Origin of the sequence: Adlercreutzia rubneri (genome assembly GCF_009755265.1) — a bacterium.
Lineage (GTDB): Bacteria > Actinomycetota > Coriobacteriia > Coriobacteriales > Eggerthellaceae > Adlercreutzia > Adlercreutzia rubneri.
Window position 1 is genome coordinate 1 of the sequence record NZ_WPOO01000017.1, and the last position, 52,202, is coordinate 52,202.

The following is a 52,202-nucleotide window of genomic DNA, read 5'->3' on the forward strand; positions in this document are numbered from 1 at the left end:
GAGAGTACTTCGCCAAGAAGAGGCGCGCTGATTAGCGGTACCGAGACAGCCTACTCGCGGTACCGCCTTTTGCTGATCGCCGGTACCAAGCCAGGTGATCGATGGTACCGCGAGAGGTTACTACTCAATGCCGAAGCACGGTCATAGGCATCACCTTGTTAAGTGTCTAGTTGACATATTCGCAGGGTGAAATCGGGGAAACCCGGGCTCTGGTATTCGGGATATTCGGGGTATCCCAAAAAATAAAGCGCCGGAGGCAGGTGATGACTCACCATTCGGGCGCTTTGCGTTTTGAATGTTACACCAAACTCACTTGATGTCAATGACCTGCGCCTTACGATTCACGAACAACAGACGCTTGAGATTCTTGATGCGTCCGGCCGCGCACGCTTGAAGTTCGCGCTCGATAGCATGGTCGGGTATTCCCTTCATCCTGCGGGAATCGAGAATAACGCAATTGGATTGGTCGAGCGCTTTGCGAAGGTTCTTCTCAATGGCCTTTAGGTTCGATGCTTTTGGCGCTTTCATCTCCCAGACGATGCCGTCGATTATCGCATCGGCTGATGTTGTGCGCTGCTCCTCGCTTCGCCGAATGAATTCTACGGTGCGGCCGGCTGCCGCAAGCGCTTCTGCCGTTTTCATCTCGTGTGGCCATACGTTGGCTCCCGACTGAATGATTATCTGCCTCGTTTTGAATTCATGGGGCAATTGTGGCCGTACAACATTAGCTTGCAAACCCTCGATCCTTCTGTAGACGTTGCGGTTTCGCGTTGGGGTTGTCGGGTAGTCCGTTGTCGGCAGTGCCGTGCGGTTTGAGCGCTGGCGTCTTGCCGGGAGTCCCGGCTTCCACCCATTCCGCTGCAGATCGAAAGCTGCGTACGGTACGCCTGAGCGGTGACTGTTCCACGCTACGCCGATGATGTATGTCCACAGCGCCGATGCCTGTTCCATGCAGCGCCGATAATCGGGAGGGGCCGTTTCGACCCCTCCCGCTCTTCGTCGGTTTGCTCCTATTCCATTCCTCTCATCCGCTTGCGCATAGATTCCTCGCCTGCAATGTGGATGGTGTAGGACTTGTACACCACGCGGTCGATGACGGCGTCGGCAATGGCCCCGTTGCCCAGGTTCGCGTGCCATGCCGACGGCGGGAACTGCGAGCACAGGATGAGCGATCCGGTCCTGTCCCTCGCCTCGATTACCTCCATAATCTCCCTGGCCTCATTTGGCTTGACCTGCTCCAGCAGCCAATCGTCGATGATCAGCAGATCGCACTTGATGTACTTCTTGCGCTGCTTGAGCCATTCCTCGTCTTTGAAGACGGTGAGCTCGTCCAGCAGCTCCGGCAGCCTGGTGTAGCGCACGGTGTAGAACGCGTTGCAGGCAGCCACTCCAAGGGCGTTGGATATCCAGGTCTTGCCGGCTCCGCTCGCCCCTGTGACGATGATGTTGCGCCTGCTCGCGATCCACGAGCAGTTGGACAGCTCGGCCATCTGGGCGCGGTCGAGTTTTCGGTCGTCATCGTAGCGGACATCGGCGATATTCGCATCCTGCTCGGGAAAGCCCGCCTGCCTCAGGTGCCGAAGGCGCTTGTTGGTCCTGCGCGAGTCCCATTCGGCGTCGACGATCATGGCGAGGCGCTCGTCGAAGCTCAATCCTGATGCCGCGGGAAGCTCTTCTTGGTCGCGATAGGCCCGGGCCATCACCGACAGCCTCATGTCGTGCAGCTTGTCCATAGTCGATTGGCTCGCCATCATCGTCCGCCTTTCTCGCCGTTGTCGGCGCCTGCGCTCTCGATCTTTCGGTAGTAGTCCTGGCCCCTCAGATAGGCGCCTGCCGCCTCGTCGGTGCGCCCGACTTCCCGGGCAAGTGCCGCTATTACGCCCTTTATAGTCTTGTAGCTGGGCCTCTGCGTCCTGAGAAGGGCCTTTTGGCACGCTTCCTCCAAAAGCTCCCCTCCATAGGTCTTCTCCAGGGCGAGCACGGCGCGGCACGAGCGGTACGACTGCTGCTCGATCCTGCGCGACGACAGGATGGCCCCGATCGCCCGCGCGGTGGCCTCCCCGATGCTCTCGGCCCACGACCTGAACCGCGCGCCGTTCCATTCGGCGTAGTCCCTGTGGGCATCCGGCATGTGGTCGGGGTTGGTGCGGTACTCGCCCTTGCGGTGAGCGCGCTCGTGCATGGCGATCCGCGTGCCGTCCGCCATCACCGACACGGTCCTCGCCGTCGCGACCACGGCGACCGTGCGCTTCACGAATTCGAACGGAACCGAGTACCAGCAGCCGTCGAAGCACACGTGGTAGTTAAAATTGACGGTGACCTCCTTGCGGGCCGTCATCTCGTAGGGAGTCGCCGGCAGCGGGATGAGCAGCAGTTTTTCCTGGGCGAGGAATACGCTCTCCCTGCTGCCCTCGCGCTTTTGGAAGGGGCGCGAGTTGATGGCGGCGACCTGGTCCGCAAGGGCCGAGTTGAACTCGCCGAGGGACATGAACCGCCTTCCCCTCAGCGCGAGCATGGCCTGGCGCTCGATGAGGCCGACTCCCATCTCCACGCTCGCCTTGTCCCTGGGCCTTCTGACCCTGGCGGGCACGACGGCGCACCCGTAGTGCTCGCTCATGCGGCGGTACTGCTCGTTGACGATGAGCGCCTCTTTGGTGTTCTTGGACACCGCGGTCTTGCAGTTGTCCGGCACGAGAACGGGGGTCGCGCCGCCGAAGAAGGAGAACATATGGGCATGGGCGTCGATCCAGGCCTGCTCGTCGGTTCTGTAGAATCCCTCGGCGAACAGGTAGTTGGAGTAGGGCAGGCATCCCGCGAACACGTAGACCCTCAGAAGTTCGCCCGTATCGGGATCGACCACTTCCGCCGTGTCCCCGACCCAGTCCACCTGGATGGTCTCGGCCGGCCTGTGGTCGATGCGCATGCGGACGTCGTGGGCCTGCGCCCACTTCCTGTACTCCCTGCAGAAGGCCGAGTACATGTAGGGCTCCTCGCCCCGCGACACGGCGGAATCGCAGTACTCGTTCCACAGAAGCGACAGCGTCATGCCGCGCCGTCCAAGCTCCCGGGCCACATGCTCGAAGTCGATGGCGGCCTTGTCCGTGGCCTTGCGGCTCCTCTTCGGGTAGATAACGGACCGGATCGCCGCATCGTCCATCTCCTCCGGGAGCGGCCAGGAAAGGCCGCGCGCTCGTGCCGCTCGGATAACGTCCGAGACGGTCGATTGCGCGCAGCCGCAAGAGAATGCGACGCTTTCCTGGCTCACCCCCATCGCGATCAATCGGAGGATTTCTCTGTACTTGACCATTCTTCTTTCCTTTCCCTAGATGGCCATAGGCGCCCTTTTGGCACCCAGGTGAATTCTAGGAAAGGAAGTGGAGGAGGAAAGAGCCTTAGGCTATCGGCAACGCGTGGAATGAGTATCGGCGACGCGCGGAATCATCATCGGACAAGCGCGCAGGAGGCAAAAGCTTCGGGCGCCTTCCCGCGAGGCCGCCCGCGATGCCGAAGCACGGTCATAGGCATCATTTCTGCGAAGGCTTAGCAGAAACGGGAATACTGTCGCCAGACCATGCTAATGAGTTGATGCCTGCGCTTCTTGTCCGGCAGGTTCAGATCCTGTCATCGGGGGCGATATTGTCGTTCAACGTGCGTAGCTTGCTCAGCGAGATCTGATACTGGCCGTTCTTTGGAGGTCTCTTGTTTTTGACTAGCTCCCAGACAATATTGCCGGGGCCATTGAACACTTCTTTGAACGAGCCGTTTTCGTCGATTTTCAGGACGAGCAGGTACGCGGGCTCTGAGCTGAGCCCGATAGAGCGTCTTTGGGTTACCTTAATTTGAACGTCCCGCTTGCGCTCATCCGTAGTGGTGCCGTCGTGGCGCTCGGACGATGATTTCGCTAGTTCGATGCCATAGCGCTCAGCCGCGTAAACTTCACCGATGCTTCCGAGGAGGTGCCCGTCGAGCGTGAAGCGACGATCATGCTTGTTGTAATCGCGTTCGAGCTGGTTGACGATGGCGTACAGCTCGCGGATAGTTTCGCTCAGCTTCTCGTCTTCGGGCATTTGTTCTCCTGCAAGTTTCGTGGTTATCGTTTGCGCTCCGTCTAATGGCCAATCGTCCGACCAGCGAAGTCGATGCTTGCAATGCTGTCTATACTGAACAGGCCAAGTATAGAGGAAGGATAGCAATGGATGACGGTATTCGGCCGATCGATGAAAACGGCGCCAGCGAATTGGTTTTCGAACGCGTGGAGCTAGGGGAAGAGCGGGATTTGGAGGAGCGACCGCTTAAGAGCAAAGTGATCAATGCGGGCGTTTTGGTGGTGGCCGCTTTGATCTCCCTTCTGCTGCTGGCCAACATCGCCTCATCGCCATCGACGTATTCGGGCATGTACGAGACGCTGGATGAAAAGAAGCTCAACGTTATGGGGCTGGCGGCTACTACCACGGCAGCTTCGGCTGCCATTTCTGTGCTCCCCGATGATACTGGCTCCGCAATTGCTAACAAGCTTGCCGATTTCGCTTCTTATTTCGTGGTTATCCTTTCGGTGATCTACCTCGAGAAGTTCCTTTTGACGACCTTTGGGTTCCTGGCGTTCGGGATACTGATACCGATGGCATGCGTGCTTTTTGCCATAGCCGTTTTCTTGAGACGAGGCACTTTGACAAAAGTGAACCTTCAGCGACTGGGCACGAAGCTCACGGCGTTCGGTTTGGCGCTGGCGCTGGTGGTGCCAGCGAGTGTTTGGCTCACGGACAACATCGACAAGACCTTCGATGAATCCATCGCCGCTTCTAATGCGGCAGCGCAACAAGCGACTCAGGAACTCGAAGAAAGCGTCCAAGAGGACACGCAAGAGGATAAAGGCCTCCTGGAGGGAATCGCTGACGCGATGCAAGATGGGTTCACCGCGATAACGCAGGGCGTTCAAGACGCGTTGGACAATCTGGGGCAACAGCTGAACAACATGATAGACACGGTGGCCGTGATGGTTGTGACCTCCTGCCTTATACCGCTTATTGTGCTGATGGTTTTCTTGCAGGTTGTCAAAATCATCACTGGCCTCGATTTCGGTGGCGTTTCCGCCGTCATGGGCGCTGCCCGCACTAGGGGACGTCGCATCTCTTCCTCGGTGAGGAAGCAGGTACAGCAGAGGTAGCTTTGCGTTTGGCGCGACGCTTCACTGCCGCTTCACTGCGTCTACCCATTCCGCCGCAGATCGAAAGCTTCGGGCGCCCCCCCCCGCGAGGCCGCCCGCGATGCCGAAGCACGGTCATGGGCATCACCTATTTCGATGCGCTGAGCTGTGGGGGCGCATCGGTCGCTATCGGTCGTTATCGGTCGCTATCGGTCGCTATCGGTCGCTATCGGTCGCTATCGGTCGCTAGCAGCCGTTCAGTGTTCTTGCTGTACCTTCGCGGATCGAGTGCTTCGGTTACCGGTTCTTCCCGGTATCCGGCGGAGCACCCGTGGTATTCTTTCGATTATGGGCGAGGTCATCATTGGGTACATAGGTACTTTCAGCGAGAGCTTCAACGTGGCGGTTCTGGTGTGGCCGCTGCTGTCGCTGTTGCTGAGCGTGCCCGTGCTGGTGGCGCTGTACCGGCGCGACGGATGGCTGCCGCTGACCACCGTGTTCGCCGTGTACGCGAGCATTCTCTATGCGGCCGGTCTGGTGTGCTTCACCCTGTACCCGCTGCCCACGGGCGACGCGGGCCCGGGCATCACCTACGGCGTTCCGCCTATCTTGGATCCGCTCAACTTCGTCCGCGACATCGCCGAAGGCGGCGTTCGCGCGGTATTCCAGCTGCTGTTCAACATCGTGCTGTTCGTGCCGCTCGGCTTCATTGCGCGAACTCTTCTGAAGCTGAAGCTGCCGCTTATGTTGGCGCTGTCCTTCGCCGCGACCTGCCTTATAGAAACAGCGCAGTTCACGGGGCTGTCCGGAGCGTATCCCTTCGCGTACCGAACGTTCGATGTGGACGACCTCATCTGCAACACGCTCGGCAGCCTGATCGGCTGGGGCTTGGCCCATTTGGCCGTGAGGCTGACTCAGCGCGAGGCCGAGGTGCAGCCGCCGGCTACCCACAACCCCGGCTTCGTCCGACGCGCGGTGGCGCTGTGGACCGACGTCATGATCATCGATCTGTGCGCGGTGGTGCCGCGTCTGATGGTGGCGGCTGGTTTGAGGCTGATGACGGGCGACGCCTTCGACGAAGCTCTTCTGGCCTTGGTTAATGGCGAGATGTGGATAGCCTGCTACCTCGTTGCGTTCGCGGTGGTGGAATTGGTTGTCCCCTGGATGCGCGATGGCAGCACGCCGGCGGGTCTGTTCTATCGCATGTCGTGCGAGACGCGAAAGAGGGCCGGCGCGGCGCGGGTCGTCTTTTACGCGGAACGGGCGGTCGTGCTGTTGCTCGTGGTGGCGCATCCGCTGTGCGCGGGGCTGCCCCTGGCCGTGTTCTACTTCTTCGCTCGCGAGATGCCCTACGACCGCGTTCCCAAGGGGTGGGCCGAGAGGGTCGGCGATGGGGAAGAGGCGTCAGAGATACCGGAAGCCTCTCGGGCGTAACGCGGACGCCCTCCCGGCAAGGGCGCCCGCAATGGCTAGACGTGTTTACCGATTCTGCTTCTTTGACGCAGCCCGTCGTTCCGCTTCCGCCGCCGCTATTCTGCGGGCGGTGCGCAGTAGGTCGTAGTCGTGCTTGCTGCGGGAGGGGAGGGCGGCGGCGCGCACGGCTTCTCGGCATACGCCCATGAACGCGTCGGCCGCCTCGCAGAAGCACGCACGGGCGAACTCGCCGGTGCCGTGGGCGCACTTGAGGCCGTCGGCGTAGAGTGTCCACGACTGGGGCTCGCGTTCGTCGCCTTCGCAAACTAGCTGGAGCACGTGCGGCTTGCCGTCGTCGGACAGCTCGGCTTCCAAGCGTTCCGCGCTGTAGCGTATCTGGTGGCCCAAGTTGGATTTTCCCATGGCCGAAATGTAGCCCGTGGGCTCATCGAGGAGGTGCATCCTCGGCCGCTCGACGCTCAGGTTAAGGAATTCGCGCGCATCGCGCACAGAGACGTTGTCCATGGCAGGACTCCTTTCATCGATGTTGGCGGGACCACCGTGCCGCGCGGCCGGTTGGTGCCGGGATCGTCGAGCCAACTCTCTACCCCGACTCTGGATAAAATGCGCCAGCGCTCTCGCTGACGGAAGTGCAGTCTAGCAGCAGAAGGGTCAACCGCGCAAGAGGGAAGGCCGGGTATTGGTATACTCGTTTTCCGCGCTGGCCTGCGATGTTAATTCCCGTTGCTAGCGGCGTGGGGAGCGAGTAGCTACTATGGGCTCGCGAAAACTCGAAGAGAAGCGAGTGGAGCATCGGCTATCTGCGCGTGCTAAAGGCGCTCAAGATCGCTAAAACAAATCAAGGACGCTAAAAGAGATCAAGATTGCTAAAAGAGATCAAGGATGCTACGATCTTACTGTTGCGGCGGGCAGATGGCAGGAGGTTTCCGTGGCAGACAAGATTGCGAAGGTGCAGCAGGAGACCTTCAACCCATTTACGCCGGAATTCGGAAAAGTGCCCGCTTATTTCGCTGGTCGCGAACAGGTGCTCTCGGATATCTTGAGTGCCTTCGAAGAGCAGACGATGAATCTCTGCGCATTATTTGTTGGTCCGCGCGGATGTGGCAAAACGGCGCTCCTTACCTATCTCGGCAACGAGGCGTCTCGGCTCGGATGGGTAGTGGCCAACGTTTCGGCAACTTCGGGTATGCTCGAAGATATTGTCCAGCGCACCGAGGAGTCGGCTTCGCACCTCATTGCGGCCTCGTCCGAAAAACGTCTCACGGGCGTGAACATAGCGGGTATAGGAGGAGCGACTTGGGACGCGAAAAGCAACACGAAAGCGAATTGGCGCACCCGCATGAACAACCTTTTGGAGCGTCTCGGCGAAGCGGATATTGGCCTGCTGATAACCGTTGACGAAGTGGACGTGTCTCTCGACGAGATGAGCCACCTGGTTTCAACGTACCAGCATTTCGTGCGCGAGAATCGTAAGGTCGCTCTTGTCATGGCGGGGCTTCCCTTCCATATAAGCTCGCTTCTGAGCGGAAAGAACACGTCGTTTTTGCGCCGGGCTCAGCGGTTCGAGTTGGGCCCGTTGGCCTCCTATGAAGTTGAGGAGGCTTTCCGTCTGACCGTGGAAGAGGGCGGTAGGCTCATCAACGAAGAGGCCTTGGGCGAAGCCGTTGAAGCCATCGACGGGTTTCCCTTCATGCTGCAGCTTCTGGGCTACCGGGCGTGGCGAATGCATCCCGATGACGCCTTCCTGAGCGTTGACGATGTCCGTGCCGGTGCGCAGAGGGCTCAGCGCGAGTTAGAGGATCGCATCTTCGATGTCACCTATGCGGAACTCTCCCGAGCGGACAGGGCATTTCTTGCGGCAATGGCTCAAGATGGGAAAACAAGCCGCCGCATCGATCTGATGGAACGGCTGGGTAAGCCCTCGGGGCATATTTCCACCTACAAGAAGCGGCTCGTGCAAAGCGGCGTTATTGGCGAAACTCTCGATGGCGACTTCTACTTCGCATTGCCCGGCTTCAAGGAGTATGTCGAGCGGCGACAGGGGTAGTCGGTGCTTTTAGTGGCGCGGCCCTTAAGTTTTGATCGTTAGCAATTTCCTACGTAGACGTGCTTCAAATAGCGCCTCGCTACGTTGGCCAGGTGGTGTACGGTTTCGGGTGGGGTGGCGGGGCGGTCGGTAAGGCGGTGGCAGGGGAAGAAGCGGGTCAGGTGGTAGGGGGTCGACGGATCCAGCGAGGCGAGCCATTGGGCGGCCTCGGCGATTTCCTGGTCGCTGTCGTTCAGGCCGGGGATGACGAGCGTCGTTACTTCCAGGTGACAGCTGGGTGTGGCAGCCAGCACTTCTATGGTGTGCTTCACAGTTGCCAAGTCACCGCCGACGAGGTCGTAGAAGCTCTGGGTGAAGCCCTTCAGGTCGATGTTCGCGGCATCGATGAACGGTGCCACCTCGTGCAGCGGGCCGTCGTTCACGTAGCCGTTGGATACCAGCACGTTGACCAGGCCACGCTCGTGGGCGAGGCGCGCGGTGTCGCGGACGAACTCGAGGCCCACGAGCGGCTCGTTGTAGGTGAAGGCGAGCCCGATGTTGCCTTCGGTCACAAGCGATGCGGCCGCATCCACCAACTCGGCCGGTGCGATTTCGCGCCAGGGCACGTCGCGCTCGCCGGCGCAGGCGATGGAAGCGTTCTGGCAGAACGGGCAGCGCAGGTTGCAGCCGTAGGAACCTACGGAGAGCACCTTGCTTCCAGGGCGAAAGCGGGCCAGCGGCTTCTTCTCGATGGGATCCAGTGCCAGTGACGTGATGCGCCCGTAGTTGGCGTCCACCACCTCTCCACCCTCGGCGACGCGCGCACGGCAGAGCCCCGTTTGCCCCTCGACCAGGGCGCAGGCATGCGGGCAGATCGGGCACACGGCGCGATCTGCGCCAAGGCCGCAGGCCTCTTCCCCTGAAAAATCCTGCGCTGCGACTCTGCCTTCGGTATCTTCCACGACGCCTCTTTTCTCGTCTGCTTCGGCCGTCTTGCTGCCATAGTAGCGCAAGGGCGCCCCGCTGGCTTTGGCGGCTCGCATGCGCCGCCAATCCGATACCGATGCCGATGCCGATGCCGATGCCGATGCCGATCCCTCTCGATTCCTTGCGGCGTAGGGGGGCGGAAGTTTGTCTGGAGCCAAGCCGGCTTTCGCGATCTCCGCGCCATTGCCAAGGGAGATCGGGCGCGCGGGCCGGACGGGACGTACCGTCGCATTCCATTACTGCTAAAATCATCAAAGCTGGCTGGCCATAGTGCGTAGAAAGAGGGAAACCATGGATCGTTTGAAGGACAAAGTCGCCATCGTCACCGGTTCCACCAGCGGCATCGGCACGGGCATCGCGAAGATGTTCGGCGCCGAGGGCGCGCGCGTGGTGGTGTGCGGCCGCAACGAGGAGCGCGGCGCGGCCGTCGTGGACGCCATCGCCGAGGTGGGCGGCACCGCCTGGTTCCACAAGCTGGACATCACGCGTCCCGAAACCGTGGACGCGCTGTTCGCCGACACCAAGGAGAAGTGGGGCTCCATCGACGTGTTGGTGAACAACGCCGCCGGCATGGCGCTGAAGGACGGGCGTGTGGACGAGATCTCCCTGGAGGACTGGGACGCCGTGTTCGCGAGTGACGTGCGCTCCACGTTCTACTGCACCAAGACGGTGCTGCCCTTCATGCAGGAGCAGGGCGCGGGCTCCATCATCAACATCGGCTCCATGGCCTCCTGCGGCGGCGATCTGGGCTCGACGGCCTATGCCTGCGCCAAGGCCGGCGTCGACATGCTGACCCAGTACACGGCGCTGCAGTACGGCAAGCAGAACATCCGCTGCAACTGCGTGCGCCCCGGCCTCATCGTCACGCCGCAGAATGAGGCGAAGGTGCCCCAGGCGCTGAAGGACATCTTCTTGGACAACATCGAAGTCGCTCGCTACGGCACGCCCGAAGACATCGCCGCCATGTGCGTCTATCTGGCCTCCGACGAGAGCTCGTACTTCACCGGTCAGGTGGTGACGGTGGACGGTGGCCTGAACTCCCACGTCTCCACGGTGGCCCAGTTCCGCGCCATGGCTTCCCGTACCTGGTAGCAGGGCGAGCGAGCGGCAGCAGAGCTGCTGAGCGTATTCAGCATCCGACGGCCCCGCACCAACATGCGGGGCCGTTTTTCATGCGTCGAAGGGCGACTTTCGGCCGAACGCGGGTTCTCTATTGCTGGGCGATTTGGTCAGCGATAGAATGCGGCCTCGTGTCTTTCCGCCCGCGACGACCCAAGGAGCCGAGTTTTCCCGCCATGCAGCAGCGCGATAAGTTAAAGCCCATCCTTTTCAGCATCATCAAGCATTCCAGCAAACAGGAGCTGAAGGAGCAGATTCCCAAGGACATCGTGGCGGGCATCGTGGTGGCGGTGGTGGCGCTGCCGCTTTCCATCGCGTTGGGCATCGCCTCGGGGGTGTCGCCGGAGCAGGGCCTCTACACCGCCATTGTTGCCGGGTTCCTCATCGCGTTCCTCGGCGGCAGCCGCGTGCAGATATCCGGCCCCACGGCGGCCTTCGCCACCATCGTTGCCGGCATCGTGGCCACCGATGGCATAGAAGGCCTCGTCGCCGCCACCATCATCGCGGGCATCCTGCTCATCTTCATGGGTCTGTTCAAGTTGGGCGCCCTTATCCGCTTCGTGCCCTTCACTATCACGACCGGGTTCACCGCGGGCATCGCCGTCACGCTGACCATCGGCCAGCTGAAGGACTTCTTCGGCCTTACCTATCCGCCGGGCACCGCCACGGTGGAAACGACGGAGAAGCTGGCCGCGCTGGCGGGCAACTTCTCCACGGTGAACGGGCAGGCGTGCCTGGTGGGTGTCGTCTGCCTGGCCGTGCTGTTCCTCTGGCCGCGCGTGACCGAGCGCGTGCCCAGCTCGCTTATGGCCCTGCTCGCGGGCATCGCGCTGGTGAGCGGGCTCGGCCTTGACGTCAGCACCATCGGCGACCTCTACGTCATCGACAGCGCCCTGCCCACCTTCCATATGCCTCACCTCAGCTTGGAGCTGTTCCGCGATCAGTTCGCCAACGGCGTCACCATCGCCATTCTGGCCGCCATCGAGTCGCTGCTGTCCTGCGTGGTGGCCGACTCCATGATCAGCGGGCACCATCGCGCCAACATGGAGCTGGTGGCCCAGGGCGTCGGCAACATTGCCTCGGTGCTCTTCGGCGGCATTCCCGCCACCGGCGCCATCGCGCGCACCGCCGCCAACGTGAAGGCCGGCGGTCGCACGCCCATCGCCGGCATGGTGCACGCGCTTGTGCTCATCGCCGTGCTCGCCTTCCTCATGCCCTACGCGGCGCTCATTCCCATGCCCACCATCGCCGCCATTCTGCTGTACGTCGCCTACAACATGTCCGGCTGGCGCAACTTCGCGCACCTGTGCCAGACGGCGTCGAAGGGGGCCGTCGCCACGCTGCTGCTCACCTTCGTGCTGACCATCGTGTTCGACCTGGTGGTGGCCATCGGCGTGGGCATGCTCATCACCGTGGTGCTGTTCATGAAGACGGTGAGCGAGGAAACCGAGGTCAAAGGCTGGAAGTACTACTGCGACGAGAACTCCGAGGTCACGCATTTGCGCGAGCTGCCGAAGAGCGTGCGCGTCTACGAGATCAACGGGCCGATGTTCTTCGGCATGACCGAGCGCATCGCCGACATCTCGGTGAAGGACTTCACGCGTTACCTGATCATCCGCATGCGCGGCGTGCCCTCGCTGGACGCGACGGGCATGAACGCGCTGGAGAACCTCTACGACTACTGCAGCGCGAACGGGGTGAGCCTCATCTTCTCCCACGTGAACGAGCAGCCGATGAAGACCATGCGCCGCGCTGGATTCGTCGATCTGGTGGGGGAGGAGCACTTCCGAAGCTGCATCGACGACGCCATCGCCCATGCCCGCGAGCTGCTGGTGGCGGAGGAAGACACTGAAAACCTGATGAAAACTCGCGGCTGACCTCCGCTGCAGGGAGGACATGGTTTAGCATGAGCGCACATATTTTTTCTAGCGGCTCCAAGAGAGAGGCTTCCCATGAAGTTCATCGTCACCGAAGATTACGAGGCCATGTCGCGCACTGCCGCACGCGTGATAAGCGGCTATGTTTCCTCGCACCCCGATTGCGTGCTGGGTCTGGCCACCGGCTCGACCCCTATCGGCCTGTACCGCTGCCTGGTTGAGGACTACGAGGCCGGCGCGCTGTCCTTCAAGGACGTGACCAGCTTCAACTTGGACGAGTACCGAGGCCTTGATCCGCAGCACGACCAGAGCTACCGTTACTTCATGGAGCACAACCTGTTCTCCCATGTCGATATCGATCCGGCTCGCACCCATGTGCCGGACGGCGCCTGCCCCGACGCCGCTGCCGCGTGCGCCGCTTACGAGCAGAGCATCGCCGAGGCCGGCGGTTTGGGCCTGCAGCTTCTGGGCCTGGGCCACAACGGCCACATCGGCTTCAACGAGCCCGCGCCTGAGTTCCCCAAGGAAACGCACTGCGTCGAGCTGACGGAGAGCACCATCAACGCCAACTCCCGCCTGTTCGATTCCATTGACGACGTGCCCCGCGAGGCGTACACCATGGGCATCGGCACCATCATGGCGGCCAAGGAGATCCTCGTGGTCGCCAACGGCTCCGACAAGGCCGATATCGTTCGCCGCGCCTTCTTCGGGCCGGTCACTCCCGAGGTGCCCGCCTCCATCCTGCAGTTCCACCCGAATGTCACCGTTGTGGTGGATAAGGAAGCAGGCGCCCTCTGCCAGTAGTGCCGGATCCCAGCTCTCGGCTGATCGAGTCGCCCCGCTCTTGCACGTTGCCGCTCTGTCGCGCTGCAAGATGCGGGGCGTTTTGCATTGGCCGTCGCGTAGCGCGCGTCGGGCCCTGCGCGGCAAGGCGACCGCAGCAGATTGGATGGTCGCGGCTGGCGGGGACCTTGTTGCGCTCCCATATATAGCTCATTCGGGTGATGCGGCGGCCGGGCGGCGGTCGCTAAGATGTCTCTACTGTGGTGCACGCTGCGCTTTTGGGGCGGCGAGCTATCGAGATGACGGCCCATCGGGTCGGTGGATGAAACGGGAGACACAATGACGATCAAGCGCTATCTGTATGCGGGGTTGGGGCTGCTGTTCTTGGGGCTAGGGGGCATAGGCGTCATCATTCCCATTATCCCTACAACGCCGTTTCTGCTGCTGACCTCGTTTTTCTTCCTGCGCAGCTCCGAGCGTCTGAACACGTGGTTCGAGGGAACCCGCATGTACAAGCGCTTCATCGCCAACTTCATGGAAACGCGCTCGCTCACACTGCGGGCCAAAATCCTGTGCGCTGCCCCCGGCGTGACCGCCATGCCGATGCTCGCGCTGGTGGTGCCGCAGTGGTGGCTGAAGGCCATCCTCATCGGACTGACCGTGTTCGAGATCTGGTACTTCATCGTCCGCATCGAAACGGTTTCGGTGGAAGAGGCTCGCGCCCGCGGCAAGGCCCGCGTAGCCGAGGCGAAGCGCGACCAGCCCGCCCCGGCCGCTTCCGCCGCCGAGGGTCTCGCCCTGGCGGCCGAGGAGTGAGGGCCCTATGAGGATCGCGTTTGTGATGGACGATCTGAGCGTGCATTCCAACGGCACGTCGGTGACGGCGGCGCGCTACGCCCTGGACTGGGCGCGCCGTTGGCCGTCTAATCCAACGCTTCTTGTCGCAGTGTCTACAGGTCGGTGGCAACAAGGCGGCCTGGGCTGCGGCTCCAACCCAATCGCCTAGGATGGCCCACAGACCCTCGCGCTTGCCGCCGTGCTACCGCAGGCGTTGCAGGCGCGGGCCTTTTAGAAGCTGCGAGAAAGGAACCGTCATGGCCACAATTTCGAATCCGTTCGTGATGGAAGTGCCGCGCAAGCTGACTGACGAGGAGCTCGTCAACGCCATTCGCCAGGACATCATCGGGGAGCTTGAGGCTATCCACGAGTACGACGCCCACGTCCAGGCGACGGATAACGAGGATGCGAAGAAGGTGCTCTCCGACATCCGCGACGAGGAGCGCGAGCATATGGGCGAGCTGCTGGAGCTTCTGGAGCGCCTGGCGCCCGACGAGAAGGCCCTGCACGACGAGGGCCGCGGCGAAGTGCGCGAGATGCTGGACAAGTAGCGCGCTTGGAGCCGAGAACCGCCCGTCGCGATTGGCCTTGGGGTATCGCGATCGGTCTATGAGAGCGCTGCCGGACGTATCGGTTCGGCAGCGCTCTTGTCGTTGGACGGGGCCGATGTGGCCGCTGGGGCGCCGGCGCCGTCGGGCTCGCCTTCCGCCAGCTCGTTGCGCTCCACGGCCACGAGGGTCTGGGCCACCACGGCGTTGACGAGGGAGAGGCTGCCGCTATCCACATCCCCCGAGGAGCAGTCGATGGCCACTACCCCGTACAGGCGCCCCTTCATGCCGAGCGGCAGGTACTTCTCCGTCGCATCCCGCCAGCCCGGCTCGCCGTAGCCGGTGGGCGCGCGCCGCTCGTAGCAGTCGCGGGCCGCCGCGCTGCCCGCGGCCGGCGGCTCCCCCAAGGTGATGGTCACCGGCCGCCTCAGCACCCGGGTCAGGAACTCCTGGGCGAAGCTGCAGGCCGCCTGCGGGGTGGAACTCTCCAGCAGCCCGACGCTCAGCCGATTCAGCCGCCCCAGCGCGCAGGCCGTGCGCTCGGCCGTCTGCACCTGGCGGCTCATGCGGTGGGTGATCACGCCCATGATGAGCGACACGACGAGGAAGATGGCGAGCGCCGCCACGTCGGTGCGGCTGAGCACCTTCAGCGTGAAGAGGGGCGCGGTGAACAGGAAGTCGTAGGAGAGCAGGTAGGCCACTCCCAGCGCGGCGCCCCACAGCCCCGAGTCGGTCTCCAGGCTGGTGATGAGCACGCCCAGCACGAAGACGGGGAAGGCCACAAGCGTGCTCACCCCCAGGAGCGAGAAGCCCCACACGGCGGCCAGGCCGGCCCCGTAGAGCAGGGCGAAGGCGACCAGGTTGCGCAGGACGTGCCGTGCCGAGAGGGAGCTCCTCGGCGGGAATCTGCGACTGCTAGCGGCCATGGCGAACCCCTTTCCGAATCATCGACGCCAAGGTGCCCACCCCCATGAACAGGGGGATGATCTCGAGACGGCCCAGAAGCATCCCGGCGCTCCCGATCAGCAGCGGCGCGGGGCCGCTTTCCGTACCGAGGAAGCCCGTGCCCACGCCGGTGCTGCCGAGGCACGAGACGAAGTCGAACACCGCCTCCTGCAGGGTGGCCCCGCAGAGGATGAGCGCGAACGCACCGGCCGCGCACAGCAGCAGGTACAGCACCACGTAGGTCTGGGCCTCGGCCACGTCCACCTCGGTGAGCACCGACCGCTTCCCGAAACGGTTGATCTTGATGCTCGTCACGTGGCGCTTGTTGCCGTAGCGCTCGTGCAAATCGTGGCCGAGCCCCAGCGAGGCGACGGCGACGCGGTAGAGCTTGATGCCGCCGGAGGTGGAGCGCGCCTCGGCCCCGACGAGCATGAGCAGGCCGAACAGGAACAGGAGCGCCGGCCCCAGATCGGCGAAGGAGGGGATGGTCTGAAACCCCGTGGAGGTCAGGATCGACACGACCTGGAACGTGCCCTGCCGCAGCGCCTCGGCTCCGTCGCCGCTGACGCCCTGGCCCAGGAAGAAACCGGCCACCACCAGGGCCATGACGGCGATGGTGCCGAAGTACAGCGGCGTCTCGATATGGGTGAGGAACGCCTTGAGCTTGCCGCGCAGCAGCAGGAACAGCAGAAGGAAGTTCGTGCCGCCGGCCACCATGAGCACGATGGTGATGGCCTCGATGACCGGGCTGTTCCAATAGGCGATGCTCTCGCCGTGGGTGGCGAACCCGCCGGTGGGCACGGCGCACATGGAGATGTTGATGGCGTCGAAGGGGGTCATGCCGGCCGCCCAGTAGGCCACGGCGCCGGCGATGATGAGCCCGTTGTAGATGAGCAGGATCATGCGGGCGGTCTTGGCGGCGCTCGGCAGCAAGTGGTCGGTGTGGCCCTCGGCGTTGTACACGCCCAGGCCGCCGGTCTGGGTCACCACGCAGGTGAGGATGAGCACGAGCCCCACACCGCCGAGGTAGCAGGTGAGGCTGCGGTGGAACAGGAAGATGGCCGGGCAGGTGTCCACGTCCACCACGCTTAAGCCCGTGGTGGTCAGCCCGCTGGTGGACTCGAAGACGGCCTGGACGGGGGAGAGCAGCCCCGCGGCCACGTAGGGCAGCGCGTAGACGGCGATGGCGAGAACCCAGACCAGCACCGTGCACGCGGCGGCCTGCCCGCGGGTAAGGCGGGCGCCCGGGGCGGGGTCGGGCGAGGCGAAGTACACGAGGTAGCCCGCCATGGCCGCGCCGATCCCGGGGAAGATGAAGCACGGCGCGAGGGCCACCTCGTCGGGGTAGGCCGGCAGCACCGCCAGGGGTGCCAAGCCCGCCAGGCCGACGAACATGACGGCCACGCCCACATAGCGCGCGAGCAGGGGCCCGGGGCCGGAGCGCTCGCCGCCCGGCTCGCCCAGGGCGATGGCCGCCGCAAGGTTGTCGCCGCGCGTCTTTCCCATGACGGTCACCGGCGCTCTTTTCCCAAGTGGTGCCACGAGCCCAGAATCGAGCGGAAGGGCGAGGGGGCACCGGGGTCTTCCTCGTCGTCGGCGGTGCCGTCGGCGCCGTCCCCTTCGCCGTTGCCGGCCTCGGCCGCAGCGGCGGCCGCCGCCGTGGCGGCCCGGGCCTTCGCGTCGGCGGGGTCGGGAAGCTCCAGGGCCCCGCGAATGGCCTGGGCCAAGGTGGCCGTGGCGCTGATGGCGGCCGTGACACCCAGCTGGCGGAAGATGGCCGTGTTCTCGGGGTTGGACACGATGCACAGCTGGATGCGGATGCCGAGGAACTTCTTGGCCACCTGGCAGATGGCCAAATTGTCGGCGTCGAGGCCGGTGAGGGCCACGATGGCGTCGAACCCGGCGACGCCGGCCTCCTCGAGCACGGCCAGCTTCATGCCGTTGCCCCAGATCACCGTGCCGTCATGGCGGCTGGAGAGGTACTCGCAGAAGCGGCGGTCGTCGTTGATGGCCACGACGGTGTCGACGGTTTCAGCTAAGGCGCCCATCAGATAATCGGCCCGGGAGCGGCCGCCCACGATCACCACCCTCATAGGTCGGCCTCCTTCCGCGTCAGCCCGGTGAGGCGGAAGAACTCGTCCTCGCAGATGCGATGGGGGCAGATGGGGGCGATGCCCATGTCGTCGAGGATGTCCGCCAAAGCGTCGTCGTCCACGAGGGGCAGCACGTGGGGCACGCCGAAGATCTCGCTGGCCAGCTCGGCGATGAGCAGGTTGGAGGCGTCGTCGCCCGTGGCGGCCACCAGGTGGGTGGCCCGGCGCACGCCGCACTCCTCCAGCACCAGGGCGCTCTTGCCGTCGCCGGTGAGCGTCTCGCCGTCGAAATCGGGCCCCAGCCCGTCCAGGGCGTCCTCCTGCATGTCCACCACGATGACGTCGTGGCCGGCCGCCGAGAGCGCCTGGGCCACGGCGCACCCGAACAGGCTGCATCCGACCACGATAATGCGGGCCCTCTTCGCCACTGCTTATTCCTCCTTCGCGCAGGTCTTTTCACGGGAAAATGCTAATGATTGCAACGGCGGCGGAAGGCGAGAAGGGCGAACTGTCACCAAGCAGTGACGGGGCCGAGGACTGGGAGGGCGCCCGAATGGCGAGGTCGCGGTAGAGCCTATGAAACGGTAACGGATGGCGGTCGGCCCGCGCCAGCCGGGGAACTGGTGGAACGAGCACGTGAACTGCGCCATCGCCCTGTGGTGCGACGAGGCGACCTTCCGCGCCGTGCAGGCCTGCGCCGAGGACCGCCGCGCGCATACCGGCACCTACAACCTCATCACCTACAACTGCCTCACCTTCTGCGACGAGGCGCTGGCGGCCGGCGGCATCCACCTGCTCACGGAAAGCGGCCGCGAGCTGCACACCATCGTCCCCAAGGACGCCTTTAGGGACGTGGGCCGGGTGGAGGGCGCCCATCCCTTCGAGGCGTGGAAGTACTGGTTCCCCCTCGGCGAGCCGCCGTCAAACGGCCTGCGCACCATCCAGGACGTCCCTGGTCGGGACAAGCCGTTGGAATAAGCGCTGCGATCTCGGCATTTATCTGGTACAATCTCGCCTTTCTGGAAGACGGGCGCCCCATGATGCGAGGATTGCCGAAAGTCGGCGGAGAGGTGGCGTCGGGTGTTGGACGGCTGTGTGGGGTAAAAGGCCACGGACGGCGGCCGGACGAGGCACGCGAGCTGAGCGGGAAACGGGAGACGAGAAGATAAAAAGTGAGGAGGGGCGATGATCGTTGAGGCCATGAAGGGCTATCGAGCGGCCGATCTGCCGAAGGACGCCGTCGCGGGCCTGGTTATCGCCGCGCTTTCCATCCCCATTGCTATGGGCTATGCGGAGGTGGTGGGGCTGCCGGCCATCTATGGCCTGTGGGCCTCCATCGTGGCGCCGCTGGCCTTCGGGCTGCTCACCGGCACGCGGCGGGTGGTCTTCGGCATGGATTCGGCCGCGGCCGCCATGACCGCCTCGATGCTCGCCGCCGCCGGCATTGCGGCCCAGGGCCAGGACGCCATTGTCTCCGCCATGCCCCTGCTCACGCTTCTCACGGCGCTGTTCCTGCTGCTGCTCGGCTGGGCCGGTGCCGGTCGCCTGATCCGCCGTATGCCGCTGCCGGTCATGCACGGGTTCATCTTCGGCATCGCGCTCACCGTGGTCATCGGCCAAGTGCCGCTGCTTCTGGGCACGACGGCCGACACCTCCGGCGCCATCGTGTCGAAGGTCGTCGCCATTGTCTCGTGCCTGCCGGGCGCCTCGTGGGCCTGCGCCGTGGTGTCGGCTCTCTGCATCGCTGGCATGTATCTCCTGAAGCGCTTCTTCCCGAAAGTGCCCTCGGCCATCGTGGTGCTCGTCGCGGCCGCGCTTGTGTGCAACGGGCTGGCAGCGGCGGGGCTTCCCATCGTCTTCCTTCCGCAGGTATCGGGCACGCTGCCCCATATCGCGACCGTGCTGCCCGAGGGGCTCGACATCGTGGCACTGCTTCTGGCCGCCTTCGCCATCGCGGTGGTGGTGTCGTTGGAATCTTTGCTGTGTGTCGAGGCGTTCTCGGCGGGCGATGTGCCCGCGCCGTCTCCCGACGGCGAGATGCGCACCTTCGGCCTGGCCAACGCGCTGGTGGGCCTCATCGGCTGCCCGCCGTGCTCGGCCTCCATGTCGCGCACGGCTGCGGGCATCGCCTCGGGCTCCCTCTCCCAGGTGGCCAGCGTGTTCTCGGCCCTCATTGTGGCCGTGGTCGCCTTCGCCGCCGGCTCGTTCATGGGCTTTCTGCCCCGCTGCGCCCTGTCGGCCATCGTCGTGGTGGCCCTGCTCGACATTGTCGACTTCGGGAAGATCACCACCTACGCTCTAAAGACGCGCCGGGAGTTCATGGTCTTCGCCGCCTCGGCGGCCCTCGTGGTGCTGCTCGGCGCCGTGGCGGGCATCCTGGGCGGTTTCATTCTGGCGCTCGCCCTGCGCGCCGGTCGAGAGAAGATCGACACCTCCGGCCCCGAGCTTTTGGGCGCGGTGCCCTACAAGCCCGACGATCTGCCGGCGAAGAAGGACATCGAGGTGGGCTACGCGCTCGGCATCGCGAAGCTCTCGGGCGATTTGTCCTTCATGAACATCGCGAAGGCCCAGGAGGAGATAGAGGCCGCCGCTGCCGGCAACGAGGCTCTCATCCTGAAGCTGTCGAAGCTCGACACCATCGACACGACCGCCGCCGACAAGCTGGACGAGACGCTGGATTCCCTCATGGCGCGCGGCGTGCACGTGAAGCTCGTGCGGCCCATCAAGGAGACGAGCGACCACTATACCCGCTACGAGCTGCGCCGACTCATGCAGGACTTCAAGTTCTACCCGTCGGTGCGCACGGCCATGCACTCGCTGGCCGAAGAGTACGCGGCCGGTATGGAACCCCAGCGCCCCGACACCTGGCTCGCCGATGCGCCGGCGCCGCGCCGGTTGCGGAAAGTGGCGGCCGAGGCCTCCATCATCGACGGCGATCGTCCCGTGGTGGCCATCGCCGGCTTGCGCAACCACGCCGGCGACGTCGTGGACTCCGACGGCGCCCCCTTTCTGGAGGACATTCGCGGCAAGTTGTCGTTTCTGCAGTCCCGCCGCGCCTTCCAGTTCTCTGCCGACTATTTGGAAGGGGCCGCGCGCGGGCAGGCCGACGAAAACGGGCACTTCTTCTCGAAGCTGCTTTTGTGGGACGAGGTGACCGGCGAGGTGGTGCTCGACTACCGCGGCGGCGCCATGCGAATTTGCCGCGACGAGGCGGTGGCCGTGGCCCTCATGGAGCCCATCGACCGCACCATCCGCGAGTTCGCCCTGGCGCAGTGAGCGTCGCGCTTAAGCGCCTGGCGCGTGGTGAGGGCGCTGTCGGGTGTGCGCTCTCTGGAGGGTGCTTCCGGCTATTCCTCCAGCTCTCGCTCCAGCTGGCGACGGCGGTCGATGGCGCTGTGGAAGGTGGCGGCAAACAGAATGCGCTCGCTCAGAAGTAATATCGATGCTGGGTTCGCGTGCCGTTTTCATTTCGGGTACACTGAAATGCGTCGCAAAGGGAAATGGAGTGGGAATGCCGAAAAAGGGAAGATTGTTCGAAAAATCCGCAGACGCATCAATGGTATTCGTGGTGTTGGCGTTGGCATTCGCCTGGTCGATCGATGCCGGAGCTCCCCTCGAAGGCTATGCCCCCTCGATACGCTTCGATTACCTGCTTTTGGGTTCCTGCTGTGCGCTTGCCGCCCTTATCCCTGGGGCTGTGCGAAAAATGACTTCTTCGGTATGCCCGCGAGGGTTGGTAATCTCGGGGTTTGCGGGGGTTTTGCTGTCAGTGGCGAGTACCTGGGGCGGTGCGATTCTGGCATATGCAGCTGCACTTTGCACGGTTGTCTTCCAAACTGTCGTGCTGTTGGGGTGTTTCGCCAGGCTCTCGCGACTGAAAATGACATTAGTGCTGCTGTGGCTCGCCTTTTGGCTTTGTGCGACGGGGGCTCTCATCGTCGTTATTGCCCTGCTGCCCTCTTCTCTCCATCAAATAATCGCCAACGGCGTGGCGACGGTGCTTATCGTCCTTTTCCTGCTTGCTTCCCGAAAGGGGTTTGTCGTTCCGGGGGATTTGCGGGGAGGTGACATTGACGATAGCGCTTCGCAACCTTTTTTGCCCGTGGGGCTGTTCGTGGTGCAGTTCGCCGTTCTTTTCGTGATCAAGGCATGTGGGGTTATCGCTTCTCCGCACTTTGTCCTTGCATCGGGCCTGGGCTTCGCCATTGCGGCTCTGACGGTTGTCGCTTTCTCCCTCTTCGGAGGCAAGGTCATCAAACTGAAGGGATTGTATAACCTTTCGTTGCTTTGCGCCGAGCTGGCTCTTTTAGCTGCATCGCTGGGAGCGATGGGGTATCTGGCTGCCGGTGCTCTCAACGGAGTGGCCTACGCTTTCTTCGCAGTGTTCTGCTTTGCCGTTTACTGCGCCATCTGCCTGAGACATAGGCTCGATCCGATAAGAATTTTCGCCATCGCCATCGCGTGCGAATGCTTCGCATCGATTGCCGGCATTCAGTTTTGCATGGTCGCGCGCGATGCTGGCATCGACCTGGGAACCATCCTCGTGTTCCTTTCGGCGCTGCTGGCGGTGACCTTCTTGTTCTTGTTCAGCGATGCCCAGTATCGCTCAGATTGGGGAACAAAACGCTCGCGACCTTCCGTTGATAGCGTGATCAAGTACTATTACACTTTGCCGGACGTGTGCACGGCTCTTGCGAAACAGTACGGATTATCGAAGCGGGAGGAAACGGTTCTTCAGCTGCTCGCGCAGAAAAAGACTGCTTCCGACATTGCGACCGAATTGTTCATTTCTATACCAACGGTCAAAACTCATACGCAGAGCATTTACCGGAAATTCGATATACACAGTCGGGCAGAGTTGCTTGCCCTCCTCGATGCCGAGATGCCCGTTTCCGAGGAGGCCGATTAGGCCATTCGTCAAGCGGGCAAGCGCGCCCCGCCCGGTGCCATTGCCCGGGCGGGGCGCGCTGCCTATGCGGGAAGGGCTCGCTAAAGGCCGAGGGCGTCGCAGGCGCTTTCGGCGCAAACGAATCCTGTTGTGCAGGCACCTCCTTGGCATGTTCCACCCATTAATCCATAGGGATAGTCGTTGAAGTACATTGAGCCGTTGTCCTGTCCGGCCGCATAGAGTCCCTCGACGATATCGCCATCGGAATTGACGGCGCGGCACCAGTAATCGGTGCTGACGCCGCCGTTGGTGCCGTAGGCGCAGGCGACGATCTTCGCGGCATAGAAGGGGGCTTTCAGCACGGGAGTTTTTTCTCCGGGCATGGTGCCGAAGGAGTCGGCGTCCGTCCCTGTGGCTGCGTGGTCGTTGTATTCGGCGATAGTGGTGGTGAAGGCGGTGGTATCAATTCCCATTTGGGCCGCCAGACCCTCAAGGGTGTCGTCGACGAATACGGCAGGGCTGTTCTCGCACTCTTTCGCGAAATCTCCTTCGGAAATTCCACTGCCGTAGTTGAAATCGCCGAATCCGCCATACGTTGCGACATGATCGGCGTCGAACACCGCAAAGGCGGCCTTTTGGCTCGATACTGCTGTGTTGAGCATCGAAGTGTTGAGCTCTTCCAGTTTCGCTTCATTGTAGAACCGCACGCCGGCGTGGTTCACGAAGGGAAGTGGCTTGCCTGCGGGCAGGATGGCATCGGGCATATCGACGCGCCAGGAGGGGCACCAGACGGTGAAGATAGTCAGTTGACTGTCCCATGCCGAGCCCTCGATGGTGGTGAGCCCATAATTGACCGTGGTGGGTGCGTGCCGAGCTGCGCCCGCAGCGAGAGCCATGTTGATGCCGTCGCCATCTTGGCCCTCGAAGCTCATGAATTTAATGCGCTCAGCGGGTACGCGCAGCCACTCCTTTCCCATATCCACGTTGCTCGCAAAGCCGCCTGTCGCCATGATGACCGATTTCGCGTTAATGCGAACAATGCCGTCGGCTTCCTGGGCGTAGACGCCTTTGACGGTTCCGTTGTCGACAATGATGTTTACAGCGGGGGTTTCCAACCTGAAATCAAGATTGTCCAAGGTCTCTCCGTACTCCCATAAGGGCGTGAGAACTCCCGTGCCGATGTTCATCCAGTTGCCTTGAGCGTCAACAGGGCTGTAGTGGGGCTTTTTGGGGTTTCCGCTGTAAACCAGGCTGGCACCATGGGATACGGCCCAGTCAACAGCTTTGCCGCTAAAGTCGAAGTAGGTTTGGAAAGCCTCTGTTTTGGCCCCCCAGTTGTGCCAATCCATAAGGGCCGTATAAATGCCGTTGAGATCGCTAGCCTCACCCGTGGCACGTTGCTGCTCTCCATCGAATGCGGTGAGGCCCTCGGTGATCGTGGAAGTTCCCCCTTTGGCAGTTGTCTTCTCGAGCCAAATAACATGGGCGCCGCGCTCTGCCGCCCTGATGGCGGCAAAAGTGCCGGCGCTTCCCGATCCTACGACGACCACGTCTGCGTCTTCGGTACGGACGATGTCCTTCTCGGTTACATCGAGCGTGCGCGCATAGGCCGGGTAGGTCGGGGTGATAACCTGATCGCTTCCCGTTTCTGCCGTAGGTGTGCCCGAACTGCTCTCGGTGGAAGAGCAGCCGACGAGTCCTAAAGCTGCAATGCCCGAAACGGCTGCGCCTCCAATCAAGAAGTTGCGACGTGTAACTGATTTCTCCATGATGCCCTCCTTTACGTGAATGCCTCGCGTCGGTGGATTCCTCGTTGGAACTGCCGACGTCTCGGTGCCATGATCGGAGAAACGAGAGAATCGCGGGCATTATGAATGGGATGAAAAGGCGTCGAAGAGGGATGAGAAAGGGGATGAAAAAGGTCGTTTGACCCGGTTAGGGGCTATTCGTCCACGTACAGCGCGGAACTGTTGCGTGGCGCTTATTCCTCCAGTTTGCGCTCCAGTTGGCGGCGGCGGTCGATGGCGCTGCGGAAGGTGGCGGCGAACAGTACGAACGCCAGAATGAACGCCAGGGTGAAGTACACGATGCCGATGGCGATGTCCCCGCCCCACATCACGTTCTCTATGCCGACGATCTGCACTTCCGCGAGAATGCGCATGGCTGTTGTGGTGATGCCCAGTCCGAGGCCGCACAGAAGGGCCACCAAGGCCACGTAGTCCCAAGGGATGCGATCCGATTGGGCGATGCGCGCGTGGGTGTCGAAGGCGCCGCTGCGCACTTGCAGGTAGGTGGAAATGAGCCCCGAGCCGAGAATCACAATGAGCAGGGCGGTATCCACGGGGAAGACCGATTGGCCCAAAGGCGTGAGCAGGGGATGGCCGGTCGTTTCGGCCACCTGGTTCAGCATGATGCCGTAGTACAGGCACAGCGCCGAGCCGATAATGAGAATGGTGTAGCCAATGGCGGCGCAGCGGTTCGCCTCGGCCGCCAGGCGCTCGTCCTTCGGCCCCATGATTTCATTCCAGCGATCGATGATCTTCATAACGGAACCTCCTCGTTCCAGGGTGGTGTCGTGACGGTAGGGTGGCTTCTGTTTCGAGCATGAGTTCTGCTCACGATGCGTCGTCGTCCCAAAACAAGTCATTCAGGGTGACTCCCAGAGTTTTGCAAATGGCGACGCACAACTTGAGGCTCGGGTTGTAGCGTCCCGCCTCGATAAGCCCGATGGTCTGTCGCGTGGCGCCCACGGCCTCGGCGAGATCGCTCTGGGAAAGACCGCGCCGCGTGCGGGCAACTTTCATCCGCAGGTTCTTCTCTTCTCTCACGAAGCGCCTCGCTCCTTTCTGGATATTTTCCGCCACGTCGCGTTTGGGTGGCGTGCGCCCACGGCTCTCGCAGATTTCTAGAAATGTAAAATATATCTTGCATTTGTAAAGTATATATTGCATTTCAGAGTTGTCAAGGGGGCATGTTGGTTCAGCGGAATGGGAATGGTCGGCGCGGGGAGGGTGTAGGGTACAATAGCTCCATCAGTTGAAATAGGCGGATGAGGGGCCCGTGAGCTGATGCCACGCTGGTGAACTCGATGGATGCCATCGAAGGGTAACGCGACCGAGAGAAAGGCTGGCTATGGAATTGGTTGCGAAGCGGTTTAACGAACTGAGTCTGGACGAGTACCACGAGCTTTTGAAGCTGCGTTGCGCGGTGTTTCTCGTGGAGCAGCAGAGTCCCTACCAGGAGGTGGACGATGCCGACAAGGAGGCCATCCACCTGTACTTCCGCAACGATGAGGGGGCGCTTGCCGCCTATGCGCGGGTGCTGCCGGCCGGCGTCACGCACCCGACGGCCTCCATCGGGCGCGTCATCGCCGTGGAGCGCGGATGCGGCATGGGTCGTCGCATTATGGAAGAGGCCATCCGCGTGGCCCAGCAGGAGCTGAACGCCGACGTCATCACTATCGAGGCCCAGGCCTACGCCCAGGGCTTCTACGAGAGGCTCGGTTTCGTGCGCACCTCCGACGAGTTCGACGACGGCGGCATCATGCACGTGGAGATGAAGCTCACACGCTAGCCTCGCGGTCGCACGGGATGCCGCAGAGCATTCGCGCTAGCCTCGCGGCCGCACGGGATGCCGCAGAACCGTTTTCAGCTTCTCGGGCGCGGTGCGGCGCGGATCCGACAGGTAAATCTCGTGGTGGTGGCGCCCCTCGGCCGTGTCCGACATATCGTTCGCGAGCCCCTGCTCGGCGACGAAGGCATCGAGCAGCGCCACCGTGGCCGGCTCGTCGTCGTAGGGGCCCAGATGCATGATCTGGGCGCACAGGCCCTCGTCGATGGTCAAAAGCTCGGCGGCTGTTGTGTCCAGCCCCTTCTTGCGCGCCGCCTCCGTCTGGGCCCAGGCGAATTCCTCGGGCGTCACGAAGTCGGGCAGGCGAATGGCCGCAATCCAGTGGAACGTCGCCTTGTTCGCGAAGTCGACGCCCTCCACGCCCGGCTGCCACCAGAAGCCCTCCAACGGGGGCACTACGAAATCGTAGTAGCCGTCGATGCGGTGGTCGCCCATTTTCGACATCTTGATGGTATAGGCGATGGCGTACAGCACGCCGACAGCCTCCTTGTAGGCGCCGCCCTCCACGTTGGGATCGCCCTCGCCGCGCACGGCCACAAAGGTCATCGGCGGCACGCTCACCAGTTCCGGCGTGCGTTTCGGCAAGTAGAACTCCTTGTATTCCTTCTTGAAATCGAACGCCACGGAAGCTCCTTCCGATGTAAGGGTGAATTGGCGGATAGCGCTATGCTACCACAGGCTGCGGGTCGGATACTCGCCAAGGGCGTACGGCTTCGGCGCGCCTCGCATCTTCGCGTGTCGTTTGCGTCGACCTCCTCCGACGATCGAGGCGGCTGCTTAGGCGATCGCGTGGCGGCGTCCCTCCCATCGGCGCGATCGGCAACGGCCCCGTGCCAGCTTGCCGTTCGCAAGGCGTCTTCTGCCTTGCCTTTGCTACGGTGGGACGGAGCGTGAGAAAGGAGTTGCGAACATGTTACAGAGCGAACTGGACGGCAAGCGCGTGGTGGTGGCCCTGGGTGGTAATGCCTTGGGGGAGACGCCGGGCGAGCAGCTGAAGCTTTTGGAAAACACGTCGAAGAATCTGGCCCACATGGTGAAGGAGGGCATCAACGTCGTGGTGACCCATGGCAACGGCCCGCAGGTCGGCATCATCGACGAGGCGTTCGAAGTGGCGTCGAAGGACAAGGATGCCCAGGTGCCGCCCATGCCGCTCTCCGATTGCAACGCCATGAGCCAGGGATACATCGGGGCCCAGCTCTCCTGCACGCTGCGCAACGAGTTTCGCCGGCAGGACATCATGCGCGAGGTGGCCAACGTGCCGACCCATGTGGTGGTCGACGCCGACGACCCCGCTTTCAAGGATTACGAGAAGCCCATCGGCGCCTTCATGACCGAGACCGAGGCCCGCGTCTTCGCGAAGGCCACGGGATACCAGGTGCGCGAGGACTCCGGTCGCGGCTGGCGGCGCGTGGTGCCGAGCCCCGTGCCCCAGGACATCGTGGAGCTGGAGACCGTCCGCGATCTCATGGAAGACGGCTGCGTGGTGATCGCGGCCGGGGGCGGCGGAATTCCCGTCACGGTGCGCGACGGCGTGCATACCGCCGTGGACGCCATCGTGGACAAAGACCTCACGAGTGCGATTCTCGCCTGGCGCGTGCGGGCCGACATCCTCGTCATCCTGACGGCGGTGGAGAAGGTCTACCTCGATTTCGGGAAGCCGACGCAGAAGGCCCTCGACGCCATGGCCGTCTCCGAGGCCCGCGCCTACATGGAGCAGGGACAGTTCGCGCCCGGTTCCATGCTGCCGAAGGTGCAGGCCTGCGTGAAGTTCGTGGAGGCGCACCCGGGCGGCCGCGCCGTCATCACTTCGCTCGACCACGCCGCCGCCGGCCTGCGCGGCGAAACCGGCACGCTTATCGTGGCTGACGAGAAGTAGCGGCTACTTCTCCGTCTTCCATACCTCGGCGTAGTCGGCCAGCATGGCCGAGAGGCGCTGGCCGATGGCGATGTAGTCGTCGGCGTTCAGGTTCGCCAGCGATACGCGCACCGACCATTCTGGGGCGTCGAAGCCGTGGCCGTCCATGAGCACGACGCCGGTGTCCTGGGCGAGTCGCACCACGATGTCCAGCGAGTCGTAGTTTTCCTTCAGCCACGCGAAGAAGTCGGCACCGTACAGGCGCGTGGCCCAGATACTCAAGTCGATCACCGAGTAGTAGCCGGCGCGCTCGGGGTCGGGCTCAAGCGTCCAGCCGAGGCTCTTCCACAGAAGGCCCAGACGGTGTTGCACGAGCTGCTGCATCTTCGTGCGGTATGCGTCGTGATCGTCCAGCAGGCAGTACAGCGCGAACAGCGACATCATCACCTGCTGGGGCGTGCCGAGTCCCGCCGTGCCGTTTAGGGCCACGAGCCGCGAGTCGGCCACCATGCGGTCGGTGAACTTCACCTTCTCTATATGGTCGGTGAGGCACGCGTAGCGGTTCGCGAGCGCCCGCTTCTTGTCGTCGGGCAGCTTCGCGATGAGGTCGTCGAACACGTTGTTCTGCGCCGTGGCAATGACGGCCAGCCGCCAGCCGGTGGCGCCGAAGTACTTCGAGAACGAGTACACGCAGGCGGTGTTGTAGGGCAGATCGTCCAGAAGCGACCGGTAGTGGGGAACGAAGGTGCCGTAGACGTCATCACTGATGATGATGAGGTCGGGCCGCTCGTTCTTCACGAGGCTGACGAGCTTGGCCCGCGAGGCATCGTCCAAGGCCACCGACGGCGGGTTGGACGGGTTCACGAGACACAACAGCTTAATGGACGGGTCGCGTAGTTTCTCCAGCTCGCTGTCGGGGTACTGCCAAGTGTGCAGCCCGTCCGCATCGATGGTGTTCGCCTGGATGTAGGTGACGTCCAGGTCGTAGTCGTTCAGGGTGGGGATGTTCAGATACGGCGTGAAAATGGGGGTCATGAGCGCGATGCGGTCGCCCGGGTTCACGAGGAAGTTGCACTTCAGGCTGTAGAACAGGTAGCACATGGCCGCCGTGCCGCCCTCGGTGGCGAACAGGTCGTAGGGGGTCGCGGGCGCGTGGCCGTCGTCCAGGGCCTTCACCAGGTAACGGTTGACGATCTCTTGGGTGTAGCGCAGGATGCGGTCGGGCATGGGGTACTCGTCCCCGGCGATGCCGCCGGTCCACTCGTGGACGAGCTCGTCGCCGGCCAGGCCCTCGGCATCCAGGTAGTCCCAGGCGCGCTTGAGGAACTGCGCGGGCTTCTCGCGCCCGTGCTCGTCAAGGAAGGCGAGGAAACGCGCGGCGGCGCCCTCGGCGGCGGGCATGCCCGCCAGGTCGAAGTCCGGCTCGTCCATGGTGCGGCGCGCCTCTTCCATGGCAAAGGCGCCCAGCAGGAAGAAGGCCTCGCGGGGCAGCGTGGTTATCCAGTTCGGGTTGCCGCGCCCGGCGTTCAGCAGGGTGCGCGTGGTGCCCTCATCGCCCTTCTTGGCCATCTTCACCAGGAGGTTTTTCACCTCGAAGGGCGACATGGCCCCGAGGGATTCCTCGAAGGCGCGATCGTCGTTGGCCTTGATGCCGGCCTCGATGGCGGCGGGGGAGTCGGTGGCAGCGGTGCCGGCACCGTGGGAAGTCGAAGGGGTGGAAGTGCTCATGGGGCGTCCTTTCTCGCGTTGGCCCCATTGTGCCGCGCGCGAGCGCAGATGCCCCTCGCGTGCCGTCACCTGTAAGGAAAGTGAGAACCTCGAAGGTTCGTTTTGGCGCAGCCGCTTAAATTGCGCGCAGCCGCTCGTTCAGCCGCACGCAGTCGGTTACTTCCACAGAAGCGAGGCACTCTCGTCGCGCTCGAGGCATAAATCGCGCAGCTGCTCCAATTCCTCCTTGTAGTCGGCGGGATCATCCGACTCGTCGCGGTAATCGAGCTCTTCCAGCACTTCCACCTGGAAGTTCTCCTCACCGTAGCGCCGCCAAAGCTCCAGCAGATGCCGGTTGGGATGGTAATCCGAGTTCAACTTGAACGTGACGCCGTTGGTGTCGCCGGGGATGTTGCGCGATGCCAGAAGGAAGCTCTCTCCCGTAGGCGCGCAGCGAAACGACAGCACGCCCATAGGCGGCCGACTGGTGCGATACGCTTCTTTCAGTTCGCGTTTGCGCTGGTTGTTCATCGATGCCTCCTGTCCGTTGAAATTTAGTGATCGAGAGTGCGCGCGAATAGGCGGGAACGCAGAGTATCATAAGCGGCAGCAAGCAAAAATAACTTCACAAGGAGGATGCAGCGATGGGACTGATGGATTTTCTGAAACCGGCCGATATCAACGCCGGCGTGGAGGAGTTCCGCGCGACGCCCGGCGCGCGACTGATCGATGTGCGCACGGCGGGGGAATACGCGGGCGGCCACATTCCCGGCGCGGTGAACGTGCCGCTGCAGCAGATCGGCGCCATCGCGAGCGAGGTGCCCGACAAGAGCACGCCGCTGTTCGTGTACTGCATGAGCGGGGCGCGCAGCCAGCAGGCGGTCGGCGCCCTCAAGCAGATGGGCTACACCGACGCGCGCAACATCGGCGGCATCGGCAGCTGGCGCGGAGACGTAGAACGCTAGGGCCATCGCTCGGCTTACGGCCCCCACAGGAGAGGACCGCGACGGTTACAGTGAAGCTTCGAAGTTGGCCGAAACCTCGCCAGGCGAGTGCGTCTCAGCGAAAATAGGCGGTGCGAGAAAGGATGCCCCATGCGCCCCTATGAGGAATTAATCGTCGACATTCCGAACTATCCGAAGCCCGGGGTCGTGTTCAAAGACCTCACGCCGGCCTTCGCTGACGCCGACGCCTTCGCCGCCATGGTAGACGATCTGGCGGCCCATTTCGCCGATCACGGCATTACCAAGGTGGTGGGCGCCGAGGCCCGCGGGTTCATCGTGGGCGCGGCCGTGGCGCTGCGGCTGGGAGCCGGGTTCGTTCCCTGTCGCAAGCCGGGCAAGCTGCCGCGCACGGTGCTGCGCGAGTCCTATGCGCTGGAATACGGCACCGACGTGCTGGAAATTCACGCCGACGCGCTCACCTCCGACGATGTGGTGCTCATCGTGGACGATCTGGTGGCCACGGGCGGCACCACGACGGCCATGGTGCGTCTCGTTCGCGCAAGCGGCGCCCGCCTCGTCGGCTTCGGGTTTGTCGTGGAGCTCGCCTTCCTCGACCCTCGTGCCGTTATCGCCGCCGAGACCGACGCCGAGGTATTCTCGCTCGTTGCCGTTGATTAGACAGCTAGGGCGCGGCCCCCGGAGGCAGCTACGGCGCAGCGTCTGGCAGATGATAGGAAGAGCGAGAGAGCCGCTCTTCCTATCCCAAAAACAACAGGTTCATCAGCACGTTGAGGGCGAACAGTCCTACGATGATGAGCGCGAACAGGCCGATGCGGCGGGTGTCGCCCACCGCGAGACCGGTTTTCGGGTCGATCGGGTGCGCCGAGGGGTTCTCCATGGTAAGGCCGCCATAGACCTTCTTGAAGATGACGTAGGCGACAACGCCCGAGACGAGGAACGCCACGGTGGCGAAGAAGTTCGCGACGGGGTTCAAGCACAGGGTGAACGTGGCGATGCCGAAAGCCAGCGCCGAGTACAAGCGCACGCCCACCTTGCCGCCGCCGATGACGAACATGTCGGCGGGGCGATCCTGCACAGGGTACATTTTCCGCAGCTTCAAGACGATGAAACCGAGGAACATGTAGCGCGCCAAGATGAAGATGATGTTCATCTCGATGATGGTGGTGAAGTCGAACTGCGAGAAGATAAGCGATGAGACGGCAATGGTGAGCACGCCGATGTAGGGGCTGCGACCTGCGCGATCGACTTTGCGGATGAAGCGAGGGAACAGGTTGTCCTCAGAGAGCACCCAGAAGCTGCGCGATCCGCTCGCCAGATACGTGTTATAGATCGTGCACTGGCTCATAATGGCGATAACAAGGAACAGCACGACGCCGGAGTGCCCAAGCACCGTCGAGAAGATCGTGCCGTAGCCCAGCACGTCGGAAGAGAAGCCGCCGTCGATGCCCCATTGGGTCCAAGAGCCGGCCGGGTAGGCCGCAAGGCAGGCGAGGGTGGGCAGCACGTAAGACAAGGCGATGAGCGGCAGCGCGATGCGGAAGCCCTTTGCCACATTGCGGGACGAGTCCTCGTATTCGCCGGACATGGCGGCAATGCACTCGTAGCCGCAGTACATCCAGATACCGATGGAAAGCGAGTCCACCAAACAGCTCATAGGGGCCTCGGGGTTGGCAAGGATGGGGTCGAAGGGGTTGGTCTGCCAGTTGACGAGGCCGAACACGACGGCCATGCCGAACACGAGGATGATGAGCACCGAGAAAAACGAGCTGATGCGCTCGACTTCCACAAGTCCCACCAGGTTGATGACGGTGAAGCTCGCCACGACGAGCAGCTTCACGCCGAAGGTGCCGGCATCGTCCAGCGAGAGCAGCTGCGAGGTGTAGCCACCGACCATGGCGATGTAGGCGCCCGATGAGATGTAGGTGTCCATGGAGGTCCACCAGCCGGCCTGAAAGCCCCAGAATTCCCCGAAGGTCTCCTTGGCCCAGGCGTAGATGCCGCCCTCGCGCGGCAGAATGGCGTTGGCCTCGGCAACGAGGCGACTGATGGGGCGCGCCCAAACGAAGGGCAGCACGATCAGAATGATAAGAGTGAGGCCCGGGCCGGCGGAGGGAATGATCTCCTCGATGCCGAAGGCACCGGCCGATACCAGGCAGAAGAGCATAAACGCAATGCCAAGAGCGCTGATTTTGCTCTTGCGGAGGTTGCCGACGGTTCCATCAGGAGAAGCCGGCGGGAAGAAGTCTTCGCTGCCCGGAGGGAGCGCATCTTTGGCAGACAAGCTCAAACCACCCCAATCGTTGTATGAGAAATGCGACAAGGACGAAGTGTAGCCCATCGGGGGTGGTTTAGCGAGGGATGTTTCGTGCATGCGCACAAACGGCCGCCCCGCGGTGACGACGGCTCTTCGCGCGAAGCAATCGGCGTCTTGGCGCCCCTGGGGCGGCGTTGCAGTGCCGGCTTCAATTGCCCGAGTAGGGGCTCATCGAAGCCGGCGTGCGGGCAGCTAGAGCAAGGTGCGCAAAAGCGCGATGCGTTCGCGCAGGCACGCTCCCTCGTCGGTGTCGGCCACCGTGCGGGGCATGTCGTAGGCGGCAAGCACGCGGCGCTCGGCATGGATGTCGGCGGTACCCTCCACGGCGGCGTCGCGGGAGATGAGCGGCTCGTTGGCATCGAGGAACAGCCCCTCAGCGTTCGAAACGAGCGTAAAGCCCGCCAGTCCCGTCGTCTTCTGGTAGGCCGCCGAGAAGCCGCCATCGATGCAGAGCACCCGCCCGCCCGCCTTCACGGGGTCCTCGCCGTCCTTCACCTTCACCGGCACGTGCCCGCAGATGATGCGCGAGGTGGCCGGATCCATGCCGAAGTCGCGGAAGATGCCGTCGACGACCGCTTCGTCATCGAGCAGCGAGTAGAACGGGTTCTTCACTTCTTTGCGGGCCGCTTTGTCGGCGATGAGGTACAGCTCGAAGGTGGCCATCTTGCTCTTGGCGAACAGGGGCGAGCCAGGGCCGAGCCACAGGTACCACAGCATGTCGAGCCCGCGCTTGCGCTCGGCCTCGTCGGTGGCCGAGAACGCCGCGCGCACCGAGGCGTCCACCATGTCGTAGAGGGCGCGACCCCGGTAGGTCTTGCCGAACAGGGTCACTTCCAGAAGCGATCCGTCGTCGGCCAGGGGCACGCAGGCGTGCAGCATGAGGTTGCCGTTCTCGATCTTGTACAGGCTGCCCCGATCCAGGAAAAAGCGCATGTGGCGCTGCAGGCGCTCGCTGCCGGTGAACGCGGCGCACAGCTGCTCGATGACAGCGGCCTCGTCCTCGGTGAGGCGGTAGGGGTCGTCCCAGTCGACGGTGGGGAAGGTTGTGTCCAGCAGCTCGTACTCGACGCCGTCCACGACGACCGTTCCGCGCTTACGGTCGATCAGGTGCAGAAGGTTACGATCGTCCAGGCCGAACGAGGGGTTCTCGGCGATAAGTGCCGCCTCCACCTTGAACTGGATAACGGCCATGGCCTTCTGGACCTTCTCGGTGAGGCGCGTCTCGGCCTCGGAAAGCCCCGGATTGCCCTTCAGGGCAAAGGCGGCGCAGGGGTCGTTCGCGTAGGCGTCGGCGGCGAAGGTGGCCAAGGGGCGCAGGTTGATGCCGTAAGCGTCCTCCAGAATGGACAGGTTGCCGTAGCGGGCGCAGATGCGCACAACGTTGGCCACGCTGCCGGGGCTGCCGGCAGCGGCGCCCATCCACAGGATGTCGTGGTTGCCCCACTGCACATCGACGTTGGGGTAGGAGAGGAGCTCGTCCATGATGAGCTGGGGCGCCGGCCCGCGGTCGTACACGTCGCCGATGAGGTGCAGCTGGTCGACGACGAGGTGCTGGATGAGAGCGCCCAGCACCTCCAGGAGGGCCGGGCCCTCGCCGGAGGCGACGAGGCTTTCGATGATCGCCTCGCGATAGGGCTGTCGGGCCGGCGTGCTGCGCCCGGCGACGAGCTCCTCAGCGATGGCGAGGTCGTCAGGCAGAAGCGCGCGCACTTCGTCGATGGTGCGGTCGCCGGCGGCCCGACGAGCGATTTTGGCCAGGCGCGCGGCGGCTTCGGCAAGCCATGCGTCGGCGTCTTCGACGTGCCCCAAAGCGTAAGCGCAATGTTCGGCAGGATAGCAGGCGAGTGCGAGCAGCGCGGCTTTCTCGTCGTCGTTCAGCGTGCTGCCGAAAACGTCCTCGATGAGCGCGCGCACCGCGCCTGAGCCACCGCGCAGCACATGGGAGAAGGCGTTGTACTCGCCGTGGATGTCCGAGGCGAACAGCTCGGTTGAGCGCGGTAGCGTAAGGCGCCCCTCCAGCTCCGCGATTTCCGCCGCCACGTCGGCTCGTGTCGGGTACAGCTCGGAAAGTGCCTCCGTGTACGCCCACCCGCTTGCTTCCATAAACGCCTCCTTGCGTCCGTGCCCCGCGTCAGTTGCATCGCCCTATTGTATCTGCTTGGGCGTGCCTGTGCAGCGCGGGCGCGCAAAATTGGCGCTTCGGAATGCGAGAGGGCGGGCGAGTCGCATTGCTGCCTAGTACTTCTCCCAGAGCTTCAGCTCCAGGTAGGAGGCGGTCACGCAGGCGGCGAAGCCGACGATGATGAGGGCGAAGGCGACGTTGGCCGCCTTGGGGGAGAGCCGCGAGAAGCCCTCGCAGACGAGCGGGAAGATGACCCATACATATATCATGGCCACCAGTCCGATGAAGAAGTCGTTCACGAGCCACGCCTGGCCGAACACGTTGCCTGGCAGTTGGGAGTTGTCCCAGAAGGGGTATTCGCCGGTCGTGGGATCGGGCTGGTTGATGAGCCAGCCCATGACCAGCTCCAGCACCATGGCCGCGAGAATAGCAATGACGAGCGATTCCAGAAACGCGCCCCACAGCGTTTTGCGGTGCAGGATCAGCCGCTCCTTCAAAGGCTCGATGAGCAGCGTCATGAACACCGCGCCGAAGCCGTAGACCCAGTAGGGGTGATACCACGGGTCGGTCCATACGGCGTAGTCGTCGGCCACAATGCCGAAGAGGCGGTCCATAAGCCAGCAGTAGGGCATCTCGAGCCAATGCCCCAAGATGCAGCACAGGCAGAAGCAGACGATAAGCGCGCGCCAGAAATCCCACGTGCGCGGCGCGAAGTAGCCTATCTCGTCTTTCTCGGTCAGTTTATGTATCCTGAGAAACGCCATGGCTGCTTCTTCTCTTCGGCTCCTTCGACCCCTTCGGACGGTCGATAGCTCAAGGGTACTCCCTGAAACGCCCGCGCGACGCCGCGATCGCCTTCCATCGTTCAGCTTTTGACTCAACGTTGCTTGCCTGTTGCCGAACGGGCTTTCTGGAATTTGCTACACTGAGAACATCCGTGGAAGGGAGGATGTATGCGCGTTGTGTATCGGGAAGACCAGCAGCAGCGGGAGCACGAGGTGCTCTCCGAGGAGGCCGCCTTCGCCGACGGCACCGAGGGGCGCCGCTCCTCCAGCGAGCCTGACGCGCTGCGCACCGACTACCAGCGCGATCGCGACAAGATCTTGCACTCGAAATCGTTTCGGCGGCTTTCCCACAAGACCCAGGTGTTCCTCGCTTCCGAGGGCGATCACTTCCGCACGCGGCTCACGCACACGTTGGAAGTGGCGCAGATTGCCCGCACCATCACGCGGGCGCTCGGGCTGAACGAGGATCTGACCGAGGCCATCTCGCTCGGCCACGATCTGGGCCACACCCCCTTCGGACATACCGGCGAGGCGGCGCTGGCCGCGTGCCTCGCGCGCCATAAGGGGCTCGCGCCCGGCACGCCCGAGGCCGCGGCGCTCTACCGCCACAACGAGCAGTCGGTGCGCGTGGTGGAGCGCATCGAGAACGGCGGCGCGGGTCTGAACCTCACTTTCGAGGTGCGCGACGGCATCTTGAACCATACGGGCGACCTGCAGGCCGAAACCTGCGAGGGCCGCATCGTGGGCACCGCCGATCGCATTGCGTACGTGAACCACGACATCGACGACGCCATCCGTGCAGGGATTCTGCGCGAGGCCGATCTGCCGGATACGACCCATCGGGTGCTCGGCGCCAACCACTCGGCCCGCATCGAGACGCTGGTCACCGACATGGTGCGCACCTCGGCAGAGACGGGGGGTATCGCCATGAGCCCCGAGGTGTGGGACGCCATGATGGAGCTGCGGGCGTTTCTGTTCGAAAACGTGTACACGGCGCCTTCGGTCATGGCCGAGGTGGAGAAGGCGAAGCACTTGCTGGCGGATCTGTTCGACTACTACGCCGCGCATATCGACGAGGTGCCCGAGGACTACCGCGCCATCTCCGAGGGCGACGATCTGCGTGCCGTCACCGACTACATCGCCGGCATGACCGATCGCTACGCCACCGCCACCTACCAGCGCCTGTTCATCCCCCACGCCCTTTCGTATTAGAGAAGGCGGCGGCCCTTCTTCAGCTGGTACAGCTCGTAGGGGCGCGTGACGGCGCCGAGGCGGCAGGCGCGGAAGCACATCCCGCAATGGCGGCAAAGCGTCTGGTCGATGACGGGCACGGGGCTCGCCGTCGTAAGGGCCCCGTGGGGGCACACTTTCTGGCAGGCTCCGCAGCGACAGCACAGGTGGTTGTCTATGACGTAGTAGGTCTGGCGCACCGTCTCTCCTTCGCTCCTCGTTGCGGCTGTCGTCGGCCGGCCCCGAATCGTGTTGGCGTCATGTCGCGGATCCTCTTTCGGCGTCGATGCCAGTGTAGCAGGTCGCGGGGCTCTATCTCTACAGGGCAACAACGCATGAAGGCTGATGCCATTGTATCGATGGCGGTACGCTATGCTTGTTCCGCGACGGCGTCAAGAAGCCGTCGAGAAAGTTGGAAAGGAAGCAGCGATGGAAAATCCCGTGGTCGCAGGCGTGCTCGTGGCGCTCATCGTGCCGTTTCTGGGGAACACCCTGGGGGCGGCGCTCGTGTTCCTCATGCGCCATGGCATGTCCGAGCGCTTCACCAAGGCGCTTTTGGGCTTCGCCGCCGGCGTCATGATCGCCGCCAGCGTGTGGAGCCTCATCACGCCGGCGCTGGAGGCGGCCGAGGGAGGGCCCGTGCCGGCGTGGGCGCCGGCTGCCGTGGGCTTTCTCGGCGGCATGCTGCTGCTTTTGGCCATCGACCACTTCACGCCGCATCTGCACGTGGGCTCCGACGAGCCGGAGGGGCCCGTCACCACGTTGAAGAAGCCCACGATGATGTTGTTCGCCCTGGCCATCCACAACCTGCCCGAGGGCATGGCCGTGGGCGTGGTGCTGGCGGGCTTTCTGGCGGGGGATCCCACCATCACGCTTGCCTCGGTGGTGGCGCTCTCCCTCGGCATCGCCATCCAGAACGTGCCGGAGGGCGCCGTGGTGTCGCTGCCGTTGACGGCCAACGGCATGTCGCGGCCCAAGGCGTTTCTCGCCGGCACGTTGTGCGGGGCCGTGGAGCCGGTGGGCGCCGTGCTCATGGTGGCCATCACGGGGCTCGTGACCCCGCTTCTGCCCTACGTGTTGGCCTTCGCCGCCGGCGCCATGATGTACGTGGTCACCGAGGAGCTCATCCCCCAGACCCAGCAGGGCCGCCACACCAACATCGGCACCATCGGCGTCGCCTTCGGCTTCGTGCTCATGATGGTGCTCGATGTGGCGCTGGGGTAGGGGAGGTTGCGGACGCTTCTAACAGGCGTCGGCGCCGCAGGGGGTGGCGCGTTCGATGAGGCGCGCATCGCCCGTGACGATGTCATAGAAGCGCAGGCCCCCGGCCAAATGGCTCACGCCGGCAAACCCGTGGCCCGCCAACATGCGGGCGGCCACGTAGCTGCGCAGGCCGCTTTGGCAGACGAGGCGCACGGGCAGCGCGGGATCCAGCTCGTTTAAGCGCTCGCGCAGTTCGTCTAAGGGGATGTTGCGGAAACCGGGCAGGGCGCCGCGCTCGAACTCGGCGGGCGTGCGGATGTCGATGAGCTGCACCGACCCGTCGCGCGGCAGCTTCGCCACCTCGTCCCAGCGGTACTGGGACACCAGTCCCAAGGCGAGGTTCTCCACCATGAAGCCGGCCATGTTCACCGGGTCTTTCGCGGAGGAGTAGGGCGGTGCGTAGGCGAGGTCGAGGTCCTTGAGCTGGATCGCGGAAAGCCCCGCGAAAATGGCCGTGGCCAGAACGTCGATGCGCTTGTCGACGCCCTCGTAGCCGATGGCCTGGGCGCCGAGCAGGCGGTACGTCTCGCGCTCGAACACCACTTTCAGCGTCATGACCTTGCCGCCGGGGTAGTAGCCGGCGTGGCTCATGGGGGAGAGCACCACGGCGTCGTGCGCGATGCCGGCGCGCTCGCAGGCGGCCTCGGAGAGCCCGGTGGCGGCGGCCGTCAGGTCGAACACCTTGATGACGGACGTGCCCTGGGCGCCGGCGAAGCGGCTGTCGAGCCCGCAGATGGCGTCGGCTGCTACGCGCCCCTGCTTGTTTGCCGGCCCGGCGAGCGAGATGAGCGCGTCGTCGCCGGTGACGAGGTGGCTCACCTGCACGGCGTCGCCTACGGCGTAGATGTCCTCGACGCCGGTCTCCATGCGGTCGTTCACGACGATGCTGCCCTTGATGCCCGTTTGAAGCCCCGCCGCATCCGCAAGGGCCGTATCGGGCGTGACGCCGATGGCGAGCACCACCATGTCGGCGCGCAGCGGCTCTTCGCCGGCCAGGAGCACGTCGACGCCGCCATCGCGCTCCTCGAAGCCCTCCACGGAGCGCCCCAGCGCCAGACGCACCCCGTGGGCGCGCATCTCCTGGTGGATGAGGGCGGCCATGTCGGCGTCGAAGGGGCTCATGAGGTGGCGCGGCCGCTGCACGATGGTCACGTCCAGCCCCAGCTCGCGCAGGTTCTCGGCCACTTCCAGGCCGATGAACCCGCCGCCGCACACCACGGCCGAGCGCGGGCCCTCCGCATCGATGAAGTCCTTCATCGCGAAGGTGTCCTCGACGGTGCGCAGGGTGAAAAGCCGGTCGAGCCCCGTGCCGGGAAGCTTCGGCTGGGTGGGTCGCGCGCCGGGCGAGAGGATGAGCTTGTCGTAGGGCTCCTCGAACACCTCGCCGGTATCCAGGTTGCGCACGGTCACCACATGGCGCTTTGCGTCGACGGCCTCCACCTCGTGGCGGGTGCGCATATCCACGTTGAAGCGGGCGCGGAAGCTCTCGGGGGTCTGCAGGGTGAGGGCGCTCTTATCGGCGATGGTGCCCCCGATGTAGTAGGGCAGCCCGCAGTTGGCGTAAGAGATGTAGCCGGACCGCTCGAAGACGACGATCTCGGCGCTCTCGTCCAGCCGCCGCAATCGGGCCGCCGCAGTGGCCCCGCCGGCCACGCCTCCTACGATGACTACTTTCATGGAAGCTCCCTTCTCGCGATTTCTCCTGCCCGTAGCATAGCAGAGCCTCGTCCCCGCCGAAACCAGCTCGTAGTCCTTGCTGCCAAAGTCCATGCCACTAGCGGGCCTCACGTTGAAGGCGCGGGACGGCGAAGGCCTCGAAGGCGGCGAGCGCCGGGGAGGGGCGCCCGGGCGGCGCGGCGATGCCGATCTCCACGATGCGCGCCGGCGCCAGGGGCACCACGGCCACCTCGGCCTCGGCGGTGCGGGCGTAGATGTCGTTCATGAGGGCGATGCCGAGCCCCGCCTCCACCAGCGCGAAGGCGGCGGAGGTGTCGTGGACGGCGTAGGCGGCCCGCGGGCGGATGCCGGCGGTGGCTAGGGTGCGCGAGTTGTCGCAGTCCTCGCCGGGGTACAGCTCGACGAACGGCTCGTCGAGCAGACGCTCGATGGGGAAGGCGTCGGCTTTGGCCAGCGGGTGGTCTGGCGGCAGCACGGCCACCATGGCGTCGTGGGACAGCGGCGTCCAGCGGCAGTCGATCTCGCGGCGGCTCATAAGCGAGAAGTCGATGGCGCGCTGCGCCATGCCGGCCGCCAAGGTGGAGCTGTTCGCGTGCTCGATGCGCACCTGGATGCCGGGGTGCTCGGCGCTGAAGGCGGCAATGGTGGAGGCTAGGGCGCGGTAGAGCGGTCGGTAGGCGCTGCCCACGGTGAGCGTGCCTGCCTCCAGGCCGCGCACGGCGGCGGCCTCGTCGCGGCAGGCCCGTCCCAGGGAGGCTAGCTCGGCGAAGCGGGGGCGCAGCGCCTCGCACTCGGGGGTGGGGGTCACGCCGCCCTTGCCGCGGACGAGCAGGGGCAGCCCCAGCTCCGCCTCCAACGAGGCCACCAGCCGGCTGACGCCCGAGGGCGTGTAGCCGAGCGCCTCGGCGGCGCCGGAGAGGCTGCCCTGGTCGATGGCGGTCAGAAGCACGGTGCATTTCTCGGTGTCCACGCCGGCCTCCTTCTTTGCGTAATACTCATAGCAGAGGTGATGTATTCGCGCTTTTCGCAATGATACAGGGGCGCTACCCTGATGGCAAGCGGTTCCGGCGAAAGGGGTTCCCATGACAGTGCGGCAGGCGGAGATGCTTCTGGCGGCGATCATCGCCGCGCGGGCCACCTCGTTCATGTTCAGCAAGATCCTCGTGGGGACCATGGCCCCCTTCAACATCCTCGCCGTGCGGTTCCTCATCGCCGCGGGGCTGCTGATCGTCTTGTTCCATCGGCGCCTGCTGAAGCTGGACCGGCGAACGCTCGGCTGCGGGGCGGCCATGGGAGGCGTGTTCTTCGCCAGCATGGCCCTGGAAATGCACGCTCTCACCGGGGCATCTTCGTCGACGGTCTCCTTCTTGGAGAACACGGCCATCGTGCTCGTGCCGATGGCGGCGGCCCTTATGGCCCGGCGCCGGCCGGCGGCGCCCGTGGCTGCGGCCTGCACCGTGGCCATGATCGGCGTGGGGCTGCTCACCGCGGGCGGCGGGCCGGGCGGCGATACGGTGCCCGGCGTCCTTTTCGGGCTGGGGTCGGGAGCGGCCTATAGCGCGGCCATCTTGACGACGGCGCGGCTCTCCCAGGAGGGCGACCCGCTTACCCTCGGCATCGTGCAGGTGGCCACCATGGGCCTTCTGGCCCTGGGCGCCTCCCTCGTCTTCGAGGCGCCGGTGCTGCCGACGGCCCCTGCGGAATGGGGCAGCCTGGCCGCGCTCATCGTCGTGTGCACCGGCTTCGGCTTCACGCTGCAGCCCGTTGCCCAAAGCCGCCTGTCCGCCGATGTCGCGGGCCTGCTGTGCGCCCTGTCGCCGTTTGTGGCCGCGGTGCTGGGGGCGGTGTTTCTGGGCGAAGCGGTCACGCCGTGCCGTCTGGCCGGCATGGCCCTGATTGCGGTCGCGATGCTCGTCGCCAGCCTGCCGCGCGGCCTCACCCCGCGCGGCCTCACCCCGCGCGCCATCGGGCAGCGCCTGCGCCGGCCGCGCCCCTCCCGGGCCGTGCGGTAGCCGAGGGCATCTTCCGGAGGCGCTCCAGCGCACCTCTGCCAGCGCGGTCGGCGGCCCAGTTCACAGCTGGGCGACGGTTGGGCGCGGATCGGGTGACAACGGGGCGTTGCCAAGGGCGGCGCGGCGCGGCGGGCCTTAGGCTCGTCGATGGAGCCGTTCGCCCTGCCGTTCCCGTCGGGGGCGGGGGCGCGGTCCCGTTCGCGACAAAGGAGCCCATCATGGCAGAAACCAGTCCCTCCTTCACCGTCACCATGAACGACGGGAAGAGCGCAAAACCGGAACAGCCCGTCCCCGAGCCGGCCAGCAAGCAGCTCACCTGGACGAGCGGCAAGCAGACCATCAAGTACACCGCCACCGCCGAGATGCTGCCGCTACACACCGACGACGGCACGCTCATCGGGCACATGTTCGCTCTCTCCTACGTAAGCGATGCGGCCGACAAGTCCGATCGCCCCGTCACCTTCTGCTGGAACGGCGGCCCGGGCGGCTCGTCGGCTATGGTCAACATCGGCGGCTTGGGCCCGCGTCGCGTGCCCATCAATACCATCAAGCAGCTGCCCTGCCCCACGAAGCCCGAGGACAATCCCTACTCGCTTCTGCCCACGACCGACCTGGTGTACCTGGATGCCATGGGCACTGGCTACTCGAAGGTGGCCGAGGGCTACGACCCGAAGAAGGTCTGGGGCGTCGACGGCGACGCTGACGCCTTCATGCGCGGCATCGCCCAGTGGCTCACCACTCACGAGCGTTGGAACACGCCTCTGTACCTGTACGGCGAGTCCTACGGCACCATGCGCAACTCGGTACTCATGCGCGTGCTCGGCGAGCGCGGCATCGCGCTGACCGGCGTCATCGAGCAGTCCACCATTCTCGATTACGCGCCCACCCTGGCCGGCAACGACCTGTACTACATGGGCATGCTGCCCGTCTACGCCGCCACGGCCAACTACTTCGGGAAGGCCGGCGCCGGCGTGGACCAGTTCGCGTGGTTCGACCGCGCCTGGAAGTTCGTGGACGAGAAGTACGGCCGCGCGCTCATCGCGAGCGACTCCATCACGCCGGAAGAGGAACGCGAGCTGGCCGGCGAGATGAGCGAGCTCATCGGGCTGCCCGCCGAGCTCATCCAGAAGAAGCACCTGCGCATCGAGCTGGACACCTTCCGCAAGACCATCATGGCCGACGAGGGCCTGTTCACCGGCCGCTACGATACGCGCTTCACCGAGCCGGCCTACATGGATGTGCAAGGCGACAACGAGTTCTTCGCCGGCGAGGACCCCTCCGGCGACGCCATCATGACGCCGGACCAGTCCGCCTGGATGAAGCTCGTCCAGGAGACGGGCTTCAAGGGCTCGCCGATCAACCTGCTGCTTTCCATGAAGGTGAACGAGGAGTGGAACTGGACGCACCAGGCGCCCGGCACCATGGGCAGCCCCGTGTGCCCGAACACCGCCTACGATATGGGCACGGCCCTGCGCCGCAACCCGTTCTGCCGCGTGCTGTTCTTCGGCGGCATCCACGACGCGGCCACGCCGTTCTGGAACGTGAAGCACTCCATCTCGAAGATGTTCTTGCCCGAGTCCATCACGAGCCGCATCGAGTACAAGGTGCATGAGAACGGGCACATGGCCTACGAGGATCTGCCCACCTTGGAGAAGATGGCACCGGAGCTGGCCGCCTTCTACGAGAAGCGCCACGAGGCGTAAAACGCGCTGTATTGCTTGTGCGGATGCTTGGAACTGCAGATGCATGAAAACGGCCGCCGCCCTTTGAAGGACGGCGGCCGTTCTGTATGGCTCTGCGAAGTGCTTACGGACGCGACAGGCCGTCGACGGGAAGCACGGCGCCCGACACGTAGCTGGACATATCGCTGGCCAGGTACAGACAGGCACAGGCGATGTCCTCCGGTTCGCCCATGCGGCCGAGCGGGATGGACTCGATGAGCGGCTTGATGACCGAGTCGGGCAGCGCGTCCACCATATCGGTGTGAGTGACGCCCGGGGCCACGGCGTTCACGCGGATCTTGTGCTTGGCCAGTTCGCGGGCGAGCGACAGCGTGAGCCCGTTCACGGCGAACTTGCTCGTGGGGTAGGCGAAGCCGGAGGGCTGGCCGTACTTGCCCACCATGGAGCTCGTGTTCACGATGGCGCCGCCCTCGCCCTGCTCGATCATGATGCGGGCCGCCGCCTGGGTGCATACGAACACGGCGGTCACGTTAATGGACATGACTTTGTTGAACTCCTCCAAGGTGTAATCCACGAGCGGTGTGCGGGAGCTGACGCCGGCGTTGTTACACAGCACGTCCAAGCGCCCGAAGCGATCGACCACCGAGGCGAAGGCCGCCGCCACGGAGTCGGGATCGGTCAGTGCGGGCGCGATGCCCATGACGTTGTCGGTGAAGCCCTCCTCGGCGAGCTTGGCGAGCGCCGCATCCACGGTCTCCTGGCGCGATCCGGCCAGCGCCACCTTCGCGCCGTTCTTCAAAAACTCGCGCACGATGGTGAATCCGATGCCGCGTGTGCCGCCGGTGACGATGGCTACCTTGCCTTCTACGATGCCCATGGGCGTCCTTTCTCTTGGGTAAACTCGCATAATCATACCGCGGGGGAGCCGCCCCGTTGGTTTCGGGGCGGTTACAAAGCGAGAGGCTCAGAGCGAAGGCTGGGGCAGGAACAGAGGCAGAGGCTGTGACGGGGGCGAGGGCGAGGGCGAGGGCGCGGCGCAAGTCGGCAGCTGCTAATTCCGCGCCCAGCGCTCGTTCTCGTCGTACCACATGAACAGCTCGTACGCGCGAAGGCTGGGGGCGATGAGATAGGTCTCGGGGGGAAAGCCGAACGCGGGACTGTCACCGTTGATGACGGCGGTCCCCAGAAGCATCTCCGGTGTGGCCTGGGTGCGGCGATAGTCAGCGGCGATGCGGGCCGCCTCGTCGGGGTGCTCTTCCAGCCAGCACTCGGCCTGGGCTTCCACATGGCGCATCTCGGCCAGCAGCGCCTCGCGGCGCAGGGCGCGCAGTTCGTCGATGCGGTCGTAGTAATCGATGCGCACCCGTGGCGTGCGCACGCCCTCGGTCACGTAAAGGCGCACGAGCTCCATGGGCATGCGTTGGGCGAGATCGTGCAGGCCGGCGCTGAACTCCTTGGACTTGCGCCACGTGGAACGGGCGAATGCCACTTCAGTGGTAATCATGAGGGCCCCTTTTGTCGTTTCAGCTATGTTTGAAGCCACGCGCTCACTATAGCATGCGCGTACTCGCGGCGCGAGGGCGATTCTGTGTCGGTTTGCTGGCGATTTCAGGGAAAGGGAGGGTGGTCTGGATGGCGTCCGGCTTTTCAAGCCAAAAACCTGCAGAAAGTCCACCGCCGCGCGACGGGGAGGGTCGTACGCGCGGCGGTGGCGATGGTTGGCGGTTGGTGAAGCGGGCTCACGGGAAGGCGAAATGGACGAATGAGCCTTCCCGTGCTCGCAGGCTGCTATTGAGCGGCGCCGGCGAGCAGCTTCGCCACGTGACGGCCCTCAACGGAGCTGCGGCCGCAGGCCACGCCTACGACATACTCGGGATAGTTACCCGAGAAGAAGCTGCCGGATACGTCACCAGCGGCATACAGGCCCTCGATGACGTTCAGCTCCGGATCGAGCACCTGGCAGTTCTCGTTAATGCGCAGACCGTCGATCGTGGTGAGCAGCGAGCCGCCGAACCAGCAACCGTAGAAGGGGGGCTGGCGGATGGCGGAGAGGCGGTAGGCCTCCTTGCCGAAGTCCTCGTCCACCTGGTTGTCGTAGAAGCCGTTGTAACGCTCCACCTCGGCGAGGAAGTTATCCTTGTCCTGGCCGGTGAAGCCGAGCATGTCGGCCAACTCTTCAATGGTGTCGGCTTTCATGAGGATGCCGGCCTCTTGGGAAGCGGCAGTGTACTCGTCGTAGGTCATGCCCATCTCGATGTAGGGCACCACGCGCGAGCAGCCGACGGTTTCGAAGCGCAGCATATCGTCCATCATGTTGCTGTCGTAGACCTGGCACCACACCCCGCCGGGCTGGTAGGTAGCGGCGAAGCAGATGAAGTCATAGGGGGTGGACTCGTTGGCGAAGCGCTGGCCGTGGCGATTCACCTTCATGAAGGGCTGGCTGCCGATATTCTCCTGGAAGATGCTTCCGCGGAATATGGCGCCTTCGCCTTCGCCCTCGTAGCCGGCATCCACGCCAGGAGCCACGGCCCCACGGTCGAAGACCATGGGGGCGGCGTCCTTGTCTTTAGAGGCTCCGGCCCACAGCCCCGCCTTGATGCCGTCGCCTGTGCAAGTGGGATTGAAGCTGGAGGCGGTGCAGCAGGCTACAGCGGAGGGCTGCAGGGCGGTCATCATCACGGGGTTGGCCGCGTAGCCGCCCGTGGCGAGCAGGGTGTTTTTAGCATTGATCTGCTTCATACCGTCTTTGGTTTCGAAGATAGCGCCCGTCACCTTGCCATCGGCGTGAACAAGCTTCACCATCTTATGCTCGAACAGAATGTCGTGACCTTGGCCGGACAAGCGCTCGGCGATGACGTCGTTGCGCGTGGGCGGGACGTAAGAGGGCTCCCACAGGTGCTGCACATAGGGCACATAGTAGTCGGTACCGCCCGTGGCGTGCTCGGGCGGCATGTCCAGCATGACCTCTTTGCCGGCGTCTTTCATTACCTCGGTCACCCAATCAATGTATTCGGCCGAATCGTCGATCCAACGCTTGATGAGCTTCTGGTTGCACTTGCCGGAGGCGTAGCGCGTCAGCTCGTTCAAGAGCTTCGGCCGGTCGATGGTCACGTTGTTGGCCTTGGCGTAAGCGGTGTCTACGCCGCCGAGGTACTCGCGGGTCTCGGGAACCTGGTTGCTCTTATCGCAGGCAATGAAGTTGAGGCCCAAATCGGCCGCCGCGCCAGCAGCGGCAAGGCCGGCCGTGCCGGCGCCAATGATGAGGAAGTCGGTGTCGAGGGTTTCGACGATGTCGCCCTCAGCGACTTCGGGCTCTGCGCCAAGCCAGTCTTCTGCGGCCGCCGTGGCTTCGGGCGTCGCGGCTGCGTCGCCGGTTGCGCTGAGGTCTTTCTCGGCCGAAGTCTGGGGCGCGCATCCTGCCAAGCCCATGGCCCCCACGGCGGCCACGGCGCCAAGGCCGAGGAAGTCGCGGCGGTTCATCTTCATCGATTCTTTGCTCATAGTCCCTCCTGTATCGTGGATCTCTCTTGCGTCGACGAGCGGTGTGATTGGCCGTCGCAATGCGTCATCATGGAGGAACTGCGCGATAGAGGCCATCGCTTGCGCGCGGTTATTCGAGAAATCACCTCTCTGAGGTGATACCGCTACCAGGGGTTTTCTGAACCTGAGGGAGGCGAGTTGCTATACTTCTCTTTTGAGGAGGGACTCCTGTGGAGTGCGGGTGCGATGACATGAGAGGCTCGGGGAGGGAATCGATGGGAAAGGCAATAACCAAGGACAGCGTATTTGACTCGATGCGTCGTGTTGAAGCGGCGCTCAAGTTGCGCTACATGGGCATTGGGTTTGTCTGGGCGTGGCTGTATTGCACCTATGCAACGTCAGCGGTGTTTCCCTATCGAAGCGGTCAGTCCATCAACTCCGATGAATCATGGCTCCTCTCGGCGGTAGCTGTCGTGCTCGGATTTTTCGTCGGCGGCTTGTTGCTGAGTCGAAGACCGCTCGGGGCCCGCTGCTTGCGAAGATTTTCCATAGCGGCAGCGCTGCTTTTGGCAGCGGGAACCATTGTTTCGGCTCTGGGTGCATTTGCGTTGGGGCTTGCGTGGCTGGGAGGGGCCATGACAGGCGTGGGCTATGCGTTGCTCAGTCTGCTGTGGGCCCGTGCGCTCATGGTGCTGGATGTGGAGGAGCTGGAAGCGGTAGTGCCTCTCTCGTCGCTAGTTATCGTGCCGTGCGTTGTGGTATACCCTCTGCTGGAGGGGGTTGTGGGCGTAGTGGCGACGGCGTCGCTGCCGCTGATGTCCGGCGTCTTGCTTCTCCTTTGCTTGCGTGAGGGGGCTAAACGGTGCGGCGTCGAAGAGGCGGCGTCAGGCGTTGGGGGGATGTCGCCCTACTTCAAGGAAGCTGAAGCGTCGGGCGCCGCTTCAGCTTCGTCGGGTGCCGGCGCGTCTCTATCCCGACGCTTCGGAATTGCAGAATCGTGGGGCTTCTATCTTGGACGCGTCGCGGTTGTTCTCGTGGTGCTGTATCTCGCCATCGGGTGGCAGGCCGCTTTGGCCGATGTCCGCGACAGTATGCATGCGCTCATCGATCTTGATGTCTCCATGCTCATTTCCAGCCTTGCCAGCGTAGCTTTGGGCATTGCCATCGTATTCTTTTCGAGAAGGGTGAGTTTCACGGAGTTGTTCCGCTGGGCGGTTCCGTGCGTGATCATAACGCTTGTATTGCATGGGTCTTCCGGTCTGTGGGCCGGATTTGTCTCCAACGCCATCGGGGATACTCTTGATTCGCTCATTCAGGTGCTGGTGTATTTGTTTGCGATCACTCTTGCCAAGCAAGGAAAGGCGCCTGTGGCCTTGGGCGTGGGGCTTCTCAATGGCTCCGTGCAGCTGGGTGTGCTTTTTGGCAACCTTGCGGGGAGCGCATGCGCTGGTCCCGCCGCGGCGTCTTCTGAGGTTGCCTTTCTGTCGGCGCTCATCTGCCTCGTGGCCCTCGTTGGCATTGTGGCGCCCCAGCGCGAACCGATTGAAGTGCGGCCGATGGCTGAGGCGGGTTCGGATGCGCTTGAGCACTCACTCATGGTGGGGTGCGAACTGCTGCAGAAGAAATTCGGCCTGTCTGATCGCGAGACGGAAATTGCCTTTCTCCTAGCCCGTGGTTACAGTCGTCCCTATATCCGCGAGAAGCTGTTCATCTCCAAGAACACGGTGGCAACGCATATCAGGCACATCTATGGAAAACTCGGCATTCACTCGAAAGAGGAACTTATCGATTTAGCTACCGAGGCGGCAAGGAAATAGAAGGCTCGGAGCTGCCTCTTCTCTCGATGCCTTTACGGAGATGTCTTTGTGGGCGTTTTCTGGGCGCGATGGGCAGGGCGGTGCTTGGTCGTGTGTTGCTTCTAGCCGAACAGCAGATGCAAGAAATCGATGCGCTTCTGCAACCCTTCATAGATGAAATCAGTGCGGTCGTACATTGAAGGGTTCTCGTCGAGAAAATCGCTGGCCCATTCGGGGAATCCCGCGAGTTTGTCCAGATCGAGCCAAGAGGTGTCGCCTATGAGACGCAGCTGCCGGTCGGCGTCTTCGTAGAAGGGACGCATATTCACCACGAAGGGCGTGTAAGCCAGCTCTCGCGTGGGCACGCGGCACCAGAGGCTCGAGCCGGTGTCGAACAACGGGGCAGCGCGGTACTCGAGGGTTTCCACATCGCGGATGAGACCGAAGTTGCGCCAGTGACGATCGGTGTTGGCCATGATGTCGTCGCAGAGGATCATCTTTCCGAGGGCTGTTTCGATGTCCTCCACGCCCAGCGCGACGCAGCATTCCACGTAATGACGGTAGCTGTCGCGGTGGGGGACCTGAGGGAGAACCTCGTTCACGTAGTAGGCGGGGATGAACTCCTCGGTGGGGCCGACGAAGTTCGGGCACGAGCTGACCGGCGCGCCGCCCCATTCGATCAGCGTGTAGGGAACGTAGTCTCCGTCAGACAGCAGGCGCGAGAAAAGCTCCGTGGCGATAACCTCGTTGTAGGGTTCCTGATCGAGCAGCGTACCTCCCTTGAGCAAGCATCGCTCGCCATTGCGGCACACCCAGCGTTTGGAAAGAACGCCGTCGGAGGTGTTGTCGGGGGAGTCGAGGCCCACGTCGGCCATCCATTCTTCGACCGGCGCTTCGGAGAAATCGTTCTCGAAGTAGTTGACGTCGCTCCAGCGAATCTCGCTTCCATAGGGCTTGATCCAGTACTGGTCGGAAAGGGAGAGCCCCATACTTTTGAAGGGGAGATCATAGGTGTCGGCAACGCCGAGCTCGACCAGCTTCGCTTCGATGCCGTGGCGCGCCTTCGGAATGGCACGATGACACCACCAGTAGGAAAGTGCGGTTTTCGAGGCTTTTGTTCCCCGCGGGGACATGATGGAAAGGGGAGCGCGTTTGGCGTCGATGATCTCATCGGCATCGAGAAATTCTCCCGTCGAGGCGTCGAAACGGAAAGCGAGCACCTCATGGTCGCGGTTCATGAGCAGGTAACGGGAGATGTTTGGCTGGCTCAGGCGCGCGCTTGGTCGGCCGCGACCGGGGTTGTGCTCGCGGCGTGCCTCGACGCTCTTTTCGTCTATGAGCCAAATGCCCGCAACTTGTTCGGCGGCTAACACGCCGCTTTTGATGAGCTGGCGAACACGGGCGGGGCTCACGCCGAGCTTTGCGCTGGCTTCGGCAACGGTAATGCTGAACATAGGCTCCTCCAAAAAATCTTTCGATTGCGAAATATTATCACGGAATTAGTAATTCTAGAAAAATCTTTCGAAATCGAAATATTTTTCTAGAAGGAAGACGCCGTCCCGCAAGCAATCAAGAGAATGGCCAGGAAACCAAAGTTCAGCACGCTGAACAGGGCGAGGAAGCGACCAGTGGATAGCTCGGGCAACGCGGTCGCTCGGGGGAAGATTTTGCGCACGCTGGTGAAGTGCTGCAGCGTGATGAGGCTCGCAAGTGAGCCGACGAGCGTGCCGGCGCCTCCGATGTTCACGCCGACGAGCAGGGGCTGCCATGCGCCCGTGAAATGGGAGAGCAGCACGGCCGCGGGTACGTTGCTGATGATCTGGCTTAAGCCGGCGCTGACCCAAAGGCCGTGGTCGGCCATGAGGGGAGAGAGCCACGCAGACACCTCCGGCACGCGCGCCATGTTTCCCGCGAACACGAAGAAGCAGGCGAAGGTGGCGAGCAGGCCCCAGTCCACGGCGGCCAGGGCGCGGCGGTCGAGGGCGGCGAGCGCGGCGGCCACGGTGGCGACGGCGGCGGCGATGGACACGATGCGGAACACGGCCAATAGAGTGAGGGCGAACAGCAGCCCGTAGGCGGCAAGGCGGCGTCGGCCGAGCGGCATCGGCATGGCAAGGTTGCGCGTATCGCTTGGGCTGCTGCTGTCCGTGCGGCCGCACAGCCACCAGGTACAGGCGACGATGCTGATAGTCGACAGCGCGAACGGCAGTGCCATCGTGGCCAGGAAATCGCCGAGGCCGAGCCCGTAATAGGAGTAGAGGTAGAGGTTCTGTGGGTTGCCGAAGGGGACGATCATGCCGCAGAGGTTCGCAGCCAGACTTTGCAGAACGAACACGGGCGCCACGAGACGGGGGAGGTTTGCGCCCATAAGGGTGGCTGCCGAAAGTGGCAGCATCATGATAAGGGCCATGTCGTTGGTTGCCACGCATGAAAGCCCGGCCGTCGTGAGCACGAGGGCCAGCGCGAGGGGCCTAGGACTGCGAAACCGTGCGATGACGGCGCGGGCCGCCCGGTCGAAAGCGCCCATGAGCCGCAGTGCGCTTGCCACGGCCAGCACGCAGAACAGGCATCCAAGGGTCTTCCAATCGAAATACCCCAGATAGGCCTCGTCGGGCGGCACCGCCAGGGCGGAAGCCGCAGCCGCCATCGCCGCCACCACAAGCACGGCGTGCTCGCGTAGGAAGGCAGCAGGAGTGGTGGCGGAGATACGCAAGGGACGCTCTTTCTCGAAACAGGACAGTGCCCGTAGTGTACCCCAACGTCGCACAAACAAAGAGCGCCGTTACCGGGATGAGCAGTAGCCCCGAGCCACCCGGGAAGGGCTTTGCTCACGAGGGAGGCCTTTTTTGCACGAGATCTCGAGTTATAAGCGTCTGAGGGGGTGCGGACTCCAAGTTGGACACCCAGGTGTCCGGAAGGGAGTTCGAATGTACGACAAGAGGGCCAAGCAGGATGCGCTGGATCTGTGGTTCTCGATGCCCGGCGAGATGTCCGTGGATGACTT

47 protein-coding genes are annotated in these 52,202 nt (G+C 63.6%); 20 read left to right on the top strand and 27 right to left on the bottom strand.

Annotated features, from left to right (window positions below):
* Positions 1-309 precede the first annotated feature (309 nt).
* The 4 genes from GO707_RS09280 to GO707_RS09295 form a co-directional block, all read right to left on the bottom strand.
* Positions 310-735, bottom strand: coding sequence for a CdiA C-terminal domain-containing protein (locus tag GO707_RS09280; RefSeq protein ID WP_157012859.1), 426 nt, complete (start codon positions 733-735; stop codon positions 310-312).
* A gap of 275 nt (positions 736-1,010) precedes the next feature.
* Positions 1,011-1,754 carry an IS21-like element helper ATPase IstB gene (istB, locus tag GO707_RS09285; protein WP_157012860.1) on the bottom strand — a complete coding sequence of 248 codons (744 nt, stop codon included), beginning with the start codon at positions 1,752-1,754 and terminating at the stop codon, positions 1,011-1,013.
* On the bottom strand, positions 1,751-3,307 hold the full coding sequence (istA, locus tag GO707_RS09290) for an IS21 family transposase (protein ID WP_157012861.1): 1,557 nt from the start codon (positions 3,305-3,307) through the stop codon (positions 1,751-1,753). The genes istB and istA overlap by 4 nt, the downstream gene beginning before the upstream one ends.
* A 304-nt stretch (positions 3,308-3,611) precedes the next feature.
* On the bottom strand, positions 3,612-4,067 hold the full coding sequence (locus tag GO707_RS09295) for a DUF6998 domain-containing protein (RefSeq protein WP_157012862.1): 456 nt from the start codon (positions 4,065-4,067) through the stop codon (positions 3,612-3,614).
* 125 nt (positions 4,068-4,192) lie between these two features.
* On the opposite strand from GO707_RS09295, the gene GO707_RS09300 reads away from it, so the two are divergent.
* Positions 4,193-5,164 carry a hypothetical protein gene (locus GO707_RS09300; RefSeq protein WP_157012863.1) on the top strand — a complete coding sequence of 324 codons (972 nt, stop codon included), beginning with the start codon at positions 4,193-4,195 and terminating at the stop codon, positions 5,162-5,164.
* Positions 5,165-5,542: 378 nt separating this feature from the next.
* Complete coding sequence (locus GO707_RS09305) at positions 5,543-6,577, top strand: VanZ family protein (protein WP_198161067.1); 1,035 nt, start codon at positions 5,543-5,545, stop codon at positions 6,575-6,577.
* Between the two features lie 45 nt (positions 6,578-6,622).
* Here the strand turns inward: GO707_RS09305 and GO707_RS09310 are convergent, their stop codons facing one another.
* Positions 6,623-7,081, bottom strand: coding sequence for a hypothetical protein (locus tag GO707_RS09310; RefSeq protein ID WP_157012865.1), 459 nt, complete (start codon positions 7,079-7,081; stop codon positions 6,623-6,625).
* Between the two features lie 424 nt (positions 7,082-7,505).
* Here GO707_RS09310 and GO707_RS09315 point away from each other — a divergent pair, with 424 nt between their 5' ends.
* Complete coding sequence (locus GO707_RS09315) at positions 7,506-8,624, top strand: AAA family ATPase (protein WP_198161068.1); 1,119 nt, start codon at positions 7,506-7,508, stop codon at positions 8,622-8,624.
* A gap of 38 nt (positions 8,625-8,662) precedes the next feature.
* Here the strand turns inward: GO707_RS09315 and amrS are convergent, their stop codons facing one another.
* Positions 8,663-9,565, bottom strand: coding sequence for an AmmeMemoRadiSam system radical SAM enzyme (gene amrS, locus GO707_RS09320; RefSeq protein ID WP_302148458.1), 903 nt, complete (start codon positions 9,563-9,565; stop codon positions 8,663-8,665).
* Positions 9,566-9,881: 316 nt separating this feature from the next.
* On the opposite strand from amrS, the gene GO707_RS09325 reads away from it, so the two are divergent.
* The 5 genes from GO707_RS09325 (at position 9,882) to GO707_RS09345 (ending at position 14,757) form a co-directional block, all read left to right on the top strand.
* Positions 9,882-10,682 (top strand): SDR family NAD(P)-dependent oxidoreductase, encoded by an 801-nt coding sequence (locus GO707_RS09325; RefSeq protein WP_157012867.1) that lies wholly within the window; start codon positions 9,882-9,884, stop codon positions 10,680-10,682.
* A 203-nt stretch (positions 10,683-10,885) separates the two neighbouring features.
* Positions 10,886-12,586 carry a SulP family inorganic anion transporter gene (locus GO707_RS09330; RefSeq protein WP_157012868.1) on the top strand — a complete coding sequence of 567 codons (1,701 nt, stop codon included), beginning with the start codon at positions 10,886-10,888 and terminating at the stop codon, positions 12,584-12,586.
* 75 nt (positions 12,587-12,661) lie between these two features.
* Positions 12,662-13,390 carry a glucosamine-6-phosphate deaminase gene (gene nagB / locus GO707_RS09335; protein ID WP_022740593.1) on the top strand — a complete coding sequence of 243 codons (729 nt, stop codon included), beginning with the start codon at positions 12,662-12,664 and terminating at the stop codon, positions 13,388-13,390.
* A gap of 318 nt (positions 13,391-13,708) precedes the next feature.
* Positions 13,709-14,185 carry a DUF454 family protein gene (locus GO707_RS09340; protein ID WP_157012869.1) on the top strand — a complete coding sequence of 159 codons (477 nt, stop codon included), beginning with the start codon at positions 13,709-13,711 and terminating at the stop codon, positions 14,183-14,185.
* A 278-nt stretch (positions 14,186-14,463) separates the two neighbouring features.
* Positions 14,464-14,757: a ferritin family protein gene (locus tag GO707_RS09345; protein ID WP_022740591.1), complete on the top strand. Its 294-nt coding sequence runs from the start codon at positions 14,464-14,466 to the stop codon at positions 14,755-14,757.
* Between the two features lie 56 nt (positions 14,758-14,813).
* Here the strand turns inward: GO707_RS09345 and GO707_RS09350 are convergent, their stop codons facing one another.
* From GO707_RS09350 to GO707_RS09365, 4 genes are read right to left on the bottom strand one after another with little or no spacing between them, the layout of a single operon-like run.
* The gene (locus GO707_RS09350) at positions 14,814-15,680 is read right to left on the bottom strand and encodes a DUF4118 domain-containing protein (protein WP_157012870.1); all 867 of its coding nucleotides are present in this window, start codon (positions 15,678-15,680) and stop codon (positions 14,814-14,816) included.
* Positions 15,670-17,205, bottom strand: coding sequence for a TrkH family potassium uptake protein (locus GO707_RS09355; RefSeq protein WP_232325768.1), 1,536 nt, complete (start codon positions 17,203-17,205; stop codon positions 15,670-15,672). Before GO707_RS09355 ends, GO707_RS09350 begins: the two co-directional genes overlap by 11 nt.
* 5 nt (positions 17,206-17,210) lie before the next feature.
* Positions 17,211-17,792 (bottom strand): potassium channel family protein, encoded by a 582-nt coding sequence (locus GO707_RS09360; protein ID WP_157012872.1) that lies wholly within the window; start codon positions 17,790-17,792, stop codon positions 17,211-17,213.
* Positions 17,789-18,220, bottom strand: a complete 432-nt coding sequence (locus tag GO707_RS09365; protein WP_022740587.1) for an NAD-binding protein — start codon at positions 18,218-18,220, stop codon at positions 17,789-17,791. Before GO707_RS09365 ends, GO707_RS09360 begins: the two co-directional genes overlap by 4 nt.
* 163 nt (positions 18,221-18,383) lie before the next feature.
* Between GO707_RS09365 and GO707_RS09370 the strand changes: the two genes are divergently transcribed.
* From GO707_RS09370 to GO707_RS09380, 3 genes are all read left to right on the top strand, one after another.
* Positions 18,384-18,770 (top strand): C97 family peptidase, encoded by a 387-nt coding sequence (locus tag GO707_RS09370; protein WP_157012873.1) that lies wholly within the window; start codon positions 18,384-18,386, stop codon positions 18,768-18,770.
* A gap of 207 nt (positions 18,771-18,977) precedes the next feature.
* Positions 18,978-21,068, top strand: a complete 2,091-nt coding sequence (locus tag GO707_RS09375) for a SulP family inorganic anion transporter (protein ID WP_157012874.1) — start codon at positions 18,978-18,980, stop codon at positions 21,066-21,068.
* Positions 21,069-21,303: 235 nt separating this feature from the next.
* Positions 21,304-22,701, top strand: a complete 1,398-nt coding sequence (locus GO707_RS09380) for a helix-turn-helix transcriptional regulator (RefSeq protein WP_198161069.1) — start codon at positions 21,304-21,306, stop codon at positions 22,699-22,701.
* 80 nt (positions 22,702-22,781) lie between these two features.
* On the opposite strand, the gene GO707_RS09385 is transcribed toward GO707_RS09380, so the two are convergent.
* From GO707_RS09385 to GO707_RS09395, 3 genes are all read right to left on the bottom strand, one after another.
* On the bottom strand, positions 22,782-24,449 hold the full coding sequence (locus GO707_RS09385; RefSeq protein ID WP_114539374.1) for an FAD-dependent oxidoreductase: 1,668 nt from the start codon (positions 24,447-24,449) through the stop codon (positions 22,782-22,784).
* Between the two features lie 212 nt (positions 24,450-24,661).
* Positions 24,662-25,225 (bottom strand): hypothetical protein, encoded by a 564-nt coding sequence (locus tag GO707_RS09390; RefSeq protein ID WP_114539373.1) that lies wholly within the window; start codon positions 25,223-25,225, stop codon positions 24,662-24,664.
* A 70-nt stretch (positions 25,226-25,295) separates the two neighbouring features.
* On the bottom strand, positions 25,296-25,508 hold the full coding sequence (locus tag GO707_RS09395; protein WP_256156564.1) for a helix-turn-helix transcriptional regulator: 213 nt from the start codon (positions 25,506-25,508) through the stop codon (positions 25,296-25,298).
* A 304-nt stretch (positions 25,509-25,812) separates the two neighbouring features.
* Here GO707_RS09395 and GO707_RS09400 point away from each other — a divergent pair, with 304 nt between their 5' ends.
* A complete protein-coding gene (locus GO707_RS09400; protein WP_114539372.1) occupies positions 25,813-26,253 on the top strand; it encodes a GNAT family N-acetyltransferase in 441 nt (146 codons plus the stop codon).
* 36 nt (positions 26,254-26,289) lie between these two features.
* Here GO707_RS09400 and GO707_RS09405 read toward each other — a convergent pair whose 3' ends face one another.
* Positions 26,290-26,934, bottom strand: coding sequence for a GyrI-like domain-containing protein (locus GO707_RS09405; RefSeq protein WP_114539371.1), 645 nt, complete (start codon positions 26,932-26,934; stop codon positions 26,290-26,292).
* Positions 26,935-27,220: 286 nt separating this feature from the next.
* On the opposite strand from GO707_RS09405, the gene arcC reads away from it, so the two are divergent.
* Complete coding sequence (arcC, locus tag GO707_RS09410) at positions 27,221-28,186, top strand: carbamate kinase (protein ID WP_114539370.1); 966 nt, start codon at positions 27,221-27,223, stop codon at positions 28,184-28,186.
* 3 nt (positions 28,187-28,189) lie between these two features.
* Here the strand turns inward: arcC and GO707_RS09415 are convergent, their stop codons facing one another.
* Together GO707_RS09415 and GO707_RS09420 are read right to left on the bottom strand one after the other, a co-directional pair.
* A complete protein-coding gene (locus tag GO707_RS09415) occupies positions 28,190-29,893 on the bottom strand; it encodes a bifunctional aspartate transaminase/aspartate 4-decarboxylase (protein ID WP_114539369.1) in 1,704 nt (567 codons plus the stop codon).
* Positions 29,894-30,049: 156 nt separating this feature from the next.
* A complete protein-coding gene (locus GO707_RS09420) occupies positions 30,050-30,403 on the bottom strand; it encodes a GIY-YIG nuclease family protein (RefSeq protein ID WP_114539368.1) in 354 nt (117 codons plus the stop codon).
* Between the two features lie 113 nt (positions 30,404-30,516).
* Between GO707_RS09420 and GO707_RS09425 the strand changes: the two genes are divergently transcribed.
* Positions 30,517-30,837 carry a rhodanese-like domain-containing protein gene (locus GO707_RS09425; protein WP_114539367.1) on the top strand — a complete coding sequence of 107 codons (321 nt, stop codon included), beginning with the start codon at positions 30,517-30,519 and terminating at the stop codon, positions 30,835-30,837.
* 129 nt (positions 30,838-30,966) lie between these two features.
* Complete coding sequence (locus tag GO707_RS09430; protein ID WP_114539366.1) at positions 30,967-31,494, top strand: adenine phosphoribosyltransferase; 528 nt, start codon at positions 30,967-30,969, stop codon at positions 31,492-31,494.
* 79 nt (positions 31,495-31,573) lie between these two features.
* Here GO707_RS09430 and GO707_RS09435 read toward each other — a convergent pair whose 3' ends face one another.
* From GO707_RS09435 to GO707_RS09445, 3 genes are all read right to left on the bottom strand, one after another.
* Positions 31,574-33,118 (bottom strand): APC family permease, encoded by a 1,545-nt coding sequence (locus GO707_RS09435; RefSeq protein ID WP_161128329.1) that lies wholly within the window; start codon positions 33,116-33,118, stop codon positions 31,574-31,576.
* Positions 33,119-33,343: 225 nt separating this feature from the next.
* The gene (locus GO707_RS09440; protein ID WP_114539364.1) at positions 33,344-35,254 is read right to left on the bottom strand and encodes a fructose-1,6-bisphosphatase; all 1,911 of its coding nucleotides are present in this window, start codon (positions 35,252-35,254) and stop codon (positions 33,344-33,346) included.
* 132 nt (positions 35,255-35,386) lie between these two features.
* A complete protein-coding gene (locus GO707_RS09445; RefSeq protein WP_114539363.1) occupies positions 35,387-36,037 on the bottom strand; it encodes a putative ABC transporter permease in 651 nt (216 codons plus the stop codon).
* A 189-nt stretch (positions 36,038-36,226) separates the two neighbouring features.
* Here GO707_RS09445 and GO707_RS09450 point away from each other — a divergent pair, with 189 nt between their 5' ends.
* Positions 36,227-37,270 carry a deoxyguanosinetriphosphate triphosphohydrolase gene (locus GO707_RS09450; RefSeq protein WP_157012875.1) on the top strand — a complete coding sequence of 348 codons (1,044 nt, stop codon included), beginning with the start codon at positions 36,227-36,229 and terminating at the stop codon, positions 37,268-37,270.
* Here GO707_RS09450 and GO707_RS12770 read toward each other — a convergent pair.
* Entirely contained in the window at positions 37,267-37,488 is a 222-nt protein-coding gene (locus GO707_RS12770; protein ID WP_181815543.1) for a 4Fe-4S binding protein, read from the bottom strand. The two genes, GO707_RS09450 and GO707_RS12770, sit on opposite strands and share 4 nt — an antisense overlap.
* A 229-nt stretch (positions 37,489-37,717) precedes the next feature.
* Between GO707_RS12770 and GO707_RS09460 the strand changes: the two genes are divergently transcribed.
* Positions 37,718-38,512: a ZIP family metal transporter gene (locus GO707_RS09460; protein ID WP_157012876.1), complete on the top strand. Its 795-nt coding sequence runs from the start codon at positions 37,718-37,720 to the stop codon at positions 38,510-38,512.
* An 18-nt stretch (positions 38,513-38,530) separates the two neighbouring features.
* Here the strand turns inward: GO707_RS09460 and GO707_RS09465 are convergent, their stop codons facing one another.
* Positions 38,531-40,228 carry an FAD-dependent oxidoreductase gene (locus tag GO707_RS09465; RefSeq protein WP_114539360.1) on the bottom strand — a complete coding sequence of 566 codons (1,698 nt, stop codon included), beginning with the start codon at positions 40,226-40,228 and terminating at the stop codon, positions 38,531-38,533.
* A 97-nt stretch (positions 40,229-40,325) separates the two neighbouring features.
* Positions 40,326-41,198, bottom strand: coding sequence for a LysR family transcriptional regulator (locus GO707_RS09470; RefSeq protein WP_173112029.1), 873 nt, complete (start codon positions 41,196-41,198; stop codon positions 40,326-40,328).
* A gap of 112 nt (positions 41,199-41,310) precedes the next feature.
* Here GO707_RS09470 and GO707_RS09475 point away from each other — a divergent pair, with 112 nt between their 5' ends.
* Together GO707_RS09475 and GO707_RS09480 are read left to right on the top strand one after the other, a co-directional pair.
* Positions 41,311-42,240 (top strand): DMT family transporter, encoded by a 930-nt coding sequence (locus tag GO707_RS09475; RefSeq protein ID WP_114539358.1) that lies wholly within the window; start codon positions 41,311-41,313, stop codon positions 42,238-42,240.
* Positions 42,241-42,458: 218 nt separating this feature from the next.
* Positions 42,459-43,943: a S10 family peptidase gene (locus tag GO707_RS09480; RefSeq protein ID WP_114539357.1), complete on the top strand. Its 1,485-nt coding sequence runs from the start codon at positions 42,459-42,461 to the stop codon at positions 43,941-43,943.
* A gap of 103 nt (positions 43,944-44,046) precedes the next feature.
* Here the strand turns inward: GO707_RS09480 and GO707_RS09485 are convergent, their stop codons facing one another.
* The 3 genes from GO707_RS09485 to GO707_RS09495 all read right to left on the bottom strand — a co-directional run bounded on the left by GO707_RS09485 (position 44,047) and on the right by GO707_RS09495 (position 47,423).
* On the bottom strand, positions 44,047-44,799 hold the full coding sequence (locus GO707_RS09485) for an SDR family NAD(P)-dependent oxidoreductase (RefSeq protein ID WP_022740563.1): 753 nt from the start codon (positions 44,797-44,799) through the stop codon (positions 44,047-44,049).
* 174 nt (positions 44,800-44,973) lie between these two features.
* Positions 44,974-45,426 carry a hypothetical protein gene (locus tag GO707_RS09490; protein ID WP_114539356.1) on the bottom strand — a complete coding sequence of 151 codons (453 nt, stop codon included), beginning with the start codon at positions 45,424-45,426 and terminating at the stop codon, positions 44,974-44,976.
* Positions 45,427-45,710: 284 nt separating this feature from the next.
* A complete protein-coding gene (locus tag GO707_RS09495) occupies positions 45,711-47,423 on the bottom strand; it encodes an FAD-binding protein (protein WP_114539355.1) in 1,713 nt (570 codons plus the stop codon).
* 254 nt (positions 47,424-47,677) lie between these two features.
* Between GO707_RS09495 and GO707_RS09500 the strand changes: the two genes are divergently transcribed.
* Positions 47,678-49,219: a helix-turn-helix transcriptional regulator gene (locus GO707_RS09500; RefSeq protein WP_181869674.1), complete on the top strand. Its 1,542-nt coding sequence runs from the start codon at positions 47,678-47,680 to the stop codon at positions 49,217-49,219.
* Between the two features lie 101 nt (positions 49,220-49,320).
* Here the strand turns inward: GO707_RS09500 and GO707_RS09505 are convergent, their stop codons facing one another.
* Together GO707_RS09505 and GO707_RS09510 are read right to left on the bottom strand one after the other, a co-directional pair.
* Complete coding sequence (locus GO707_RS09505; RefSeq protein WP_157012877.1) at positions 49,321-50,652, bottom strand: helix-turn-helix domain-containing protein; 1,332 nt, start codon at positions 50,650-50,652, stop codon at positions 49,321-49,323.
* Positions 50,653-50,738: 86 nt separating this feature from the next.
* The gene (locus tag GO707_RS09510) at positions 50,739-51,911 is read right to left on the bottom strand and encodes an SLC13 family permease (RefSeq protein ID WP_232325763.1); all 1,173 of its coding nucleotides are present in this window, start codon (positions 51,909-51,911) and stop codon (positions 50,739-50,741) included.
* Positions 51,912-52,202 lie beyond the last annotated feature (291 nt).

Bases quoted from the DNA above. Each gene is read 5' to 3' on its own strand.
- GO707_RS09325 (WP_157012867.1), top strand. From the start codon at position 9,882: ATGGATCGTTTGAAGGACAAAGTCGCCATCGTCACCGGTTCCACCAGC.
- GO707_RS09375 (WP_157012874.1), top strand. From the start codon at position 18,978: ATGATCGTTGAGGCCATGAAGGGCTATCGAGCGGCCGATCTGCCGAAG.
- GO707_RS09485 (WP_022740563.1), bottom strand. From the start codon at position 44,799: ATGGGCATCGTAGAAGGCAAGGTAGCCATCGTCACCGGCGGCACACGC.
- GO707_RS09430 (WP_114539366.1), top strand. From the start codon at position 30,967: ATGCGCCCCTATGAGGAATTAATCGTCGACATTCCGAACTATCCGAAG.
- GO707_RS09475 (WP_114539358.1), top strand. From the start codon at position 41,311: ATGACAGTGCGGCAGGCGGAGATGCTTCTGGCGGCGATCATCGCCGCG.
- GO707_RS09345 (WP_022740591.1), top strand. From the start codon at position 14,464: ATGGCCACAATTTCGAATCCGTTCGTGATGGAAGTGCCGCGCAAGCTG.
- GO707_RS09330 (WP_157012868.1), top strand. From the start codon at position 10,886: ATGCAGCAGCGCGATAAGTTAAAGCCCATCCTTTTCAGCATCATCAAG.
- GO707_RS09480 (WP_114539357.1), top strand. From the start codon at position 42,459: ATGGCAGAAACCAGTCCCTCCTTCACCGTCACCATGAACGACGGGAAG.
- GO707_RS09340 (WP_157012869.1), top strand. From the start codon at position 13,709: ATGACGATCAAGCGCTATCTGTATGCGGGGTTGGGGCTGCTGTTCTTG.
- GO707_RS09425 (WP_114539367.1), top strand. From the start codon at position 30,517: ATGGGACTGATGGATTTTCTGAAACCGGCCGATATCAACGCCGGCGTG.
- GO707_RS09400 (WP_114539372.1), top strand. From the start codon at position 25,813: ATGGAATTGGTTGCGAAGCGGTTTAACGAACTGAGTCTGGACGAGTAC.
- GO707_RS09465 (WP_114539360.1), bottom strand. From the start codon at position 40,228: ATGAAAGTAGTCATCGTAGGAGGCGTGGCCGGCGGGGCCACTGCGGCG.
- istA (WP_157012861.1), bottom strand. From the start codon at position 3,307: ATGGTCAAGTACAGAGAAATCCTCCGATTGATCGCGATGGGGGTGAGC.
- istB (WP_157012860.1), bottom strand. From the start codon at position 1,754: ATGATGGCGAGCCAATCGACTATGGACAAGCTGCACGACATGAGGCTG.
- GO707_RS09445 (WP_114539363.1), bottom strand. From the start codon at position 36,037: ATGGCGTTTCTCAGGATACATAAACTGACCGAGAAAGACGAGATAGGC.
- GO707_RS09440 (WP_114539364.1), bottom strand. From the start codon at position 35,254: ATGGAAGCAAGCGGGTGGGCGTACACGGAGGCACTTTCCGAGCTGTAC.
- GO707_RS09500 (WP_181869674.1), top strand. From the start codon at position 47,678: ATGGGAAAGGCAATAACCAAGGACAGCGTATTTGACTCGATGCGTCGT.
- GO707_RS09295 (WP_157012862.1), bottom strand. From the start codon at position 4,067: ATGCCCGAAGACGAGAAGCTGAGCGAAACTATCCGCGAGCTGTACGCC.
- GO707_RS09415 (WP_114539369.1), bottom strand. From the start codon at position 29,893: ATGAGCACTTCCACCCCTTCGACTTCCCACGGTGCCGGCACCGCTGCC.
- nagB (WP_022740593.1), top strand. From the start codon at position 12,662: ATGAAGTTCATCGTCACCGAAGATTACGAGGCCATGTCGCGCACTGCC.
- GO707_RS09490 (WP_114539356.1), bottom strand. From the start codon at position 45,426: ATGATTACCACTGAAGTGGCATTCGCCCGTTCCACGTGGCGCAAGTCC.
- GO707_RS09360 (WP_157012872.1), bottom strand. From the start codon at position 17,792: ATGAGGGTGGTGATCGTGGGCGGCCGCTCCCGGGCCGATTATCTGATG.
- GO707_RS09370 (WP_157012873.1), top strand. From the start codon at position 18,384: ATGGCGGTCGGCCCGCGCCAGCCGGGGAACTGGTGGAACGAGCACGTG.
- GO707_RS09380 (WP_198161069.1), top strand. From the start codon at position 21,304: ATGCCGAAAAAGGGAAGATTGTTCGAAAAATCCGCAGACGCATCAATG.
- GO707_RS09450 (WP_157012875.1), top strand. From the start codon at position 36,227: ATGCGCGTTGTGTATCGGGAAGACCAGCAGCAGCGGGAGCACGAGGTG.
- GO707_RS09310 (WP_157012865.1), bottom strand. From the start codon at position 7,081: ATGGACAACGTCTCTGTGCGCGATGCGCGCGAATTCCTTAACCTGAGC.
- GO707_RS09460 (WP_157012876.1), top strand. From the start codon at position 37,718: ATGGAAAATCCCGTGGTCGCAGGCGTGCTCGTGGCGCTCATCGTGCCG.
- arcC (WP_114539370.1), top strand. From the start codon at position 27,221: ATGTTACAGAGCGAACTGGACGGCAAGCGCGTGGTGGTGGCCCTGGGT.
- GO707_RS09300 (WP_157012863.1), top strand. From the start codon at position 4,193: ATGGATGACGGTATTCGGCCGATCGATGAAAACGGCGCCAGCGAATTG.
- GO707_RS09495 (WP_114539355.1), bottom strand. From the start codon at position 47,423: ATGAGCAAAGAATCGATGAAGATGAACCGCCGCGACTTCCTCGGCCTT.
- GO707_RS09505 (WP_157012877.1), bottom strand. From the start codon at position 50,652: ATGTTCAGCATTACCGTTGCCGAAGCCAGCGCAAAGCTCGGCGTGAGC.
- GO707_RS09385 (WP_114539374.1), bottom strand. From the start codon at position 24,449: ATGGAGAAATCAGTTACACGTCGCAACTTCTTGATTGGAGGCGCAGCC.
- GO707_RS09355 (WP_232325768.1), bottom strand. From the start codon at position 17,205: ATGGGAAAGACGCGCGGCGACAACCTTGCGGCGGCCATCGCCCTGGGC.
- GO707_RS09350 (WP_157012870.1), bottom strand. From the start codon at position 15,680: ATGGCCGCTAGCAGTCGCAGATTCCCGCCGAGGAGCTCCCTCTCGGCA.
- GO707_RS09390 (WP_114539373.1), bottom strand. From the start codon at position 25,225: ATGAAGATCATCGATCGCTGGAATGAAATCATGGGGCCGAAGGACGAG.
- GO707_RS09420 (WP_114539368.1), bottom strand. From the start codon at position 30,403: ATGAACAACCAGCGCAAACGCGAACTGAAAGAAGCGTATCGCACCAGT.